This window comes from Nonomuraea sp. JJY05 (genome assembly GCF_043496855.1).
Taxonomy (GTDB): Bacteria; Actinomycetota; Actinomycetes; order Streptosporangiales; family Streptosporangiaceae; genus Nonomuraea.
In genome coordinates this window covers 100,481-148,681 of sequence record NZ_JBIEIS010000033.1, presented here as the reverse complement: position 1 = coordinate 148,681, position 48,201 = coordinate 100,481, and the positions used below count along the sequence as shown (strand labels likewise).

Sequence of the window (48,201 nt, the reverse complement as noted above, 5' to 3'; positions counted from 1 at the left end):
GCCGTGCACCCGGTGGTGCTCGGCGGCGGCCGGCAACTGTTCGCCGCGCCGGAGCAGCGCCACAAGCTGCGACTCGTCGACTCGCACGTCCTCGACGGCCAGGTCGTGGTGTCGCACTACCAGCCCACCTCCCGATAACCGGGCCGTTGACGTCTCGCCGGGAAGAGGCTCAGAGTGCCGTCAGGATGGCGTCGATCCTCGCCGGTGTCAGCGGCCGGTCGAGCATCGCGCGCAACCGGGCGCGGGCCCTGCCGCGATTCTCCTCGGACTCCTCAGCGGACAGGGCACGCCTGGCGTAGAACTCCAGCAAGTGCCCCTGCACGACGATCGCCATCGAGAAGTCGGCCGGCTCGGCCACCAGCGCAGGCCCGCCCGCGCCCCGATAGGCGCGGTAGGCCGCGACCGCGTCCTCCAGAGGCAGATCGACGAGGATCCCCGCCAGCTCCCACGCCGGGCGCGCCGGTCCGCAGTTCTCCCAGTCCAGCACGATCACGCCGCCGTCGGCCGCCCGGCACACGTTCTCCACGTTGACGTCGCGATGGCAGGTGGTGATGAGGGAGCCGGGCGGGGCCACCAGGGCGTCCAGCGCGAGGAGATCGGCGAGCGCCCGCTGCAGCGCCGGTGCCCACTCGCCCCCGGCCGCCGCCAGTTCCTCCCATGCGGCCCGGCCGACCGGCTCGCAGAACCACGGGGCGACCGGCCCCGACGCCGGATGCCCCACCTGATGCAGCCCGGCCGTCACCAGGCCGAGCTCAGCCGCCGTGACCACCTCGCCCGGCACCAGATCCACCCATTCGTAGACCCGCCACCTCCCGTCGAGCAGCACGTCGCCCTCCACCGTCGTGACGTGCCGCGGCAGGCGTACCCCTGCCTGGCCGGCGGCCAGCTGGAACGCGGCGTCCTGCCGTGCGTCGCTCTCTTCGGCGGGTACGAGCAACTCCTTCACGGCCCACGAACCGCGCACGGTGTCCAGCCGCCAGATCCGGCCCAGTTCGCCGCGCGCCGCGTACCCGGCCGGCCCGACCGGCTCCCCCAGCCCGTACGCCCGCGCCACTGCCCGCATCGCCTCGTCCACGATTCCTCCCCACGGCACTCGGGCCATGGTGTCCTCACTCTGGGCCACCGGCAACTCCGGGAGGTGCCGCACGGCGAGACGGCCCTGGACCGGTCGTGGGTGCGGGTCGCTGTCCAGCAGGACGCAGCAGCGTTGATGATCCCCGGTGGCGGACGGCGTTCATGCCCCCTCCCTACGCGCCGGCGTCCCAGCATTCGGTCAGGAAGCCGCGGCGGCGCTCACCGGGGAGGCCTCGCGGCCGGCGGCAGTGCCTGCACGCAGGTGCCGCGCGGCCCGGATATTCCATGGCGAACGTCGCGGGGAGCGATCAGACTGAGCGGATGGACAGGACGGTCAGCGCGTGGGTCACATTCGGTGACGAGCGGCTCGGTGTCGTCGGCCCGTTCGCGGTGGATGTGCCGTGGTGGGCCGAGGTGGAGCCGATCGTCGCGCACCTGCGCCAGGTGCTCGGCGTGGATGTGCTGGTGCTGCGCCTGCTGGACGTGGCCGGCGGCGAAGGCGGCCGCGATGGTCACGTGACCTATCACGTCGAAGCGCTGGAACGGCCCGCGCCCGGGCGGCTGACGGCCGCGCTGCCCACCGATCACGCAGTGCTGGACAGGCCCGAGCGGCTGCGGGCGCCGTGGGCGCGGATCGACGGGCTGCGGGAGCTGCTCGGCTGGGCGGCGGACGCGCTGAGGGCGGCCGGGCGGCCGCTGACCGGGCCGATCCGGCAACGCAAGACCTGGAATCTGGCCGGACTGTTCCTCCTGCCCACCGCCCGAGGGCCGGTATGGCTGAAGGCCACGCCGCATTTCGCCACCGACGAGGCCACCGTCATCGGCAGGTTCGCGGCGCTGGACCCGGGCCTGGCTCCCACGGTCGTGGCATCGGAACCGCGGCGGGTCCTGCTGGAGCATCTTCCCGGCGAGGACTGCTGGGACGCCCCCGTCGAGATCGTCGACAGCGCCGTGAGGCGGCTGGTCGCCGCGCAGGCCCGGCTGGCGGGCGCGATCCCGCCCGGGTTGCCGGACCGCCGCGGACCCGTCGTCGCCGACCGGGTCCGCGGCCTGCTCGCCGGTGACGTGGGCCGCGAGCTGACCGCCGAGGAGCTGGCGCGAGCGTACGAGCTGGTCGAACGATGGCCCATGCTGGCCGAGTGCGGCCTGCCCGACACGATCGTGCATGGCGACTTCCACCCGGGAAACTGGCGCAGCGACGGCGGCCCGCCGGCCGTGGTGGACTTCGCCGACGCGCACCTCGGCAACCCGGTGCTGGACGGGATACGGGCCCGTGACTGGCTTCCCCCCGCCAAACGACCCGCCGCCGCCGAGGCCTGGATCGAGGCCTGGACCGCCCACGTCCCCGGCTGCGACCCGGCCCGAGCACTAACGATCGCCGAACCGCTGTCTCACCTGGTCTACGCCGTCCGCTACCAGGAGTTCCTGGACGGCATCGAACCGTCGGAGCGGATCTACCACCTCGACGACCCTGTCACCAGCATCCGCGCCGCCCTGCGTTCCGCCATGATCATGGACTGACGACCCGGCCGATCGCGACACCGGGACGGGGAGCCGGAACGGAAGGAATGCGGAAGGCCGTGACGTGGCCGCGACTGTCACGCGGATCGGCCTTCCGGCTCCGCGGCGTCGGCGCTCGGCTCCTTGATCACGAGAGGCAGCAGCTCCCACGCATCGACGGCGTAGCCGAGACGCGCGCCCGGCGCGCTGCGGGCCTGCAGCCGCCACGGGCCGTCCCCGGTCGGGTAGCAGCGCAGCGTGAGCGCCTGGCCGGTGGTGGACAGGAAGATCTCGGCGATGGAGTGGTCGACGACCACGCGCAGGTCGACCGGCTCGCCGCCGGGGCAGGGCATCCGGTAGGCGCCGCCGCGGGCCCGGGCGTCCAGCGAGGCGCGGTCGCGATCGACGATCAGCTCACCGGCCACCGGGTCGAGGCGGATGTCGAGGTACTCGGAGCCGTCTGCGCTGGTCAGCAGCCGCAGACCGGCCTGTCCGGTCGGCTCCAGCCGGGCCGTCAGGTCGAAGGCGCGGCCGACGCCGCCGAGGTCCACCGGCTCCGGGCCGTGGGCGGTACCCGTGGCGTGGACGGCGTGCTCGCCGCGCAGGGTGCGCAGTTCGGCGGCGGGTTGCTGGTGCAGCGTGCCGTCGTCGGTGAGGGTGATCTCGCGTGGGAGGGTGAGCACGCCGGCCCATCCCGCTGCGGCGGCCCAAGCGTCGTCGCGCGCTTCCCAGGACCAGCCCCAGAGCAGCCATCGGCCGCCCGGTGCGCGCAGCAGGGCGGGCGCGTAGCAGTCCGGGCCGTGGTCGAGGAGCATGGGCGGGCCGGCTTCGAAGCTGTCGTCGCGTACCTCACCCACCAGGGCCGTGACGCACTGCGGGCCGTCGTGGTCGTTCCACGCGCTGATGATGAGGGCACCGCGCCCGCCGTCAGCAGGGAGGTATTGAGGGCACTCCCAGCCCTTGCCGGTACGGGCCCGCGTCCCGGTGACGTCCTGCGGCTCCCGAGCGCAGAACGGCCCCCGATAGGTCCAGTTCTCCAGGTCGGGCGACTCGTACAGCAGGGCCGCGCCGCGGCCGTCGGCGAGTGCGGCGCCGACCAGCATCCGCCAGCGTGCGCCGTCCTGCCAGACGTACGGGTCGCGGTACATGGTGCAGCCGTCGGGCGGCCGCGGGATCAGCAGGTCGCCGCGGGGGCGGAAGGTCCGGCCGCCGTCGTGGGACTCGGCGGTGGTGACCGGCTGGCTCCAGCGATCCTCGCGGTAGGCGGAGTAGAAGGCGACCATCCGGTCGCCGTCGGAGACGGCGTTGCCGGAGAAGCAGCCGTCGGCGTCCTCACCGCCGGCGGTGGGCGAAAGGGCGATCGGCAGCGGCTCCCAGCTCAGCAGGTCGAGGCTGCGGAAATGGCCCCAGTGCATGTTCGCGTGCTGGTTTCCGTAGGGGTTGTACTGGTAGCACACGTGATAGTGGCCGTCGTGGAAGACCAGCCCGTTGGGATCGTTGATCCAGTTGCGGGGCGGGCGCAGGTGCGCGACAGGCCGGTACGGGTCAAAGGGCGTGGTGGACACACACGTGCCTTTCGGAGGGTCAGACCATGCAGGGATGGGTCAGCGGAAGGAGCCGGCCACGATTCCCTCGACGAAGTAGCGCTGGGCGGCGATGAAGATCAGCACACTGGGGATCAGGGCGATGATCACTCCGGCGAGCACGATGGAGATGCTGCCGGTGCCGTAGGTGCCCTGCAGGGTCACCAGACCCAGCGGCAGGGTGAACTTGGCGGTGGACTGCAGGAAGATCAGCGGCCGGAAGAACTCGTTCCAGTAGGCGGAGAAGGTGAGCACCGCCAGGGTCGCCATCGGAGCGCGCGCCATGGGCGCGTAGATGCGGGCGAACACCTGGAAGTGCGAGGCTCCGTCCACCCGTGCCGCCTCGCCGAGCTCCCGCGGCATCTGCAGGAAGTACTGCCGCATCAGGAAGGTGCCGAAGGCGCCCCCGACCGCGGGCAGCACCAGCGCCATGAGGCTGTCGGTCAGGCCCAGGTACTTGATGATCAGGAAGACCGGGATGATGGTCGTCTGGAGCGGCACCATCATGGTGGCCAGGATGATCCCGAACAGGGCTTTGCCGCCCCGGAAGCGGACCATGGCGAAGGCGTAGCCGCTCATCGTCGAGGTGGCCAGCTGGCCGGCCACGATGAGCCCGGTGACCAGGAAACTGTTCAGGAAGAAGGTCCCCAGCGGGACCTGCTCGAAGACGGCCCCGTAGTTCGACCACACCGGATCGGTGGGGATCCACTGCGGGGCCCCGCCGAAGGAGGCGGCCGGCGTGCGCAGCGAGGTGGACAGCGCCCACACGAGGGGGGCCACCACCAGCGCGGCCGCCACCGTCAGCACGATGACCGACACCACCGGGGCGATGCGCGGACGTCGGTGCGGGGCCGGCGTGGGCTGATCCACGATGGCGGTCATGAGTAGAACACCCACTTTCGGCTCAGCGTGAACTGCACGGCCGTGATGACCAGCAGGACGGCGAAGAGCAGTACGGAGATGGCCGAGGCGTAGCCGAACTGGAGGTTCTGGAAAGCGGTCTGGTAGACGAGCAGGACGGTGGTGTAGGTGGCCTCGCCCGGGCCGCCCTTGGTCATCACGTACGGCTGGTCGAACAGCTGCATCGTGTTGATCAGGCCCACGGTGCAGGCGAACAGCACCGTCGGGCTGATCAACGGCAGCTTGATCCGCCAGAACAGGCGGGCGGACGACGCGCCGTCGATCTGCGCGGCCTCCAGGATGTCCTTCGGCACAGCGCCGAGGGCGGCGACGAAGAGGATGAACGTGAAGCCCAGTTGCTGCCACACCGCGACCAGCACGACCGTGGCCGTCGCTCCCCCGGTCGAGCTCAGCCACGGCACCGGGGGCAGGTGAAGCGCGTCGAGGTAATAGTTGATCACGCCGAAGTGATCGTTGAACACGTAGCTCATCACGATCGAGATCGACGCCGCGGAGGCCAGCATCGGCAGGAAGAACGCCGCGCGGAAGAGGTTGCGCACGATCGCCGAGGCCCGCTGGGCGACCAGCAGCGCCAGCCCCAGGCCGAGGACGACCTGCAGCAAGACGATCATCACGGTGAGGCCGGAGGTCACCAGCAGCGAGTGGGTGACCGCCTTGTCGTGCAGGAGCGCGTCGAAGTTCTGCAGCCCCACGAACTCGGGGCTGCTGATGGCGTCCCACTTGAACAGCGCGAGGACGAACGAGCCGACGATCGGCGCCACGGTGAAGACGAACACCACCACCAGGGACAGCGACACCATCGCGTAGCCGAAGAGGGCTTCGCGGCGAGCGCGGCGCCGGCCCGCGGCGCCGTCTGCTCGGACCTGGGCGGGGCGGCCGGGCCGCGCGCCCGACGGGGCGGACGCGCGGCTGCGGCTTCGGACAGGCTGCGACATCAGCGCGTCATCCCGTCTTCGCGGCGGTCTCGAGATCGCTCTGCAGTCCGTCGAGGGCCGCTCTGGCGTTGCCCGTGGACATGGCCTCGGTGGTGCGCTTGTTCAGCGCGATGGCCATCGCGTTGTAGTACGGCGGGGCCGGGATCGGAGCGGTGTCGTCGAACCGGGTGAGCGTGTCGTAGAAGACCTGCCAGTGCTCGGGGCCGGTGGGAGCGTACTTCTCGGCGGTCATCATCGACCTGCGCGGGGACGTGGTGCCGTTGCCGGGGAACAGCAGGTTCATGCTCTGCGGGGTCACCATGGTCTTCACGAGCTCCCAGGCGAGGTCCTTGTTCGGCGACGACTTGAAGATGCCGAAGCCGCCGGCGCCGAACAGGTGCCGCTGCGTCTTCCACTTGGGGAAGTACTGCACGTCGAAGGAGCCCGGCGCCATGCCGGCGTTGTGCAGGCCGCCCGCCCAGAAGCCGCCACCGATCGCCATGCCGATCTTGTTGCCGGCGAACAGGCCCTGCAGCGTGGTGCCGCCGCCGACGTCGGGGCTGGGCGACAGGCCCTCTTTCTGCAGCTGGATCATGTAGTCGAGCGCCTCGACGACCGGGGTGGAATTGGCGGTGGGGGCGCCCCAGCGCCAGCCGCCCTTGCGGCCGGCCGCGGCGGGGTCGTTCGGGTAGAAGGTGTTCCACAGCCAGTCGCCGCCGTCCCACTTGCCCTCGGTGAGCAGGTTGCCGCCGTTGGCGTACATCCAGGACGTCCAGCTGCCCCACAGCCGTACGACCCAGTTGTAGCCGACCACCTGGCCGCCCTTGGCGGAGATCTTCTTGGCGATGTCGTAGAAGTCGTCCTTGGTCCAGTCGTCGGCCGGGCGCTCCACGCCGACGCTGCTGAACAGGGAGGCGTTGTAAAACATGTTGCCGGCGTTGAAGTCGCTCGGCAGTTCGTACAGGTGCCCCTGGTACATCATGGCTTCCACCAGCGCCGGGTGGACGTCGGCGAAGTACGGCTTGAGCTCGGCCGCGTCCCGCCTGACGTAGTCGTCCAGCGGTTCGGCCAGGCCCTTGGCCGCGAACAGCTGCAGCCCCTCGGTGGCCACCGAGGCGATGTCCGGCGCGTTGCCGGCGGCGATCTGGGTGAGCAGCTTGCTGAAGAAGTCGTTCCAGTCCGTGCCCGTGGTGCCGGTGAACTTCACCTTCACGCCGGGGTGGGCCGCCTCGAACGCGCCGGCAGCCTTGGCCATCTTGTCGGCCGTCGCCTGGTCGGCGAAGACCGCGACGTTCAACACCTTCGAGCCGGAAGCGGAGGAACCGGAGGAGCCGGAACCGCATGCGGAGGCCAACCCGCCCATACCCGCCAGCGTGGCGGAGGCGGCGCCGGCCCGCAGCAGGCTGCGGCGGCTCAGCTGCTCGCTGAAGATCCCTGAGGACATGCGTGTTGTACCCTAACTGTGTTCCAAGTACTGACAGGGATGACGACCGGTTGCGACGGTCGCCTGTCGACGTGCGACTGCTTCGCCGTCCCGGGGTCAGAGCCGGGGCGGCGAAGTGACCGATGCCCGCGCCACCAGCGGGCAAGGCAGCATCTCCTGGATGACCGGGCCCGGTGGCGAACCCGGCGTTGCGGTGAGCGCGAGCAACTGGGTGACCGCCCGCGCCCCCATCTCGTAGTGCGGCAGCTGGACCGTGCTCAGTGCGGGACGCATGCCCTCGCAGACCAGGTCCTGGTTGTCGAACCCGATGACCGACAGGTCGTCGGGGATGGACAGTCCCAGATCGGCGGCGGCGTGGTACGCGCCCAGCGCCATCCGGTCGTTGAAGCAGAACAGCGCCGTCGGACGCTGGTCCGCCGTCAGCAGGCGCCGCGCGGCGCGGTAGCCGGCGGCCACGTCCCCGGCGACCGTGCCATGGGGGATGGCCGGCTCGGCGGCCACCAGGGAGGGGTCGTAGGGGACGCCGACCTCGTCGAGTGCCTTGCGGTAGCCCTCCAAGCGGCCGTGCAGCGCGGGGATGTCCGCGGTCTCCACGGCCATGCCGATCCTGCGGTGCCCGTGGCCGGTCAGCTCGCGCACCGCCGTGTAGCCGCCCTGGACCTCGTCGGGAACCACGAACGGGATCGTGGGGTCGTCGCTGCGCGCGTCCAGCAGCACGCTGGGCGTCGAGCGCAGGCTCTCCGGCAGCCGCACGATCCGGTGGTACATCGCCGCGTACAGCACGCCGTCGACCTGGCGCTGGAGCAGCATCTCGATGCTGCGGCGTTCAAGGTCGGCGTCGCCGCCGGTGTTGACCAGGAGCAGCAGCATGCCCTTGGCCGCGGCGGCCTCCTGCGCGCCGAGGATGATCCGGCCTGCGTGCGGCGTGGTGGCGATCTCGTCGCTGACGAAGCCGATGGTGTGCGACCGCTGCAGCCTCAACCCCCGAGCCAGCCCGTTCGGCGCGTACCCGAGTTCCTCGGCGACCTGCAGGACGCGCTGCCGGGTGTCCGGGTTGATCCGCTTGCCCTCGACCTGGTTGAGGATGTGCGACACGGTCGTGACGGAGACACCGGCCGCCGCGGCCACGTCCTTGATCCCGATCCGGCGCGCCATCATCCTGCCCAAACTGCTCGATACCGGTTGCCCAATCGTTTTGGCACCCGCGTGTAATGAGGGTGCCAACGACCAAAGCCCCTGTCAATGGCTCGTTACGAACTCGTGGCCGCAGCATGTCCCGGCCCAGGTCGCGGTGATCGAGTCAGGCGCCGCGCTCACCCTGCCCGATCGCCATCAGGCTCGCGCTCCGTCGTCTGTGGCGGGCACCGCATCCTCAGATCCCGGGAAAACCACGACGAGCTCCAACCCGCCTCCCGGGTTGGGGCTCGCTCGCACGTCGGCGCCGTGAGCCTTGGCGATCGACGCGACGATCGACAACCCGAGGCCGGCGCCCTGTCCACGGGTCGTCTGCAGCCGCCGGAAGGGCTCGAAGAGATCGCCGAAACGTTCCTGGGGCACGTGCGGGCCGGTGTTACGGACCGTCAGAACTCCATGGGAGAGCGTCACCTCAACGGTTCCGCCGGGAAGGTTGTAGCGGGTCGCGTTGTCGACGAGGTTCGTGACGAGCCGGCTCAGCAGGATCGGATCCCCATCGACGACGAACGGGTCGATCCGCGACGTCACGGTGACCTCGTCCGAGCCGCCTTCGGCCAGGACGAGCAGCACCACCTCGTCCAGGGCCACTGGCGTCCTCTTCTCGAGGCCGTGCTCCGCCTGGGCCAGGACCAGCAGGGCGTCGATGAGGCTCTCGGTGCGGTGGTTGTGGAACAGGAGCTTGTCGCGGATCTCACCGACGTCTGCAGGAAGGCCGATCTCGATCGCCGCTCGCTGGACGGCCAACGGGGTCCTCAGCTCGTGGGACGCGTTCGCGATGAACCGCCGCTGCCCCTCGACGGAGCGTTGGAGGCGGTCGAGCATCGCGTCGAACGTGTCGGCCAGTTCCTTCAGTTCGTCCTTCGGCCCGATGAGCGCGATGCGTTCGTGCAGGGTCGACACGGACAGCCGCTGCGCCGTGGCGGTGATCCGGTGGACGGGCCGCAGGATCCGCCCGGCGACCAGCCAGCCGACGATCACTGACACCAGTGTCAGGATCCCGACCGTCGCCACGGTCACCCCCCACTGGTAGTCGATCACCTCGTCCACCAGATCGGGCAGCGTCGGCGGCTGATGGTCCGGGAGGCCCGGCGCCGCCGGCGCCACGGGGAACGGCCCGATCCGCCCGATCCTCCTGTCCAGCGCGTGGCGCAGCAGCAGGTTGACCGTGACCAGCAGCACGGTCGAGGTCAGCAGGAACAGTCCGGAATAGATCAGGGTGAGCCGTACCCGGACCGTCGTCACAGCACGTAACCCGCGCCGGGAACCGTCTGGATGCAGGGCGGATCGCCCAGCTTCGCGCGTAAGCGGCTGACCACGACCCGCACCACCGTCGTGAACGGGTCGACGTTCTCGTCCCATGCCTCTTCGAGCAGCCGTTCAGAGCTCACGACCGCGCCGTCCGCCCTCATCAGCACCTCGAGGACGGCGAACTCCTTGAGCGACAGATGCAGATGCCGCCCGTCCCGCGACGCCTGCAGCCGGTGGGTGTCGACCACGATCCCGTGCCGCGTCAGCACCGGCGGCACCTGCGCCTGGCTGCGCCGCCCCAGCGCCTGCACCCGTGCGACCAGCTCGGCGTAGTCGAACGGCTTGGGCAGGTAGTCGTCGGCCCCCATCCCGAGGCCGGCCACCCGCTCCGGCACCGCCGCGGCCGCCGTCATCATCAGGATCCGCGTACGGCTCCCGCGCGCCACCAGCTCACGGCACACCAGGTCGCCGTGCATCTCGGGCAGGTCCCGGTCCAGGACGAGAACGTCGTAGTCGCTCACCGCCAGCCGCTCCGACGCGGCGACCCCGTCGTACACCACGTCGACGGCCATGGCGTGGCGACGCAACCCCACCGCCACAAGATCGGCCAGGTCTCGTTCGTCTTCGGCCACCAGAACCCGCATAGCGATGTTCGTACCCGAATCTGGGTTACAGCGGCGTTAACGGATCCGTTCACAGCCGCGCAACCCGCTTCCGGCCACGCTGGCGGCATGATCAAATCCCTCTGCGCCGCCATCCTGGTGGCGGCCTGCTCCATGTCCGCACCCGCGTCCGCGCCTGCTGAGCGCTGCACCGCCGTCACCGGGCCGCCGCCGGAGTCGGCGCCGCCGACCTCGCTGAACACGCTGCGGCAGGCGTACTTCTGCGTGCTGGACAACTACTACGGCGGTCCGTCCATGGATGCGAAGGCGCTGCTGAAGAGCGCCTTCGCCGCCTATACCCAGGACCTGATGCGGCGCGGCGCCGATCGGCCCGGCCTCCAGCTGCCCGAACTGACCGGGAACCGCGACACCGACTGGGCCGCCTTCGCGAAGGTCCTCGGCGCCGGTGACGTGCCCGCGTTGCGCGCCGCGATCATCGCGATGGTCGCCGGACTGCACGACAACCACGCCCGCGCGGTCAGGCCCACTCCCCCACCGGAAGGCGGACCGACCGGGACGGGCATCGTGGGCGTGTCGGCCCAGCAGGGCCCGCAACTCGACCCGGCGGCCAAGCCGCCGTTGTTCATCACCCGCGTCCTGCCCGGCAGCCCCGCCGCCAAGGCCGGCATCAGGCCCGGCGACATCATCGTCAAGGTCAACGGCATGCCGCCGTTCATCGGGGACACCGTGAACCAGAGCATCGTCCAAGCCTTCACCGCCGGCACGGTGACGCTCACGCTCCAGCGCCCCACAACGGGACGGACCCGCACCGTCGAGCTCAGAGAGGGCCCCATCACGCGGCAGCCTCCGGCGGTGACGTCCAAGAAGCTCGCCGACGGCGTCACGTACATCCAACTGCCCGGATTCTTCGAAGGTGCCGCCGACCAGGTCATCGCCAAGCTGCAGGGCAAGCCGAAGGCGGTGGTCCTCGATCTGCGCGGCAACGGCGGCGGGTCGCCTCGCGAGGTGACACGGCTGCTCGGCGCGTTCGCGCACGGCAAGGTCACCAGCTACTTCTGCCCGCTCAAGGGCGACTGCGTGCCCAACCGGACCGACGACAGCGTCCCGTTGCTCGGCTCGCGCCTGATCGTCCTCACCGACCGTGGATGCGCCTCGGCCTGCGAGGACTTCAGCGCGGCCGTCAAGGACAACGGCCTGGGCACCCTCATCGGGACCCGCACCGCCGGGGCCGTCTCCGGCCCCAGCGAGGCATACCTCCTCGACGACGGCAGCATCCTGCTCCTGCCCAAGGTCCGGCACCTCGGGCCCGCCCGCGAAATCATCGACACGATCGGCGTCCCGGTCGACCACTACGCCCCGATGACCGCCCTCGACCTGGCCACCGGGCGCGACCCGGGCGTGGCCAAGGCGCTGACGCTTCTTTGACGCGCTTGCCGCAACGGTAGGTGTTCGCTACCCGAGCCAAGGCTTCGAGGGCTTCTGCGCTTTCTGGGATACTCACGCCGCGTGGACACGAGGACCTTCTGGGGACTGATCGAGGAATCACGGCGCGTGACCGGGGACCCTGAAGAGCGGGCGAGCTGGCTGGACCTGCAGATCACCGACGCGCGCGACGCGCTGGACTTCCACGTCTGCCAGATCCGTCTCCTCGCCCGCGCCTGCACCTGCAGTAGCCGGATGGCGGCCCGTACGCGGTGTTCGCCCTGATCGCCCGCCGCATCGTGCCGACCGAACGCCAGGGCCCGGTCCCGCCGGGACGACGACCGTGACCGCCCGGTGCGCCTTGACGCCAACTCTTCCGATATGCCGATTATCGGTATATAAAGATCCTGTGTCTAAGTTACGCGCCTTGCAGGAGCCTTCGTTCCTCATCCTGACCTCGCTGGCACACGAGCCGCAGCATGGCTACGGCATCATCACCGACGTCGAGCGCATCTCCCAGGGTGAGATTCGGCTGAGGGCCGGCACCCTGTACGCCGCCCTGGACCGGCTGCAGGCCGAGGGGCTGATCGCCGAAGACCGGGAGGAGATCGTCGACGGGCGGCTTCGCCGCTACTACCGGCTCACCGAGGAAGGCAGCCGGCGCCTGGCCGCGGAGGCGGCGCGGCTGCAACGCAACGCCCGAACGGCGGTCACCCGGCTGCGTACCCACCATGCCGGAGGGACCGCGTGAGCGACCTGGAACGCCACTACCGCCGGCTGCTCCGCCTCTACCCTCGCGACCACCGAGCCAGGCACGAGGAGGAGATGCTCGGCGTGCTCATGGCGGCGGCCGAGCCCGGCCGCCGCCGTCCGCATCCGCAGGACGTGGCCGACCTGATCAGCGGAGCGGCCGCCATTCGCTTACGACGGCCCATCAGCCCGCAATCTCTGATGTGGTGGCGCGATGCGGCCCGCGTCGCCGCCGCCCTCGGCCCGCTGGTCCTGCTGATCCAGCGCTTTCCCGCGGCTTTCCGCGAGATTGAGATGTATGTCCAGCGAGGACCGGAGCCAGGGGTCCTGTCGACGGGCACGGTCGTCGAGCAGGCACTCGGGCTGCTGGTCTACGTCGCCGTCACGGTGCTCGCCTGGCATGACCACAGGTGGATCGCGGCCGGCCTGGCTTGGGCATCGACCATCTGGCTCGGCGCGGACCTGGTCATCCCGAGCTCGTACAGCTGGGGTCTCAGCAACCTTCTGCCCTTAGGGCTGGTCCTACTTCCGTACGTGGCCGTGGCCGTGCTGCTGACAGGAACAGCGCATCCACAGCGTGGAGTGCGACTGGTCGGCCGACGCAGGGTCCTGATCTGGTTTGCCGTCTTTCTGGGGACGACCACAGTCATACGGCTGTTGGAGGCCACGATGGGCATGTGGTGGGAGTTGGTTCCGCTCGGCCTGACGGCGATCGTTTGCGGGATGGCCGCGCGATCCCCGCTGGGACGCAGGAGCATCGTGCTGCTCGCCCCCGCCTTCCTCCCCGTTGTGCTGACGGGCGTTCTCTTCATAGCGATGTGGTCGTGGTGGGGGGAGTCATCCATCACCGGCGTCACGCAGGCGATCGGCATGGTGTGCGCAGCCCTGGCCGTCTTTGTGTCCACCGTCTACCTCACCGGCCGGCGCGAGGCCGCCGGCGCACCGCCACGCGAAGCGGCTCGACTGTGACGGAGTCGTGTTCGCGGGCGAACGGGATGGATGCGCGGGGACGGCACGCTGCGGGCAGCGAACTCCACCGTCGCCGAGCAGGTCGCCTCACACGGCGATGACCTTCTGATGGGTATCTGCGCGTTTGCGGCGGGTGTGCTGCTGTATCGGCTCTTCCGATCGTTTTGCCGGCGTGCGGTGAAGTCCCGCTGCACCAGGTCGGGGAGGCCGCGGACGGCGCCCTGCTCGGTCGTGGTCGGGGTGAAGGCTCGTGCCTGCACCGGGACCAGCCCGAGCTCGCGCATGAGCAGCCGGACCGGCTCGGCTGAGCACTGCTCGCCGATCCGCCTTCCGGTTCACGATCGACGCGGCGGCGGCCTCGACCATGCCGGTGGTCGTGGATCCGCCGTTCATCTTCCAGCCGGACACATTCCACTGCCACACGTTGATGGTCTCGACCACCGAATCGGCGGCGCGTGCCGTGCCCCCGGGCAGCAGCGTCGCGCCGAACGCCACCACGGCAACCAGTAAGCGGGCGAACATTCTCATCTCACATACTCCGATCTCGGATGTACTTGTTGTCCGGTGGACAGGCCCAGCATTCGTACGCACAGCGCGTCCATCGCGCGGTCCGGCAGCACGCGCCGCAGCCGGGTGAGAAGCTTGGCGTGACCGCCCACGGGGTAGCGCGTTCTCGGCCGCCGGGAGGTCATCGCCTTCACCACGGCTCCGGCGATCACCTCGGGCGGGCTGCCGGTGCGCTGATTGCTCGTGGCGATTTTCCCGATCACGTGCTCGACCATCGCGCCGTAGTCGGCACGGCCCTGGGGCGAGAACAGTTCGGCGACGGCGCGGCGGCCGTTCTCCACCAGCTTGGCGGGGGCGGTGCTCTGCGTGGCGCCCGGCTCCACGATGCTCACGTCCACGCCCCATGGGCGCAGCTCCATGCGCAGCGCGTCGGTCACCGAGACCAGCCCGTGCTTGGCGCTGGTGATGGGGCCGAGGAACGGCAGCGTGATGCGCCCGCCCTCGGACCCGACATTGATGATCCGCCCTCTGGCCCGCTTGACCAGCGGCAGGAACGCCTGGGTGACGGCGAGCTGGCCGGTCAGATTCACCTCGAGATGGCGCCGGAACTCATCCAGGGGCACCAGTTCCATCGGCCAGGGCGCGCCGATCCCGGCGTTGTTGACGAGCCCCGCCAGCCCGGCCGCGCCGGTGGTCCGCTCCACCCGCACGACGGCCGCGGCGATCGACTCCCCGTCGGTGACATCGACATGCAGCGGGATGATCTCGCCCCTGGACGCGCGGCGCAGCGCCTCGCCGTCGACCTCCTCGCGGACCCCGGCGAAGACGGTGAAGCCCCGGGCGGCCAGCGCCAGGGCCGAGGCCCGGCCGATGCCCGATGAAGTTCCGGTGATCATCACCGTTCGCGACATCGCGGCTCCCTTCACGAGATAACTCAACGATGGTGAGTTCACGATAGGTCAAGCATGCATGAAACTCAACATCGATGAGTTATTCTTTCCGGGTGAGCGAGACCAGTCGGAAGAGGGCCGGAGGGCGTCGTCCGGGCGTGTCCGGGACGCGCGAGGCAATCCTGGCCGCGGCCCAGCGGAGCTTCGCCGAGCAGGGCTACACGGCGACCACCATCCGGGGCGTCGCCTCGGCCGCCGGTGTGGATCCGGCCCTGGTCCTGCAGTTCTTCGGCAACAAGGACCAGCTCTTCGACACCGCTTTGCGGGCCGATCCGCCCACCCGGCCCCTGACGACGCTGGTACGCGAGGGCGACCTCGCCGACCTCGGAGAGCGGCTGTCGCGCCGCTACCTCGAACTCTGGGAGGCACCGGACACGGGAGCGCGGCTCCTCGCGGTGGTGCGCGGCGTGTCGGCATCGCCGAGCGCGTCGGCGATGGTGGCCTCGTTCATGTCCGACGAGGTGATGCTTCCCCTCGCCCGCGCCATCGGCGCGGATCGCGCCGAACTGCGGGCCAACCTCACCGGCGCGCACCTGCTGGGCGTCGCCACGGCCAGGTACGTGCTGCGGGTCGAGCCGCTGGCATCGCTGGAGCGCGAGCGACTGGTCGCGATCCTGGCTCCCCTCGTCCAGCGTTACCTCACCGGCGATCTCGACTGACGTGGACATCCGGGAACGGCGTTCAGGGGGAGGCCGCCGTGGGCGGCCGCGGGTGGGGTGACCGGCTCCGGCGGATGAAGTCCGCCTCTCGGGAGCGGCTCCTGATCCGGGTCAGGCGGATGAACGTGGGGCCCGAGTCGATGCCGGGCCAAGACCGTTCATGCACTGCGCGGGCCGTCACGTTCGAGAGGGTCGCCGGCGACGCCGGCGCGCCCCGCTCCCGGCCTTACGCCCAGCCCGGCACCCGGGCCGAGATCGGGTGGCAGCGCGATGCCACCGGCCCGTCAGGATCGTCATCCCGCGGCTCAAGGTCCCAGTCCTCTTCAAGAGCCACAACCTGATCAGGGCGGGCCCGTGGAGACGACGAAAGACCCCGTCGCTATGGTGGACCGATGGCATCGGTCAAGCAGGTCCAAGTCACCTTCGACTGCGCAGAACCTGAGCGCGTCGCTCGTTTCTGGTGTGAGGTGCTGGGGTACGTCGTACCGCCTCCACCGGAGGGGTTTGCTACTTGGGACGATTTCGATCGCGCGCTGCCGCCTGAGCAACAGGGTTCAGCGTTCGCGTGCGTCGATCCCTCAGGTGTGGGCCCGCGACTGTTCTTCCAGCGCGTTCCCGAAAGCAAGGTCGTCAAGAATCGGGTGCACCTTGACGTGCGGGTCGGCACCGGGCTCGTGGGTGAGGAGCGCGTGGCCGCACTTGAGGCCGAATGCGCACGACTGGTCGCGCTCGGCGCGGTACGCCTGCGACTCCTCCCCGCCGATGACGACAACGAGTCGTGCCTCCTGATGCAGGACATCGAGGGCAACGAGTTCTGTCTCGACTGAGTGGCCGCGAAGGCACCTTCGCGAACATCCGCTCATGCCGCAGACGCTCGGCTGGGGATGGAAGGCGCGAACCTCTCCAGCGGCGTCGCCGGACGTCGGTGCCGACCGGCGCAACCGGCGACACAAGTCGAGGATCTGGTCGGTGCGGCGGGGGCATCCGGGGCCATGATCTGTGCGGCCCGGCCGCGGTAGCAGGGGGCCGTTCGGCCGGTTTGAGCGAGGGCGACCGTCAAGCTCGGCGGTCGTCCGTTTGGCGAGCTTCGCCCAGCGCTCGCGTCGCGTGACGACGTCCGGGAGAACGGCTGCGCGCTCGACGACGTTCGGCCCTTGCCGACGAAGAGAAGACGTGTGCCGCCGCTTCGCGATAAGGGTGTCAGTCCGCAGCGGACGGCCACGAGGCAAGGCGAGAAAATCTCACCCCTTGCCACTTTCAACTTATAGCGGACCGGGGGGCTTGCCGCAAGACCCGGGTCGTGCTGCAGAATCGTCGGCCGTACCGAGAACGGACGAAAACGTGGGGGCACGACGTGCGTGTGTCGTTAACGACCTATGGGGGACGCGGTGACGTCGGAACCGCTGGTGGGACCGGCGGTGCGGGGCGGGCGCTCGGCGCGGAGCCGCGGGTGTGCGCGCCGGCCGACTCGTCAGACGGAAGGCAACCAGAGATGAGGACGTGCCCGACAAGAGGTTCGACAGAGCAGGAGGCGCCGGTGATCCGACCGGCCGGTGCAAGGCAACGGAGGACGGCTGCCACGGAGGTGTCGCGATGATCGAGCAGTACGTGCTGAGTCTCCAAGAGGTTGACGAGACGCAGCTCGCTGTCGTCGGCGGCAAGGGAGCGCATCTGGGCGCGCTGTCGCGGATCGACGGCATCCGCGTGCCGGCCGGCTTCTGCGTGACGACGGACGCCTTCCGGCGGATCATGGTGGAAGCGCCGTCGATCGACGATCGGCTCGATCAGCTGTCGCGCCTGAACCCGGACGACCGGGAGGCGATCCGCACGCTCAGCGCGGAGATCCGCCGGACCCTCGAAGGGATCGCCATCCCGGATGATCTCACGGCGGCGATCACCCGCGCTCTCGCCCAGCTCGGCGAGCAAGCCGCCTACGCCGTCCGATCCAGCGCGACGGCGGAGGACTTGCCGACGGCCTCCTTCGCCGGCCAGCAGGACACGTACCTGAACGTCGTGGGCCCGGCCGCGATCCTCCAGCACGTCAGCCGGTGCTGGGCCTCGCTGTTCACCGAGCGGGCCGTGACCTACCGCCAGCGGAACGGCATCGACCACCGTACGGTCCACATGGCCGTGGTCGTGCAGCAGATGGTCTTCCCGCAGGCGGCCGGCATCCTGTTCACAGCCGACCCCGTCACGTCCAACCGAAGGGTCGCCTCCGTAGAGGCCGGTTTCGGCCTCGGTGAGGCCCTGGTCTCCGGCCTGGTGAACCCGGACGTCTACAAGGTGCGCGACGGCGAGGTCGTCGCCAAGACGGTCGGCGCCAAGCGGCTCGCCATCCACGCCTCGCCGGCGGGCGGGACGCGGGAGCAGGAGATCGACCCGGAGCGGCAGGAGCAGCCGGCGCTGACGGATGCGCAGGTCGTGCGGCTCGCGCAGCTCGGCCGGCGAATCGAAGCGCACTTCGGCCGCCCCCAGGACATCGAATGGTGCCTGGTCGACGACGACTTCCAGATCGTCCAGAGCCGGCCGATCACCACGCTGTTCCCCATCCCCGAGTCCGGCGACGGGGAGAACCGCGTCTATCTCTCCGTCGGCCATCAGCAGATGATGACCGACCCCATGAAGCCCCTGGGCCTCTCCTTCTGGCAGATGACGACCCCCGCGCCCATGGCCGAGGCCGGCGGCCGGCTGTTCGTCGACGTCACCCAGAGGCTGGCGTCGCCGGCGAGCCGCGCCGCCCTCCTGGAGCTCGCGGGGAGATCCGACCCGCTGACCGGGGACGCGCTGCAGACCATCCTCGAGCGCGACGGCTTCATCCGGCCGCTGCCTGGCGAGGGTCCCCCCGGGCCACTGCCCGGTGGCGCGCCGACCCCGATCGAGACCGATCCGGCCATCGTCACCGACCTGATCGAGCGCAGCAAGGCCTCCATCGCCGCGTCGGAACGCGAAATCCGGACGAAGTCCGGAGAGTCCCTGCTCGACTTCATCCGGACGGACCTCCAGGAGCTGAAGCGGATCTTGTTCGATCCGCGGAGCCATCAGGTGTTCATGTCGGCGATGGAGGCCACGTGGTGGCTCAACGAGCAACTGGAGGCGTGGCTGGGCGAGAAGAACGCGGCGGACACGCTCACGCAGTCCGTGCCCCACAACGTCACGTCGGAGATGGGGCTGGCGCTCCTGGGCGTCGCTGACGTGATCCGCCCGCATCCGGACGTGGTGGCGTTTCTGCAGCACGTCGAGGACGAAAGTTTCCTGGACGAGCTGCCCAAGCTCGCGGGCGGGCGGGAAGCGCGAGACGCCATCGAGGCCTGGCTCGATGAGTACGGCATGCGCTGCCCCGGCGAGATCGACATCACGCGGCCGCGCTGGCGTGAACGCCCCTCCACGCTCTTGCCCATGATCCTCGGCAACATCAAGAACTTCGAGCCGGGAGCCGGCGAGCGGCGCTTCGAGCAAGGGCGGCAGGAAGCCTGGGACAAGGAGCAGGAGCTGCTGGAGCGCTTGCGAGCCCTGCCGGACGGGGAGCGCAAGGCCGAAGAGACGAAGCGGATGATCGACCGGGTCCGGACCTTCATCGGGTACCGGGAGTATCCGAAGTACGGCAAGGTCAGCCGCTACTTCGTGTACAAGCAGGCCCTGCTGGAAGAAGCCGAGCGCCTCGTGCGGGCCCAGGTACTTCGCGAGAAGGAAGACATCTTCTACCTCACGTTCCAGGAGCTCTACGACGTCGTGCGCACGAACCGCGTGGATGACCAGCTCATCGACCGGCGCAAGGACGCGTTCACGTCGTATCAAGCGCTCACGACGCCCCGGGTGCTCACGTCGGATGGCGAGGTCATCGCCGGGGCGTACCGACGCGACGACATGCCGGCCGGCGCGCTGCTCGGCCTACCGGTCTCCGCCGGGACCGTCGAGGGGCGGGCCCGCGTCATCCTGGACATGGCACGGGCCGATCTCGAACCGGGCGACATCCTCGTCACCGCACACACGGACCCCAGCTGGACGCCCCTCTTCGTCGCCATCGCAGGCCTGGTCACGGAGGTCGGAGGATTGATGACCCACGGCGCGGTGATCGCACGAGAGTACGGACTGCCGGCCGTCGTCGGTGTGGCGGATGCCACCCGGCTGATCACCGACGGGCAGCGGATCCGCGTGCACGGAACCGACGGGTACGTCGAGATTCTGCCTGACTGATCACACCGATAACGCCCATCACCACCGCGGCGAATTCCGGTCGTGGGCCAGCGCTGACCTCGCGCTGGCCCACTCGCCACCCGATCCCCGAATCGATCAACAGCTGCACGATCTGCTCGACGTGCCGGCTGAGCCTGGTGGTCATCACCGCCGGCATCGCCCTGGCTCACCGCCTCGGCGGCCACCTACCGGATCAGGCGCGGTCGATCTTGATCGACGCGTCCACCCCGGACCGCACGGCCTTGTTGAACGAGGAGGACGGCCCGGCGCTCTTTGCGCGGCGCGCTCGACGCGTCCTGGCCGCCCGCCCTGCCCGCTGCTCGCCCGGCCCCGTCCCTCTCCCCCCAGGCGGCGGTGGCTGCGGCAGCGCGCGCCGTGTCAGCACGACCCCGGGCGCTGGCTAAGCTGCGCGCATGGCGCGAATTCTCCTCTTGCACTCGATGTACGGCCTGCGGCCCGCCGTTCACCAGGCCGCCGACCGCTTCCGGACGGCCGGCCACGAGGTGCACGTCCCCGATCTGTACGACGGCCGGGTCGTCGACACGCACGAGGAGGGCGCCGCGATCAAGGAGGAGATCGGCCGCGATGAGCTGCTGAAGCGAGCCGTGACCGCGGCCGCCCCGCTGTCCGCCGACGGCCTGGTGTACGCGGGCTTCTCGCTCGGCGCGGCGATCGCACAGAACCTCGCCCTGGGCGACGAGCGGTCTCGAGGGCTGCTGCTGATGCACGGCACCTCCGACATGGCCGACGAACTCTCGGCCGACGACCTGCCGGTCCAGCTTCACGTGGCCGATCCCGACGCCTACGAAACCGCCGACTGGTTGAACGCCTGGTACATCCAGATGCGCCGGGCGCGGGCCGAGGTGGAGGTCTTCCGCTATCCGGGTGTCGGCCACCTCTTCACCGACCCTGACCTGCCCGACTACAACGCGCAAGCCGCCGAGCGTGCCTGGGCCATCGCACTGGACTTCGTCGCCGACCTGTGACCGGCTGCCCCACCGATCTTGGCGAACCGCCGATCAGCGGCGCCATCACCGCATGTCGGTCCGGTCAGGTCCTTGCCGTTGCCTCGAGTGGCGTCCACACCATGAGCGCGAACATACCGGCGTACGGTATGCCGCATCAGCTGGAGATCCGGCCGAGGTCGGCGAGCTGAGACACCGCGGAGCACCCGAGCCGGGTCCGGCTGGAGAAGGTCCTCTCCGAGACGGTGTACGCCCCGCAGTGCGGCCAACTCCCGGACCCGCTCGCGTGGCGGCTGGACGTCTGCCTTCCCGCAGCGAAACCGCGTCGTCGTACCGGGGTGAAGGCGATCGCCACCACCGACCAGGCGCCTTTACATTGTAGATCTCGTGACTGCGACCGGCACCACACGCTTGCCGAGGCGCCCCTGAGCATGTCTCCGCCGCCAGGGAGAGCGGGAAAAGTCCCGGGTTGCGCCCTGCCCGGCCGATTCCCGGCTCACTCCACATCATCCAAGTTATTCCTTGACACGAATATTCGTCGTTGAGAATACTTCTCTCCATGGAGACAGCGGACGCACTTCTCATCGCACTGGCCGACCCGGCCCGCTGGCGGCTCGTGACCCTGCTGGCCGAGCGGCCCCGCCCGGTCGGCGTCCTCGCCCAGCTCGCCGAGGCACGCCAGCCGCAGACGACCAAGCACCTGCAGACCCTCGAGCGCGCCGGCGTCGTCACCTCCCAGCGCACCGGCCAGCGCCGCGTCTACGCGCTCCGCTCCGCTCCGCTGCGGCACCTGGCGGCGGCGCTCAGCCGGCTCGCCGACACCGCGGACCAGGCCGACGGCCCGCGCGAGACCTACGACCGGTACGGGCTCAGCCTCCAGGCGGAGCGGCTCGCCGCGCAGGAGCCGGGGTGGGCCGACGGCCGCTCGTTCAGGTTCGTCCGGTCGCTGACGCAAAGCCCCGAGCTGATCTGGCGCCACCTCACCGAAACGCCCCTGCTCGCCCGCTGGTGGACGCCCGACGACCTGCGCGTCTCCGAGCTCGTCTTCGAGGCACGACCGGGTGGACGGGTGATCCTGGAGTACCGCGACGCCGAGGACGCCGACGGCTCCGACCTGGTCGCCGGGCGCGCGCAGGGCGTCGTCGACGACGTACGCCCCGGCGAGCGCCTCGCCTACCGCTCCTCCCCGATGCTTCCCAGCGGCGACATCGCCTTCACCGCCCACGTCGCCTTCGACCTGCGCCCCACCGACACCGGCACCGACCTCGACGTTCAGGTCCGGATCACCGACAGCACCGTCGACTCCGCGGACTTCATCGCGGGCATCGAGATCGGCTACGGCCAGACCCTCGACAAGCTCGCGGCGACCCTCGCCACGTACACCACCGACCCGCACCACACCGACACCAGGAGCACGAAATGACGAACACGACCGGCCGCAGGGTGACCGCGAACCTGAGCCTCACCCTCGACGGACGCTACAACGGTCCCGGCGGGCCCGGCGATTTCGCCGCGTTCGCCCCGTACGTAACCAGCGACGTCGCCCGCAACCACATGACCCGCATGTGGGAGCACGCGACGACGGCACTGCTCGGCCGGATCAACGCCGAGGGATTCCTGGGTTACTGGCCGCCGGTCGCCGAAGACGACAGCGCCGACCCGCGCGACCGCGGATACGCCAAGTGGCTGGTCGACACGGAAAAGGTGGTCTTGTCGACCACCCTGACCGAAGCGCCGTGGGAACGCGCCCGCGTGGTGAACGCCCCAGCCGCGGACGTCGTCACCGAGCTCAAGGCCAGCGGTGAAGGCGACATTCTCGTCAACAGCAGCGCCAGCATCATCAAGCCGCTCCTGTCGGCAGACCTGCTCGACCGGCTCTACCTCATGATCTTCCCCGAGATCGCCGGAGGCGGGCAACGACTGTTCGACGACGGCCTGCCGGCTACGAAATGGACGCTCACCCACCAGGAGGCCGGCGAGCTGGGCGAACTCGCCATGGTCTACGACCGAGTCCGCTGAGCCGGCCGGTCGGCGCAGCCCGCAAAGAACGAAGTGGGCCAGATCCCACTTCTCGCTGCTGAAGGGCTCCCCCACGAAACCGACCGCGACCTCGGACCGTGCAACGGAACGGCGACGTACGCGAGCGCCTTCGCTCAAAGCCACCGAGATCGAAGGCAAGGCCCGGCACATCGTCGCCGTCACCTACGGCGAGCCGCCGACCCGCCCGCAGCCGCCGCCCTGCTCAAGACCGCACTCCTCATCCCCGATCCGGCGTGCCCTGAGTCCGGTGGAGGAGTAGCCGTCCTACGCCGCCCCGGCGCCGAGGTTGACAGACTGGTCATGTGCTGCCGGTGGTGAGAAGGAAATCGCCGGCCTGCTCGTTGCAACCTGCGCCCGGGCCGGACCCATCTCTTGGGATGTGAAGTCATCTATCGGGGAGACCAATGAGCCTTGACGAGGAGTACACCGCCTACGTGAGTGGCCGGCTGTCCTGGTTGCGGAAGATCGCTTATCCGTTGTGCCAGGACTGGCATCGCGCCGACGACCTGGTGCAGGCGGCGATAACGCGGCTCTACGTCAAATGGCGCCAGGCTCGGGCCGCCGACGACCTCGACGCCTACGTGCGCACGATGCTGATCCGGGTCTTCCTCGCCGAGCAGCGAGGGGGCTGGTTCTCCCGCGTACGGCTGACGCCCGCGCTGTCCGACCAGCAGGTCGAAGGCGGCGACCGGGACATGGTCATGGACGTCAACCGGGCGCTGGCCGCCGTTCCCGCCCGCCAGCGCGCCACTCTCGTGCTGCGCTTCCACTGCGATCTGAGCGTGGAGCAGACCGCCCACGCGCTGGGCTGCTCCACCGGAACCGTCAAGAGCCAGACCGCGCGCGGTCTGGCCACCCTGCGCTCGATGCTCGGCGCGCCGGAGTCCCGTCTCGCACGTACGGAGGAGTCTTGATGGAGGTCAAGCAGGTGTTCGGCTCGCTGGCGCGCCAGGAGGAGCCGCCGAGCACGGTGAACGTGAACCGGGCCATGGCGGCGGGACGTGCCGTCCGCAGACGCCGTCGTGCCGCCGTCGCCGCGAGCTCGGCGGTGGGGGTGGCCGCGGCCGTTCTCGTGGCCTGGTCGGTCCAGCCGTGGCCGGGGCGGCAGAACGATGGCGCCGCCGCCGTGCCGTCCGTCACGGTCACGGTCACGACGTCGCCGCGGCCTGTTTACAAGGGGTTCGCGGACATGAAGAAGAAGCATCCCCCCAAGGGGAAGGTCGCCACTGTGCCGCCGCTGATGATGTGGCTGAGCGACGCGCCCCGCAAGGGCGGGCTCCTCCTCTGCGAGAGCGGGCCGGAGGGTAGCTCCTGCGCCTCGTTTCCGCCGCTGGCCGGCAAGGAGTTCGCCCGTACGCAGGCTCGCGGTAAGGACATCTGGTTCGGCATAGCCAAGGACGGCGTTCACGGAGTGACGGCGGTCACCAAGGATGGACGGAGGCTTCCGGCCAGCCTCGCGCGGGATGTCGGCGCGGGGCTCGGGCTCTGGGCCATCCAATATCCCCCCAGAACGGACGTGCTGCGGCTCGTCATCGCCGACGCCGACGGAAGGACTGTACAGAGGATCGCCGTGTGAGCGGCCCTCGCCTACTCCCGGCGTCGTAGTCCCGCAGGTCGTTGATCCCGGTGCGGTAGTGGCAGATGACTCCGCCTGTGGGACGCCCTCGGAACGGCGGCCGGGCGAGAATGTGCGGTCATGAGGGCGTGGCCGCTGACCGGCTTCGATCCTGCGGAGCCGAAGTTCGCAGGCCGAAAGGGCCGCAGCGAGCTCGGCCTCCACGCGTTCCCCTGATGACGACGAAGACGGGACAGCGATGACCACCACCGACCTTGCCGAGGCGAGGGAACAGGCCACGCCACCACCGGAGGACACCGATCCCGCGGCGGGACAGAGCATGGCAAGGCTGCTGCGCCCCTATGGCTGGAGTTTCGCCGCCGTGGTGATCCTGCAGGTCATCGGCGCCCTTGCGGGGCTGGCGCCGCTGCTGGCGGTCGTCGAATTGGGTCGTACGCTCTTGTCGCCCGGCCCGGTCGATCACGGTCACGTCTGGACCGTCGTCATCGCGGGCGCGGCCGGCCTGTTCGTACGACTGCTGTTCACGGCCGCATCGTCCGGGATCGGGCACATTCTCGACGGCCAGGTGCAGCTGTCGTTCCGCCGGCAGCTGGCCGCGCGGCTGGGGCGCGTACCGATCGGCTGGTTCTCCCGGCGCCGGACCGGCGAGCTGGCGAAGGTGGTCGGGGAGGACGTGAGCGCCGTGCACCCGTTCATCGCCCACACCCCCGGCGAGCTCATCTCGGCGTTCATGGTGCCGCTGGTGTCGCTGGTCTACCTGTTCACCGTCGACTGGCGGCTCACGCTGATCGCGCTGATACCGGTGGTGCTGGCAGTGGCGCTGGTCCCCCTCATGATGACCCCGACCCGGCTGCGCGAGCAGAAGGAGTTCGACGCGGCCATGGGACGGATCGCGGATTCGGTCGTCGAGTTCGTGCAGGGCATCTCGGTGGTCAAGGCGTTCGGCGGGTCGGAGCGCGTCCACCGGAGGTTCCGCACGGCCACGGACGATTTCGTCGGCGCCTTCTTCCGGATGGTGCGCGGCCTCTCCGCGGTCGCCGCGGGGATGCAGCTGGCGCTGTCACCGCCGTTCGTGCTGCTGGTCGTGCTGATCGGCGGCGCGGCTCTGATCGCGAACGGCGGCATGGCCCCGGCCGACCTGCTGCCCTTCCTGCTGCTCGGGCTGGGCCTGACCGCCCCCGTGGCGGCCCTCGGGCACGGCTTCGACGACATGCAGGCCGCCCGTCGGGCGGTCGGCCGGATCCGGGACGTGCTCGCGGTGCGGTCGCTGCCGGAGCCCGCACGCCCGGTCGCGCCGCGGGGTCACCGGGTGGAGCTGCGGGACGTGCGATTCGGTTACGAAGCCGATCACGAGGTGCTGCGCGGGATCGACCTGGTGCTGGAGCCGGGGACGGTCACCGCGGTCGTCGGGCCGTCGGGCAGCGGGAAGTCCACGCTGGTCCAGCTGTTGCCGAGGTTCTTCGACCCGACCCACGGCTCGGTCGTCCTGGGCGGCGTCGATCTGCGCGAGCTCGGCAGCCAGGAGCTCTACCGCACGGTCTCCTTCGTCTTCCAGGACGTCCGCCTGCTGCGCGCGTCGGTCGCGGACAACATCGCGCTGGCGGTGCCGCATGCCGGCCGCGATGACGTGGTTCGCGCCGCCCGGCTGGCGAACATCCACGAGCGGATTCTGGAGCTGCCGCGCGGGTACGAAACGGTGATCCACGAAGAGGCCGGGCTGTCGGGCGGCGAGGCACAGCGGATCTCGATCGCCCGCGCGCTGCTCGCCGCCACGCCCGTTCTGGTGCTCGACGAGGCGACCGCCTTCGCCGACCCGCCCACCGAACAGGCCGTACGCCGGGCCCTGGCCACGCCGGCGGGCGATCGGACGATCCTGGTCATCGCCCATCGCCTGGAGACGGTCGCCGACGCCGACACCGTCGTGATGCTGGAGAACGGGTCGATCGTCGAGCGCGGCAGGCCCGCCGAGCTGCTGGCACAGAACGGAAAGTTCGCCGCGTTCTGGCGATCCCACCGATCGGCGGTCGCCGACGAGATCGAAACCGCACTGCGAGGAGACGAGCCCCGATGATCCGAATGCTGCTGCGCGTGCTCGGAGACGAGTACGCCCGGCCGGTGCGCCGCACCGTGGCCCTGATGACGACGACCGCGGTGGCCGAAGGGTTGTCCTACGCGCTGTTGGTTCCGGTGCTGGCGGCGCTGTTCGGGAGCACGCCCGCGGATGCCGGGCCGTGGCTGGCCGCGTTCGGGGCCGCGGTCGCGGTCTACGCCGTGCTGCGCTATCGCAGCGACCTGTCCGGTTTCCGCGTCGGGACCGTGCTGTTGCGCGGCATGTACCAGCGGCTCGGCGATCACCTGGCCCGCTTGCCGCTGGGCTGGTACGGCGCCGGCCGGGTCGGCGAGGTGTCCGTTCTGGCCAGCCGCGGCGTCCTGGAGGCGATGAGCGTGATCGCGCATCTGCTGGCGCCGTTCATCTCCGCCTGTGTGACCCCCCTGACGATCATCGGCGTGATGCTCGCCTTCAACGCGCAGTTGGGGCTGGCCGCGCTGGTCGCCGCCCCGGTCGTGGCGGCGGTCCAGATCTGGACGGGACGCTCGATGGCCGCCACCGATGCGGAGCGCCACGAACGCGACCACGAGGCCACCGGGCGGGTCATCGAATATCTCCAGGCCCAGCCGGTGCTGCGCGCCGGCGGCCGGAGCGGCGAACGCTTCGAGCTGCTCGACGACTCGTTGCGGCAAGTCCAGCGCGCCTCCCGCCGTACCGTGATGTCGGCGCTGCCCGGCACCGTGGGACTGGCGCTCACGGTGCAGGCGAGCTTCACGGCGCTGCTGGTGCTGGGCGCCTACCTCGCGCTCGGCGGGGGCCTCGGCGCGGCGGAGCTGCTGACGATCCTGGTGCTCGCCGCCCGCTGCGCCGATCCGCTGCTGTCGCTGGCCGACATCGGCGGCAAGCTCCGCGGCGCGCGTTCCGTGCTGGCGAGGCTCGACACGGTGCTGCGGACCGAGCCGCTGCCGGAACCCCGCGAACCGGTCCAGCCGGCAGGCCATGCCCTGGAGTTCGAGTCCGTCGTGTTCAGGCATGGGGACCGTACGGTGATGGACGGCGTGTCGTTGTCCGTGCCGGAGGGGCAGCGGCTCGCCGTCGTCGGACCGTCGGGGGCGGGCAAGAGCACGTTGCTGCAGCTGCCGGCGCGGTTCTACGACGTGGACGCGGGCGCGGTGCGCGTGGGCGGCGCGGACGTGCGCGCCATCAGCACGGAGGCGTTGATGGCGCGGATCGCCATCGTGTTCCAGGACGTCTATCTCTTCGACGGCACGATCGAGGAGAACGTACGTCTCGGCCGCCCCGACGCCGACGAAGCCGACGTGCGGGCGGCGGCGACCGCGGCGCGGCTGGACGAGGTGATCGAGCGGCTGCCCGGCGGATGGGCGACGAACGTGGGCGAGGGCGGTGCCCTGCTGTCCGGCGGCGAACGCCAGCGCGTCTCGATCGCTCGGGCGCTGCTGAAGAACGCGCCCATCGTGCTGCTGGACGAGGTGACCTCCGCGCTGGACCCGGTGAACGAGGCGGCCGTCCACGAGGGCATCGAGCACCTCATGGCGGGCCGGACGGTGGTGATGGTGGCGCATCGGATGCGCACCGTCCAACGCGCCGACCGCATCGTCTTTCTGGACGGCGGCCGGATCGTGGAGGAGGGCAGCCACGACGAGCTACTGCGCCGCGGCGGCCGCTACGCCGATTTCTGGAACACCGAATATGCCTTCACATCATTCGACTGAGTCATTATTCTCGAAGGCCCTACAACGCCGCCATAAAGGCACCATAAATTGACATAGCAGCCCCCCACCTGCGTAAACATGAAAATAAATTGCCATCAAGGCATGGCCCCGTAGGCGATTCCAGCACCATTTCAAAAACTTGTCCAGCTCTTGTGGAGCGCTTTGTCAGCCCTTACCCTCCAGGTGATCAAATCACTTTCTCTCGTTACCTGGAGGCACCTCTTGCGCCGATTAGCGCTCCCCGTCACCCTCTCCGCGATGCTCCTCCCCTTCCTCGCCCCGGAGGTCTCCGCCGCCGCGCTCGACGAGCCGCCGCCGGCCAACGTCCAGGAGATCGGTCCCGGCCAGTACTCCTCCGACACCAAAACCTTCAAGCTCACCGAGCTGGACGTGTCCGCGGGCGCGATCAGCCGCAAGCACGGCGTGGCCCTGACACCCGGCGATCTGGCCCGGCCGCAGTCCGCTCCGGCGACCCGTCCCGAACTGGGCGTCTTCGGGCCGGGCTGGCAGGCCGAGTTCGCCGGCGGCGAGATCAACCGCAAGCTGGAGAACCGGAACGGCACCATCGTCGTCACGGAACTCGACGAGGGCACATCGACCAGCTACCCGCTGAAGAGCAGCGTCTCCTTCCCCGACGGCGGCGGCATCCAGACGTACGAGGCCGCCGACGGGTCCAAGGTCACCGAGACCACCAAGTGGGACCCGGTCATCGGAGCGATGCGTACCACGACGACCGAGACGTTCGTGACGGATCTGGGCCCCCTGGACCCGGGCGACGAACCCATGACCAACCCCGACGGCACCCCCATCAGCGCCAGCGACCTCCAGCTCACCTACACCTGGGCCCGGCCGGGCGGGGCGCCGAGCGCCGACCCCTGGCGGGTGACCAGCGTGGGCACCGTCGCCTTCGGCAAGTCCGCGATCGCCTACGACGCCCAGGGCCGGGTCAGCAGCGTCAAGGAACCGACCCGCGGCGAGAGCCCCGCGTCCGTCACCAGGTTCACCTACGCCACGGCCACCACGGCCACCAGTACCTCCAACGGCGACTACGCGGGCCGGCTCAAGGAGATCACGGTCGCGTACGGAACCGACGCGCCGCGGACCGAGGCCAGCTACTCCTACGACCCGAGCGGCCTGCTGCGCACCGTGAGCGATCCCAGCGTCGGCGCCGTCCAGGGCACCTACGCCTACGACCCGGTGGGGCGCCTGTCGTCGATCGAGTCCGTCAGCAACGGCGGCTGGCAGCTGTCGTTCCCCGAGGGCGCCGCGGCTCCCCAGGTGGTCGCCACCGGGACCGACGTGCCGGCCAACGGGGGGCCGACCGAGGGCGCGGCCGGGCTCGACGACCCCAACGCCACCGAGCCGCCGGCCGGCGACTTCCTGCCGGACGGCGTGGATCCCCCGCAGTCCTACCCGAAGAAGTGCGACACGGCCAAGACCTGGATGTGGTACACGAAGTCGGGCTGCTCGGCCTGGGCGTACCACGGTGGCAAATGGCGCAAGCCCGACTGGAAGCGGACCGCCAGCGGCTTCAAGGTCAGGGGCATCGTTCACGACCACTGCACGAAGCCGGGACCGGACCGCCCCGCCGGGTTCGACTTCCGGCCGGCCTGTGACTCCCACGACTACGGGTACGGTCTGATGACCAACCAGAAGAAGAAGTACAAGTACTACCTCGACCGCACCGTCGGGCGGAAGCTCGACGTGGACACCCGGTTCTACATCACCCTGAAGGACAAGGTGTGCGGCGGCTACTTCTTCCTGGTGCGCGGCACCTGCAGGAAGATCGCCGCCGTCTACTACGCGGCGGTCGTGGGCTTCGGCATGCCCGGATAACAGCCCGAACCGAACCAGGGCCGGACGGCGGCATCGGCCGCCGTCCGGCCCTGACCCGGTCAGGGCGGATCAGCGCCGCGGCCCTGACCCGGGTCAGAGGCGGATCAGCGCCGCGGCCAGCTCGGCATTGCGCCGGGCGAACTCCGCCCATTCGGGGGGCGTGCCGGCTTCCAGCAGGTTGCGTTCGAGCCATGCGGCCTCGTGCACCGAGTCGCACGCCACCTGCCGGCGGCAAGCGCTCCGTGCGGTTCGGCGTAGCGGGCGCCCACGCCCCGAACCGCGGGGGTCACATGGTCGTCCCGCCCGAGACGTCCAGGCGGTGGCCGGTCATGTAGCGGCTGTCGTCGCCGGCCAGGAAGGCCACCGCGTCGGCGACGTCCTGCGGCGTGCCCAGCCGGCCCAGCGGCGACTGCGACGACAGCCAGGCCAGGGCCTCCCCGACCAGGCGTCCCTGGTGCATGTCGGTGTCGATGACGCCGGGCGCCACGGTGTTGACCGTGATGCCGCGCGGTCCGAGCTGCTTGGCCAGCGCGGTGGTCAGCACGTCGAGCGCGGCCTTGGACATGGCGTAGCCGATCGCCCGGGGCATGGCCGCGCCTCGGGTCAGCATCGTGCCGATCGTGATGATCCGGCCGCCGTCCCGCAGCCGCGGCACGGCGAGCCGGGTGACGAAGAACGGGGCGGTCGTGTTGACCGCGAACAGCCGCTCGAAGCCCTCCCTGGTCACGCCGTCGATCTCGCTCTGGTCGCCGAGGATACCCGCGTTGTTGACCAGGATGTCCAGGCCGTCGGCGTGGGCGTCGAATCCGGCCCACAGCGCTTCGGCGTCTCCCGGAACGCCCAGCTCGGCCCGTACGGCGAACGCCTGCCCGCCGCCCGCTTCGATGGCCGAGACCGTCTCCTTGGCAGCCGCCTCGTCGCTGCCGTAGTGGACGGCGACCCTGGCGCCCTCCCGGGCGAGCCGGGTGGCGACGGCCCGGCCGATCCCCCTGCTGGCGCCGGTCACGAGCGCCGTCTTGCCGGTCAATGTCGTCATTGCCGATCATGCCTTCCGCTATTTCGCGTACCTCGTACTCGAAATGGGACCCTAGCCATTCGAGTACTGTGTACGCAAGCTAGGGAGGGGCCGGCGGGATGTCCGACGAGGAACTGATCAGCATCTGGATGCGGCCCGAACGCCTGGAGCGTTCGGGGCCCGGGCGGCGGCCCGGCTACAACCGCGAGCAGATCACCCGGGCGGCCGTCCGGATCGCCGACGCCGAAGGGGTGGAGGCCGCGACCATGCGCCGGATCGCGGGCGAGCTGGGCACCGGCGCCATGTCGCTCTATCGCTACGTGCCGAAACGCGATGATCTGTTCGACCTCATGATCGACCTGGCGATGGGCGAGCTCGATCTCCCCGCCGCGCCGTCCGGCGACTGGCGCCGCGACCTCTCCCTGGTCGCCCACGAGACCCGGGCCGCCGGCCTGCGCCATCCCTGGCTGACCCCGCTGCTCAGCGGCCGCCCGACCCTGGGCCCGCACCTGCTGCGCGTGCACGAGTTCGCCCTGGGGGCGCTCAACGGGCTGGGCCTCGACATCGACGAGATGACCGGCTTCGTCAGCATGGTGAACGACTACGTCCACAGCGCGATCCGCCGCGAGATCGGCTGGCTGGAGGAGGCCCGCCGTACCGGCCTGGACCCGGAGCGCTGGAAGCGCGACTACATCGGGCCGTACGTGCGGCAGATCGTCGAGTCGGGTGCCTATCCCCTGTTCAGCCGGTCCGTACGGGAATCCGGCACCGCGCACCTTGCCCCGTCCGAGCGCTTCCGGCACGGGCTGGATCGGGTGCTCAACGGGATCGGCGCGCAGCTGCCAGCAGGCCGCGCAGGACATAGGGCATGATTCCGCCGTGCCGGTAGTAGTCGGCCTCGCGAGGCGTGTCGAGGCGCAGGCGGGCCTGGAAGGTGACGCCGCCGGCGGTGACCGTCAGGGTGGGCGGGAGCCGCGGCCCGTCCAGCGCGGTGAGGCCGGTGACGCCGATGACCTCCCGGCCGGTGAGGCCGAGCTCGTCCGGGCCCTCGCCGGGGAGGAACTGCAGCGGCAGGACGCCCATGCCGACCAGGTTGGAGCGGTGGATGCGTTCGAACGACTTGGCGATGACAGCTCGCACGCCGAGCAGCGCGGGGCCCTTGGCGGCCCAGTCACGGGAGGAGCCCGCACCGTAGCCCTCCCCCGCCAGCACCACGACCGGTACGGCGGCCTCCTGGTAGGCGCGGGCGGCCTCGTACACGGTGGTGATCGCGCCGCCGTCCAGGAGGTCGGCGGTGAGGCCGCCCTCGGTGCCGGGCGCGAGTTGGTTGCGCAGGCGGACGTTGGCGAAGGCGCCGCGCATCATGACCTCGTGGTTGCCGCGGCGGGAGGCGTAGGTGTTGAGCTGGTGGCGCGGCACGCCGAGGTCGGCCAGGTAGCGGCCGGCGGGGCTGGACGGGAGGATGGCCCCGGCCGGTGAGATGTGGTCGGTCGTGATGAAGTCGCCCAGCTTGACCAGGACGCGGGCGCCGGTGAGGTCGGTGACGGGCGGCGGCTCGGGCGACATGCCGTCGAGGTAGGGGGCGCGGCGCACGTACGTGGAGGCGGGGTCCCAGGGGTAGGTGGCGGAGCTGGAGACGTCCAGGCGCTGCCAGCGTTCGTCTCCGTCGAGGACGTCGGCATAGGCGCGCGCGAACATCTCCGGCCTGATCACCCGCTCGATGACCGCGCGCACCTCCTCCGGGGCAGGCCACAGGTCACGCAGGTAGACGGGACGGCCGCCGGGGTCGGTGCCGAGAGGTTCGGTGGTGAGGTCGAGGTCCATGGTGCCGGCGATGGCGTAGGCGACGACGAGCGGCGGCGAGGCGAGGTAGTTGGAGCGCACCTCGGGCTGGATGCGGCCCTCGAAGTTGCGGTTGCCGGACAGGACCGCGGCCACGTCGAGGTCGTGCTCGGCCACGGCCTTCGACACCTCCTCGACGAGCGGGCCGGAGGCGCCGATGCACGTCATGCAGCCGAACCCGGCCAGGGTGAAGCCGAGCCGCTCCAGGTAGGGGGTCAGGCCCGCCTCGCCGTAGTAGTCCATGACGACGCGCGAGCCGGGCGACAGGGTGGTCTTCACCCATGGCTTGGCGCTCAGCCCGCGCTCGGCGGCCTTCTTGGCGAGCAGCCCGGCCGCGACCATGACGGAGGGATTGGAGGTGTTGGTGCAGGAGGTGATGGCGGCAATGGCGACGGTCCCGTGCGTGATCTCCCGGTCCCCCTCGACGGGAGGCCGCTCCTGCGCGCGGAAGGCGGTCTTCACCCCCTCCAGGGGAATGCGGTCCTGGGGGCGGCGCGGGCCGGCGACGGACGGGACGACGGTGGCCAGGTCGAGGTCGAGGTCGGCGGTGTACGCGGGCGGCGCGGCCGGCTCGTGCCACAGGCCCTGCGCCTTGGCGTAGGCCTCGACCAGGTCGGCGTGGTCGTCGTCGCGGCCGGTGAAGCGCAGGTAGCGGATCGTCTCGGCGTCGATGGGGAACAGCGCGGCGGTGGAGCCGAACTCCGGGCTCATGTTGGAGATCGTCACCCGGTCGGTCACCGGCAGCGCCGTGACCCCCGGCCCGTGAAACTCGACGATCTTGCCGACCACCCCGTGGTCGCGCAGCAGCTCGGTGAGGGTCAGCACGAGGTCGGTCGCGGTGGCGGCGACCGGCAGCTCGCCGTGCAGGCGCACGCCCACCACGTCGGGCACGAGGATGGGCACCGACTGGCCCAGCATGGCGGCCTCGGCCTCGATGCCGCCGATGCCCCAGCCGAGCGTGCCGAGCCCGTTGACCATGGTGGTGTGCGAGTCGGTGCCCAGGCACAGGTCCGGGTACGCCTCATCGCCGCGGGTCATGACCACCCGGGCCAGGTACTCCACGTTGATCTGGTGCATGATGCCCTTGCCCGGCGGCACCACCGTGAAGCCCCGCAGCGACGCCTGGCCCCAGCGCAGGAAGCGGTAGCGCTCGGCGTTGCGCTCGTACTCCCGGCCGGCGTTGCGGGCCAGGGCGTCGGGGCGGCCGAAGACGTCGGCGATGATGGAGTGGTCGATGACCAGCTCCGCGGGGATGGCCGGGTTGACCGAGGCGGGGTCGCCGCCGAGCGCCGCCATGGCGTCGCGCATGGAGGCCAGGTCGGCCAGCACGGGCACGCCGTTGGTGTCGTGCAGGAACACCCGGGCGGGACGCAGGTCCACGGCGGCGCTGCGCGCGGCCCGTGGCCGCCATCCGGTCAGGGCCCGCACCTGCTCGGCTGGTGCGGCGTGCCGGAGCAGGTTCTCCAGCATGATGCGCAGGCTGTACGGCAAGCGCGCGGGTGCATCGACGGTGTGGATGCGGTAACGGCGAGATCCCACCGTGAGGAGGTCGGTCACGTGGCCTGCCCTTGGAGCGAGACGGGATGGCAGTAGGAGCGGCGGCAGCTGGGCTCGCCGCGAGTGGCCCGGATGCCGTCGAGGAAGGTCTCCAGACGGTCGGGCCGCACCTCGATCTGGACGATCAGGACGGACATGCGTCCATCCAGGCGGGTTGCGGGACGGCGCACGCCTTGGCGAGCCGGCGCAGGCCCCGCAGGGTTTTGCCGGGCAGGCGCACTCCGGTCAGGGCGGCCTCGGCGGCGTTGCGGGCCTCGATCTCGCCGGGGTGGAAGATCTCGTCGAAGCCGGGCGCGAGCGGCACGGCCTTGGTGCGGTCGATGAGGTCTTCGAGGCGGCGGGCGTAGTCGGCGGGGTCGGCCACGGCGTCGAGGCGCAGCGCGAGCAGCAGGTGGCCGCAGCCGCTGCGGCGGTCGGGCACGTACGGGCCGGCCACGTCGGTGGCGTAGGAGCTGCCGGTCAGCACGCCCGACAGCACGTCCATCATGAACGAGATGCCGTACCCCTTATGCCCGGCCATGGGCAGGATGAGCCCGTCGACGGCCAGGGCGGGGTCGGTGGTGGGGACGCCGTCCGCCGTCTGGGCCCAGCCCTCGGGGATGGGCTGTCCGCGTTCCAGGGCGGCGTAGATCTTGCCCCGGGCGACGACGGTGTTGGCGATGTCGAGCACGACCGGGCCGCGCCGGCCGCCGGGCACCGCGATGGACCACGGGTTGGCGCCCACGCTCTTCTCCCGGCCGCCCCACGGGGCCATCGCGGGGCTGCCGTTGGTGGTCAGCAGGGCGACGCAGCCCTCGTCGGCGATCATGCGGGTGAAGTAGGCGGCGGTGCCGAAATGGTTGCTGTCGCGCACCGCGACCACGCCCACGCCGTGCTCGCCGGCGCGGCGTACGGCGTCGCGGGCCGCGTACGCGGTGACGACCTGGCCGACGCCGTCGCGGCCGTCGAGGACGGCGACGGCGCCGCCGTCGAGCACGGTGGCCACGTCGGTGACCGCGCGCATGGCCCCGGAGCGCAGGCGGTCGGCGTACCACTCCAGGCGCAGCATGCCGTGCGAGGGGTGGCCCCACGCGTCGGCCGTGACCAGGCTGTCGGCCACCAGCCGCGCGTCCGGTTCGGGGACGCCGAGCGAGGTCAGGACCTCGGTCCCGAAGGAGATCAGCTCGGAGGCGGGGATCACGACAGTCTCCTGATCTGGTCGGGGGTGAGCGGCCGGATGGGACGCTCACGCAGCAGCAGCCACAGCCGTGCCGTCTCCTCCAGCTCCTCGACGACGTCCGCGGCATGGGCGAGGTCGGCGCCGGCGGCGATGGGCCCGTGGTTGGCCAGCAGCAGCGCGTGCGCGGTGCGGGCGGCCCGTTCGGCGATCGGACCCAGCGCCGGGTCGCCGGGCGCGTGGTACGGCAGCAGCGGCAGCCGCCCGACGCGCATCACGTAGTAGGCGGTCAGCGGCGGCAGCACGTCGTCCGGGTCGAGGCCGTCGTGGCAGGACACGGCGACGGAGTAGGTGCTGTGCAGGTGGACGACCGCGCCGGCGTCCGGGCGGGCGCGGTAGAAGGCGGCGTGCAGGAAGGCTTCCTTCGACGGGCGCGGCCCGTCCAGGTGCTCGCCTGCCAGGCTGACGAGCGAGAGCTGATCGGGTGCGACGTCGCCGAGGGAGCCGCCGGTGGGGGTGATGAGGAAGGCGTCGCCGGCGCGGGCGCTGAGGTTGCCGGTGCGGCCGTGCGTCAGCCGCCGGCGGAACAGGGACGCGCCCAGCTCGGCGATCTGTGAGGAAATGTCGGTCATGGTGCTTCCAGGGCTGTGACGAGCAGGTCGGGGCGGCCGAAGTTGCCGGACTTGAGCAGCAGGGCCAGGCTCGGGTGGCCGGTCGTGAGCAGCCAGGGGACGCCCCGGTCGGCTTCGGCGCCCACGACCGCCCCGGTCACGCCGAGCGCGTTCACCACGGCGCCGGAGGTCTCGCCACCGGCGACGACGATGCGCCTGGCCCCGAGCCGGGCGGCGCGGGCGGCGACGGCCGCCAGCGCGCTCTCCAGCAGCCCGGCCGCGCCGGGCGAGCGCTCCTCGGGAGGAGCGGAGGAGTAGACCATGGCACGGCCCCGCGCCGCGAGGTTGGCCTCCAGCCAGCCGAGGGCCTCCTCGACCAGCCCGTCCTGCTCGGCGCGCAGCCGGTAGGAGGGCAGGTGCCGGCGGGCCAGGGCCACCTGCTCCAGCGTGGCGGCCGAACAGCTGCCCGCGAGCACGACCCCCGGTCCCGTCGGGAGGGCGGGCACGGCGGGACCGCCCGGCTCGTGCCGGGCGGTCGCCAAGGCTCCGGCCAGCCCCGCCGCGCCCGTGATGACGGGCAGGTGCGCGCCGGCGCGGACGATGAATTCGAGGTCGCGGTCGTCGAGGGCGTCGGTGACCGCGTACCGGACGCCTTGGGCTTGGAGCGTGTCGAGCGCGGCGCGCACCGCGTCGGCTCCGCGCCGGACGGTCTCGTGCGCGAGCAGTGCGACGCGGTGCGGGGTCTGCCGTCCCAGGACGCGGACCAGATCGGGGTCGGTCATCGGCGTGAGCGGGTGGTGGCGCATCGACGACTCCGACAGCAGCCGGTCGCCGACGAACAGGTGCCCCTGGTAGACGGTGCGGCCGTGCTCGGGAGCGGCCGGGCACACCACGGTCAGGCCGGCCCCGCTCGCCTCGGTCAGCGCGTCGGCGACCGGGCCGATGTTGCCCTGGTCGGTGGAGTCGAAGGTGGAGCAGTACTTGACGTACAGGCGCCGGGCCCCTCGCTCGCGAAGCCACCGCTGGACGGCGAGCGACGCGGCGACCGCCTCCCCTGCCGGGATCGAGCGGGTCTTGAGCGCGACGACGACGGCGTCGCTGTCCGGGAGCACCGTCGCGGGCCCGGGGACGCCGAAGATCAGCACCGTGCGCAGGCCCGACCGCCGCAGCGCGGCGGCGACGTCGGTGCCGCCGGTGTAGTCGTCGGCCACGCAGCCCAGAAGCAGGCTCATGCCAGCGCCTCGCGCAACGCCCGGGCCGCCGCCAGCGGCGGGCTCAGCACCGGCAGGCCGAGCCGGTCGGCCAGCTCGGCGCGCACCGGGCTGATCGAGTACTGCCCGAGCAGGACCAGCTCGACGCCGTCGAGGTGGGGCACGGCGGCCCCCGCGAGCGCGTCGGCCAGGTCCGGCCAGTCGCAGGCGGCCGCCGCGGTCGCGGCTCCCGGCGCCGCTATCGCGCGCACCTCGACGCCGTCCGCCACCTCCTGGAGCCGCCGGGCCGAGTCCGCCGCCGCGGAGTCGAGCGAGCCGAGCACGAGCACGGTGCCGGGCCGCCGCCGGGCGACGTCGGCGAACATGGCCTCGTCCGAGCCCGTCACCGGCACCTCGTGCAGCCGCCGGGCGAGCCAGGCGGCCGGGCCGTACATCGAGCAGGACAGCAGCACCGCGTCGGCGCCGCCGCGGACCGCGTAGTCGATGACGGCGAGCATGCGACGCGTCAGCGCGGGTGTCATGCCGCCGGCCGCGTCGGCCTCGGTGACGAGCCGGTCGTCCAGGAGGTGCCAGGCCCTCGCCTCGGGAAACCCTTCGCCCAGACCGTCGGCGGCGGGCTGGATGGAGGCGGGGGTGGCGTTGACGACCGCGATCGTCGGGTTCATCGCTTCACACCGGCCGCGACGGCCTCGGCGAAGGCCCGGGTGCCCGCCGTGCCGCCCATGTCGCGGGTACGGGTGCCGCTCCGGACGGTGTCGGCGACCGCCGCCCCGATCAGGGCGGCGGCCTGGGCCAGGGCGGGGTCCTGGTGGCGGGCGCCGAGCCAGTCGAGCAGCATGGCGCTGGACAGGATCATCGCGATGGGGTTGGCGACGTCCTGGCCGGCGATGTCGGGGGCGGAGCCGTGCGCGGCCTGGGCCATGGCGCGCTCGTGGGAGGCGTTGATGGACGGGGCGATGCCGAGCGATCCGGCGATCTCGCCGGCCAGGTCGGACAGGATGTCGCCGAACATGTTCTCGGTGACGATCACGTCGAAGTCGTTCGCCCGCCGCACCAGGTGCACGGTCATCGCGTCGATGTGGAAGTCGTCGACGGCCACGTCCGGATAGCGTGCGCCGACCTCGCGGCAGACGTCGCGGAACATGCCGGTGGTCAGCTTCAGCACGTTGGCCTTGTGGACGATGGTGAGCCTGCCGCGCCTGCGGGAGGCCAGCTCGTACGCCTCGACGGCGATCCGCTCGACGGCGGGCCGGGTGACGATGCCCATGGCGATGGCCACGTCGGGGGTGGGCATGAACTCGCCGCTGCCCTTGTAGGTGCTGCGGTCGGCGTAGAAGCCCTGGGTGTTCTCCCGGACGATGACCAGGTCGGTGCCGGGGACGACGGCGTCGGCGCCGTCGAAGGACCTGGCCGGGCGGATGTTGGCGAACAGGTCGAAGTGCTTGCGGATGGTGCCGCTGGGGTTGAGCTCGGAGCGGTGCGGCTCGGGGTAGGCGGCGCTGTCGTGCGGGCCGAGCAGCCAGGCGTCCAGCTCGGCCAGGGCGGCGAGGGTCTCCTCCGGTACGGCGTCGCCGTAGGTGTCGATGGCGCGGGCGCCGAGCGGCAGCTCGGCCCACTCGACGGGGGTGGCGCCGGCGGCGGCGAGCGCGGCGTCCACGACCAGGACGGACGCGGGGACGATCTCGGGGCCGATGCCGTCACCTTCGAGGACGCCAAGACGGTAGGAAGTCACGAAATTTACGTCCTTACGAGTGCTTCGACGTCCTCGGGCAGGGCGTCGGTGGTCGGGTAGAGCAGGCAGGCGGCGGGCTCGACGACGAGCGTGACCTCGCCGCTCAGCCCGGGGCGGGCGGTCTCGGCCTGGATGACGTGGTCGCCCAGGCGCAGGTCGTACTCGTAGCGGGAGCCGACGTAGGAGCTGGTGAGCACCTCGGCGGTGAGCACGTTCACGTCGTCGGGGGCACTGCGGCCGGGCGGGAGGATCTCCAGCCGTTCCGGACGGACGGCCACGGTGACCCGCCGGCCCGGCGGGGCCTCAGGGACGGCGATGGTCTGCCCGGTGCAGTCGAGCCGCACCTGCGCCGGGCCGGTCACCGTGCCGGTGAGGAAGTTGCAGCGGCCGACGAACGCGGCCACCTCAGCGGTCGCGGGGCTCTCGTAGATCTCTTTCGGGGTGCCGATCTGCACCATGTCGCCCTTGGACATCACCGCGATGCGGTCGCTCAGGGCCAGGGCCTCCTCCTGGTCGTGGGTGACGTACACGGTGGTGATGCCGAGCTCCTCCTGCAGCCGCTTGAGCCAGGCGCGGGCCTGCTCGCGCAGCTGCGCGTCCAGGTTGGACAGCGGCTCGTCCAGCAGCAGCACGCCGGGCGAGTAGACCAGGGCGCGGGCCAGGGCGACGCGCTGCTGCTGGCCGCCCGACAGCTGGTGCGGGTAGCGGTCCTTCAGCTCGGCCAGGCCCACCTTGCCGAGCGCCTCGGTGATGAGCTGGTCCTGCTCGCGCCGGTCGACCTTGCGGATCTTGAGCGGCATGGCCAGGTTCTGGGCGACCGTCATGTGCGGCCACAGCGCGTACGACTGGAACACCATCCCGAGGTTGCGCCCCTCGGGCGGCACGAACGTGCCGGCGTCGACGAACGTGGCCGGGCCGACCGTGATGCTGCCGGCGCTCGGCCGCTCCAGGCCGGCGATGCACGCCAGGGTGGTGGACTTGCCGCAGCCGCTGGGGCCGAGCAGCGTGAAGAACTCGCCGTCGGCGATGGTGAAGGAGATGTCACGCAGGACGGCGTTGTCGCCGAACCGCTTGGACAGGTTGGCGACCTTGACCTCAGGCATCTGTGCCTCCTTTCTGGGGGCGTCCTTTGAGAAGTAGCCCGGCGAGCCCGACGAAGGTGGCCGTGATGGCGATCTGCAGGCTTGCCAGCGCGGCCACGGAGCCGGTGTTGCCCTGCACCCACAGCTCGAGCATGGTCGTGCCGATGATGTTGGAGTCCGCCGAGCCCAGGAACACCGCGGGCGAGTACTCCTTGAGCAGCGTCACGAACGTCAGGATCAGCGCCCCGGCGAAGGCCGGCCGCAGCAGGGCCGCCAGGATGCGGGTGAACGTACGCACCCAGTCGGCGCCGGAGACCCGGGCGGCGTTGTCGAGCTCCCGGCCGATCTGCATGATCGACGGCGAGATGGAGCCGAACCCGCTGGGCAGCGCCCGCAGCCCGAAACCGATGATCAGCGCCCACAGCGTGCCCTGGATCAGGGTGCCCAGCCCGAACGGGGCGAAGGCCAGCGCCCAGAACAGGCCGATGCCGACGATGATGCCGGGCATCGCCTGCGGGGCGAGCGCCAGATACTCCACCGCGCGGGCGAAGCGGAAGGTCGAGCGCCTGGCCACCATGACCGCCAGCAGCGACAGCGCGCTGACCAGGACCGCGCCGATCGCCGCGACCAGCAGGCTGTTGACGATGGACTGCACGTACACCGGATAGGTGAAGATCCGTTCGTAGTTGTCCCCGGTGAGGGTCTTGAACGGCGACTGCAGCGGCGTGAACACCTGCGTGAAGGAGCGGAAGACCAGCCCGCCGATGGGCACCAGGGCGCCCATCACCACGTAGAGGGCGATGGCGGCCATGCTGATCCACTTCAGGCGGCCCAGATCCAGCGGTCGCGGGCGGGTCGCCTTGCCGCGGACGGAGACGAACCGCTGGGCGTTCTTCAGCAGCTTGGCCTGCAGCGCGACCAGGCTGACGGTGACCAGCAGGATGATCGCCGACGCCGCGCCCAGCACCCCGTAGTCCGGGTTGATGGACTGCAGGCCGTTGCGGTAGAGGAAGGTGGAGAAGACGTCGATGCGCACCGGCTGGCCGAAAAGCAGCGGCACGCTCAGCGTCTCCACCGACATGCTGACCACCAGGATCGAGCTGTAGACGACGGGCGGGCGCAGCAGCGGCAGGATCACCGAACGCAGGATGCGCAGCGGCCCGGCCCCGCACACCCGGGCGGCGGCCTCCAGCGAGGCGTCGCTCTGGCGCAGGGCGCCGGCGCAGAAGGTGTAGACGATCGGGGCCAGCGCCACGGCCTCGGTCAGCGCCATGCCGGGAATGGAGTACAGGTTCCACGGCAGGAAGCCGAGCAGGCGGCGTACCTCGACGCTGACGAAGCCGGCCGGGCCGTACATGGTGATCCAGCCGAAGCCGAGGATGAGCGAGGAGATGAAGAACGGCCACTGCATGGCGGCGGCGAACACGCGGCCGCCGGGCAGCTTGGTGCGTACCACGACCACGGCCATCGGCACCGCGATGAGCAGGCTGAGCACGGTCGTCATCCCCGCGAACAGCGCCGTGTTGAGCACGACGCGGCCGAATCCCGCCTCGGTGAACAGCCGCACGTAGTTGCCGGCGCCGAGCACGCCACCCGCCTCGTACAGGGGACGGTCGAGGAAGGACTGGTACAGCGTCGGGACGACCGGCGCCAGCACCAGGACCGCCAGCAGGAGCAGCACGGCGTACTGCAGCCAGCTCTCCCGGGCCAGCCCCAGCGGCCTGCGGTAGCGCGGCGGGGGATGCGCCGGCGGACGCGGCGGGGAAAGGGTGGTCACTTTCGATCCTTTCGCGGGTCAGCGACCGAGCAGGCCGTTCCACTTGGCGGTGAACGACTTGACCTCGGCGTCGGGGACCTTCGCGTACTTGGCGAGGATGATGTTGGCCTGGCCCACGGCCTTGACCAGCTCCTGGTAGGTGTGCAGGCCGTCGCCGGTGGCGACGCCGTCGCGGTAGGAGGTCAGCCCGCCCTCGGCCACCGCCCGCTGGCCCTCCTGCGACAGCACGAAGTCCACGAACAGCTTCGAGGTCGCCGGATGCGGCGCCTTGGCCGCGATGCCGACGCCGCGCGGCAGCACGACCGTGCCGTCGTCGAGGAACGAGATCGCCAGCAGGCCGCCGCTCTTGTCCACCACCGGGTACGCCGGGGCGGCGCTGACGAAGAAGCCGGCCACGTACTCGCCGGACGTGATCTTCTCCAGCTGGGTGCCGGACGACGTCTCCGGCCTGGCCAGCGGCAGTACCGACTGCAGCGAGGTCCAGGAGTCGGGGCGCGCCTCGGCGAAGGCGTGCGAGACGGTGAAGCCGAACGCGCCGCTCACGTCCCTCGTGGTGATCTTGCTCTTGTACTGGGCGGGGTCCTTGGCCAGGATCGCCGCCAGGCTCTTCAGCCCGGTCGGCTTCCCGGGCAGCAGCGAGGTGTTGTACGCGATCGACAGGGGGTCGGCGGACATGGCGTACACGTTGGGCAGCAGCTCGCCGAAGTCCGGCAGCTTGCCCTTCTCCGGTGAGGCGTACTCCATCAGGGTTCCCGGCCGGGCGGCGAAGTCGGCCCAGGCCTGCGCGGCGTTCGACACGACCAGGTCGGCGGGCGAGTTGCCGGTGGCCTGCTCGCTGAGCACCCGCTGGAACACCTCGTCGCTGTCCAGGTTGTTGGCCGCGATCTTCGTCACCCAGGGGTACTTCTTCTCGAAGTCGCGGAAGATCGGCGCCCAGTTCTCCTGGTCGGTGTTGGAGTAGATGGTGAGGGTGCCGCCCTCCTTCTTGGACGCCCCGATGAGCTGGGCGTACTCGCTCGGGTAGTAGGACGGGGCCTGTCCCGTCGCGATCGCGTTCGGCGGCGGCTGTTTCGCCGCCTCGCCTCCACCGCCGCAGGCCATGAGGAGGCCGAGTGCGAGTACGGCGACGCCCAGGGCGCGGAATGTGGGGTGGAAGGTGGTCATGTGCTTCCTCCTAGACCAGGCGCGACCGACCAGCCGTCGCCTGCGATGCCGCACACTCTGCTTCGTTATAACCTATGACGTCAAGCCCTCGTTTCCGGAATGTAACGCGAAGAGCCTCTTAGATGACTTATAGCGGCAACGATCTGGCCCGCCTGCTCTCTGACCGAGGGGCCGGGACTCTTGCCGACAGAGTCGGACGGCGGTGTAGGTTATAACGGTCACCGACGAGACAGGACAGCGATGAGCGAATCAGCGGCCGAGCTCTACACGACGAAGGCGGACTTCGCCTATCTGCGCGTCAAGGAGCTGATCCTGTCCGGACGGCTGCTCCCCGGCTCCGTCATCGCGCAGGCGCAGCTGGCCCGCGACATCGGCATCAGCACCACTCCCCTGCGCGAGGCGCTGCGCCGGCTCAAGAGCGAAGGGCTGGTCGAGCTGGACGCCCACCGCGACGCCCGCGTCGCGCCCCTGGCCGCCGAGGAGGCCCGCGACCTGCTGGAGCTGCGCCGCTCCCTCGACCCGCTGGCGATCGGGCTGGCCGCCGAACGCCGCACCAAGGCCGACATCGCCGCCATGCGCGCGGCCCACGAGGGACTCAAGCCGCTGCCCGGCAACCCTGACTACGAGCAGCTCGTGGCCCACCGCAAGTTCCACGCCGCCCTCTACTCCGCCTCCCACAACGATCTGCTCATCCAGACCCTCGACGGCCTGTGGGACAAGGCCGACCGCTACCGCCGCCTGGCCCTGGAGGTCGAGCGCGGCCAGGCGGCCCGCGACCGCAAGGCCGCCGAGCACGAGGCCCTGCTGGAGTACGTGATCGCGGGCGACGCGGAGTCGGCCGCGGCGGTCATGCGCGAGCACATCGACACCAGCCTCGGCGCCCAGGCCGCCTGGCGCCTGCGCAAGCACCACGCCGAGCCTGGTTCAGCGGCTTCGCCCTGATTGTGCCCCGGTCAGCCGCTCTCCGGCCAGTCCCAGCCCAGCCGCAGGAACAGCCCCAGCCGGCCGGTGAGTGGCGGGCGTGGGTGCGGCCGACCACCAGGATCGCTTCGGCTTCGCCCTGGACGCGCTGCTGAACGGGCTCGCCCCTCGCCACCCCTGACCGAGCCGCGGCCGCCCCTTCGGCTCAGACGTCGCCGAACATCCGGTGCTTGTCGCTTGCCGGAGCATCAAGCGCACGAAGAGCGCGACTCAGGGAGCCTTCCTCATAGCCGAAATGGGCCTTCATCACGGCCTTGATGTCATTGATCTGCCGGAAAAGCTGCTCCGGTGATGATTCCCGGGAGTCCAGGCTCAGCTGGAAGTCGGCGAGGAGCTGCGCGAGGACCTGGTGCTCGTGACGCAGGCGGGTGATCGCGGGCTCCAGCTCCGGCATCTGCTTCAGCAACGCCGGAAAGAAGTCGGAGTCCTCGCTGCGATGATGGCTCCCCAGCGCAGAACAGAAGGTGTAGCAGAAGTCGCGCAGTTCGGGCTTGAGAGTTTCGGCGCGCGTGCCGGAGCGGATCGCCCTTCGAGCATCCTCCAGGGCCTTCTCCAAGCGGTGATGAACGCTCTGCAACTCGCGGTGCCAGGCGAAAACACGGTTACGCAGCATGATGAGTTCTTCCTCCCGCGGGGTCAGCCGCGTTGATGAGCTTTGCCGGATTCCCGCTCGAACCGGACACCGCTCCGGGTCTTTCCCTCGGTGATCAGCTCGGGGAGCTGCGATGCCAGCTGTCGATGCCAGGCGATCTCCGCTCGCAACCGCACGACGCGGTGCCGCATCGCGAGTGATTCCGCCAGAGTCAGGTGGCGGGCGATCGACCGCGCATGCGCTTCGTACTCGGTGAGCGTCGCCTCCAGTGACGCGATCCGCGCCTCGATCACCGGGGGCAGGTCATCCAGACGGTCCGGATCGAGCCGGGTGAGGACGAGGTCGAACGGGTCGGGTTTCAGAACGATCTCACGCAACCCGCGGAGCCGGAGCGACGACAGCGTCTGCCCGCCGGCATCGGTGATCTGCCAGACCTTGCGTTGCGGATATGAACCGATCTGCTCCGTCCGTGCCTCCTGGATCAGCCCTTCGGCGGCGAGGCGCTTGATCGCACCGTAGAGCCCGCCGATGGTGATGTCGGTCCACAAGTCGAGGTGCTCCTCCTCGGCGAGAAGCCGTAGCTGGTGACCGTGCATCGGGCCGCGCTCGGACAGCGCACCGAGGATGAAGATGCGTATCGACGACACACGACTAGTCTCGCGAGAGTAGTCACTATGATCAAGAGCCTGAGGCTCCCGACATCGGGAGGTCCGCTTCGTGCGGCTGCGAGCGCGCCACGTCCCGTCAGCTCGCGGTGCACCTGACCGTCGCCGCGGTCAACGCCGTGATGTCGGCGGGTTCTGGGTGCCTTGGACGTCGAGCGCGGGTGGCAGGTGGCGTTCGGGCAGCCAGTCGCAGACGGGGTCGTATTCCAGCCACCGGTTCCGCTCGGCCTCTGCCACGAAGGCGCTCACCAAGCCGTCCAGCAGCGGCGGACCGCCGTCGCCCCGCCAGAGCAGCGACCAGGCGTACAGGGGCGTGGGGCTCACCAGCGGGACCGAGCGGATCGCCGGGCGAGGCGGAAGGGGCACGTCCGCGGGCAGCAGGCTGAAGCGGCGCGCGTCGGCCGCCAGGTCGGCGAGGAAGTGGTCCAGTCCCAGGTTCGTGCCCTCGGCCCGGTCGCGAATGCCGAAGGACTCCGCGAATCGGTGCAGGAAGTCCAGCCGGTGCAGCGCCCCGGGAGTCCACAGCACGCTGTCGCGCAACTGTGCCGGCCGGATCGCCGGCGCGTCCGCCAGCGGGTGGTCCGCGCTGAAGATCACGTCCACCGGCTCCAGCCGTACCAGGCGATGTGTCAGCCCGGCGGGCAGCGGGGCGTGGACGCGACCGAAGGCGGCATCGATGTCGCCGTGCAGCAGCGCGGCGACCACAGAGGGCAGGTCGCGGCCGTGCCCCAGTTCCAGCCGGGGCTCGCCGGTCGCCACCTGCGCCAGCGTGCGCAGGGGCGCGTACAGGTGACCCCACACGTCGATCCGCAGCGGGCGGTGCGCGTCGAGCACCGCCGTCACGGCCAGGTCCGCGGCGGCCAGCGCCTGACGGGCGGGCTCCAGGAAGCGCCGCCCCGCCTCGGTGAGCCGCACCCCCTGGCCGCCGCGGTCGAGCAGGCGCATGCCGAGCCTGGACTCCAGGCGGGCGATCCGCTTGGAAAGCGCCTGCTGGGAGATGGACAGCTCCTCGGCCGCGTGGCCGAAGTGCAGCTCTTCGGCCGCCCGCACGAACGCGCGCACCTGCGCCAGGTCGAGGTCCACGCCTGTCACCTTAGGCGACAACCGATGGTTGTCGGCCTGTCGCGCCCGTTGTTGGATCACGCGAGCCGGATGCCGGTTTCATTGCCGCATGCGTAGATTGATCCCTACTGGGGAGGCGACGCGGCCGGTGGAGTTCGCCCAGGACGCCCAGCCCATGCCCGCCCCGGACGAGGTCCTGGTCAAGGTCGAGGCGTTCGCCCCGAATCGTGGGGAGACGTTCCTGCTGGAAGCGCCGAAACCCGGCCTGATGCCGGGGAAGGACGTCGCCGGTCTGGTCGTGCAGGCCGCCGCCGACGGCTCGGGGCCGCCGGCCGGCACCCGCGTCGTGGGGCACCCGCCGATGGGCGGCTGGGCCGAGTACGCGACCGTGCCCACCCACTCGATCGCCGTGCTGCCCGACGAGATCACCGCGGTCCGGGCGGCCGCCCTGCCGCTGGCCGGGATCACCGCGCTCCGGCTGCTGCGCGCGGCCGGCGCCGTGACGGGCAGGCGGCTGCTGCTGACCGGCGCCTCCGGCGGGGTGGGGCACTACGTGACGGAGCTCGCCGCGGCGGCCGGGGCGGAGGTGACCGCGGTGACCGCGACGGCGGAGCGCGGCGCGCGCCTTCGTGAGCTGGGCGCCGCGGCGATCGTGCACGACGTGGGTGAGGCGGACGGGCCGTTCGACGTGGTGCTGGAGTCCACCGGCGGTGGCGCGCCGGCGGCCGCGCTGGCAAAACTGGTCCCGGGCGGCACGCTGGTCTGGTTCGGCCAGGCCGGGCGTACGCCGGCGACGCTGGACTTCTTCGACCTGCTCGCCGGGCCCGAGAACGCCGTGATCCGGCACTTCCACTACGCGGGCGCACCGTACGGTCCCGACCTGGCCACGTTGGTACGCCTGGTGGCCGGTGGCCGGCTGCACCCGGAGATCGGCCGTACCGCTGACTGGAGCCGGACCGCCGAGGTCCTCATCGACCTGCGGGAACGCCGCGTCCGAGGCAAGGCCGTCCTGACGATCGGAGCACCACGATGAGCGCCGCGGACTTCGCCGCCGCCAACCTGTCCCGTGCGACCGGAGCCGGGCTGGACCCGCACGAGTACCTGCGCGTCACGGGCGAGCTGCCCGGCCTGGACCGATGGGGCGAGGCCTTCATGCGCGCCGCGCGCGGGCATCTGGCCCGCGCCGGACGGGCGGCCACCGCGATCTCGGCAGGCGAGCACCACCGGGCGGCGGCGCGCTGGTTCCACTTCGCCACGCTGGGGCCGAACCCTGAGCGCGCGCTCGCGGCTGCCGAGGCGGACGCCGCCATGGGCCGCGCGCTGGACCTGCTGGAGCCGGTGGCGCGCCGGATCGAGGGACCGGACTTCGCCGGCTGGCTGCGCGGCCCGGCCGGCGCCGGGGCCACCGCGGTGGTGGTCCCGGGCCTGGACTCCAGCAAGGAGGAGTTCCACGATGTGATCGACGCCCTGCTGCGCCGGGGCATGGCCGTGTTCGCCATGGACGGGCCGGGACAGGGCGTGCTCGCGGCCACCACCACCGTCCGCGCCGACTACCACCGCGTCATCGGCCAGGTCATCGACGCGATGGGGGGGGAGGGAGGG

General features: G+C 70.8%; 43 protein-coding genes and 1 pseudogene. 20 read left to right on the top strand and 24 right to left on the bottom strand.

Features of this window, described 5'->3' with window-relative positions; all coding sequences use genetic code 11:
* Positions 1–169 precede the first annotated feature (169 nt).
* Positions 170–1,093 carry a phosphotransferase gene (locus ACFKCF_RS41115; protein WP_394500757.1) on the bottom strand — a complete coding sequence of 308 codons (924 nt, stop codon included), beginning with the start codon at positions 1,091–1,093 and terminating at the stop codon, positions 170–172.
* Positions 1,094–1,395: 302 nt separating this feature from the next.
* Here ACFKCF_RS41115 and ACFKCF_RS41110 point away from each other — a divergent pair, with 302 nt between their 5' ends.
* Positions 1,396–2,595: an aminoglycoside phosphotransferase family protein gene (locus ACFKCF_RS41110; protein WP_394500756.1), complete on the top strand. Its 1,200-nt coding sequence runs from the start codon at positions 1,396–1,398 to the stop codon at positions 2,593–2,595.
* A gap of 77 nt (positions 2,596–2,672) precedes the next feature.
* Here ACFKCF_RS41110 and ACFKCF_RS41105 read toward each other — a convergent pair whose 3' ends face one another.
* The 7 genes from ACFKCF_RS41105 to ACFKCF_RS41075 all read right to left on the bottom strand — a co-directional run bounded on the left by ACFKCF_RS41105 (position 2,673) and on the right by ACFKCF_RS41075 (position 10,522).
* A complete protein-coding gene (locus tag ACFKCF_RS41105; RefSeq protein ID WP_394500755.1) occupies positions 2,673–4,139 on the bottom strand; it encodes a glycoside hydrolase family 32 protein in 1,467 nt (488 codons plus the stop codon).
* A 39-nt stretch (positions 4,140–4,178) separates the two neighbouring features.
* Complete coding sequence (locus ACFKCF_RS41100) at positions 4,179–5,039, bottom strand: carbohydrate ABC transporter permease (RefSeq protein ID WP_394500754.1); 861 nt, start codon at positions 5,037–5,039, stop codon at positions 4,179–4,181.
* Positions 5,036–6,013, bottom strand: a complete 978-nt coding sequence (locus ACFKCF_RS41095; RefSeq protein WP_394500753.1) for a carbohydrate ABC transporter permease — start codon at positions 6,011–6,013, stop codon at positions 5,036–5,038. Before ACFKCF_RS41095 ends, ACFKCF_RS41100 begins: the two co-directional genes overlap by 4 nt.
* A gap of 7 nt (positions 6,014–6,020) precedes the next feature.
* Positions 6,021–7,436 (bottom strand): ABC transporter substrate-binding protein, encoded by a 1,416-nt coding sequence (locus ACFKCF_RS41090; protein ID WP_394500752.1) that lies wholly within the window; start codon positions 7,434–7,436, stop codon positions 6,021–6,023.
* Positions 7,437–7,532: 96 nt separating this feature from the next.
* Complete coding sequence (locus ACFKCF_RS41085; protein WP_394500751.1) at positions 7,533–8,594, bottom strand: LacI family DNA-binding transcriptional regulator; 1,062 nt, start codon at positions 8,592–8,594, stop codon at positions 7,533–7,535.
* Between the two features lie 174 nt (positions 8,595–8,768).
* Entirely contained in the window at positions 8,769–9,872 is a 1,104-nt protein-coding gene (locus ACFKCF_RS41080) for an ATP-binding protein (protein WP_394500750.1), read from the bottom strand.
* Positions 9,869–10,522: a response regulator transcription factor gene (locus ACFKCF_RS41075; RefSeq protein WP_350740870.1), complete on the bottom strand. Its 654-nt coding sequence runs from the start codon at positions 10,520–10,522 to the stop codon at positions 9,869–9,871. Before ACFKCF_RS41075 ends, ACFKCF_RS41080 begins: the two co-directional genes overlap by 4 nt.
* Before the next feature lie 87 nt (positions 10,523–10,609).
* Between ACFKCF_RS41075 and ACFKCF_RS41070 the strand changes: the two genes are divergently transcribed.
* The 4 genes from ACFKCF_RS41070 (at position 10,610) to ACFKCF_RS41055 (ending at position 13,642) form a co-directional block, all read left to right on the top strand.
* Positions 10,610–11,926, top strand: a complete 1,317-nt coding sequence (locus ACFKCF_RS41070; protein ID WP_394500749.1) for a S41 family peptidase — start codon at positions 10,610–10,612, stop codon at positions 11,924–11,926.
* Between the two features lie 81 nt (positions 11,927–12,007).
* Positions 12,008–12,208, top strand: coding sequence for a hypothetical protein (locus ACFKCF_RS41065; protein WP_394500748.1), 201 nt, complete (start codon positions 12,008–12,010; stop codon positions 12,206–12,208).
* Positions 12,209–12,332: 124 nt separating this feature from the next.
* Positions 12,333–12,674, top strand: coding sequence for a PadR family transcriptional regulator (locus ACFKCF_RS41060; RefSeq protein ID WP_394500747.1), 342 nt, complete (start codon positions 12,333–12,335; stop codon positions 12,672–12,674).
* Positions 12,671–13,642, top strand: a complete 972-nt coding sequence (locus ACFKCF_RS41055; RefSeq protein WP_394500746.1) for a hypothetical protein — start codon at positions 12,671–12,673, stop codon at positions 13,640–13,642. Before ACFKCF_RS41060 ends, ACFKCF_RS41055 begins: the two co-directional genes overlap by 4 nt.
* Before the next feature lie 87 nt (positions 13,643–13,729).
* On the opposite strand, the gene ACFKCF_RS41050 is transcribed toward ACFKCF_RS41055, so the two are convergent.
* Together ACFKCF_RS41050 and ACFKCF_RS41045 are read right to left on the bottom strand one after the other, a co-directional pair.
* Complete coding sequence (locus ACFKCF_RS41050; protein WP_394500745.1) at positions 13,730–14,170, bottom strand: hypothetical protein; 441 nt, start codon at positions 14,168–14,170, stop codon at positions 13,730–13,732.
* A complete protein-coding gene (locus ACFKCF_RS41045) occupies positions 14,167–15,060 on the bottom strand; it encodes an SDR family NAD(P)-dependent oxidoreductase (RefSeq protein WP_394500744.1) in 894 nt (297 codons plus the stop codon). The genes ACFKCF_RS41050 and ACFKCF_RS41045 overlap by 4 nt, the downstream gene beginning before the upstream one ends.
* Before the next feature lie 92 nt (positions 15,061–15,152).
* Here ACFKCF_RS41045 and ACFKCF_RS41040 point away from each other — a divergent pair, with 92 nt between their 5' ends.
* The 11 genes from ACFKCF_RS41040 (at position 15,153) to ACFKCF_RS40990 (ending at position 30,152) form a co-directional block, all read left to right on the top strand.
* Positions 15,153–15,758, top strand: coding sequence for a TetR family transcriptional regulator (locus tag ACFKCF_RS41040; protein ID WP_394500743.1), 606 nt, complete (start codon positions 15,153–15,155; stop codon positions 15,756–15,758).
* A 392-nt stretch (positions 15,759–16,150) separates the two neighbouring features.
* A complete protein-coding gene (locus ACFKCF_RS41035) occupies positions 16,151–16,585 on the top strand; it encodes a VOC family protein (protein WP_394500742.1) in 435 nt (144 codons plus the stop codon).
* Between the two features lie 766 nt (positions 16,586–17,351).
* Positions 17,352–19,952: a rifamycin-inactivating phosphotransferase gene (gene rph / locus ACFKCF_RS41030; protein ID WP_394500741.1), complete on the top strand. Its 2,601-nt coding sequence runs from the start codon at positions 17,352–17,354 to the stop codon at positions 19,950–19,952.
* A gap of 413 nt (positions 19,953–20,365) precedes the next feature.
* A complete protein-coding gene (locus ACFKCF_RS41025) occupies positions 20,366–20,938 on the top strand; it encodes a dienelactone hydrolase family protein (protein WP_394500740.1) in 573 nt (190 codons plus the stop codon).
* Between the two features lie 538 nt (positions 20,939–21,476).
* On the top strand, positions 21,477–22,340 hold the full coding sequence (locus tag ACFKCF_RS41020) for a metalloregulator ArsR/SmtB family transcription factor (protein ID WP_394500739.1): 864 nt from the start codon (positions 21,477–21,479) through the stop codon (positions 22,338–22,340).
* Positions 22,337–22,936 carry a dihydrofolate reductase family protein gene (locus ACFKCF_RS41015; protein ID WP_394500738.1) on the top strand — a complete coding sequence of 200 codons (600 nt, stop codon included), beginning with the start codon at positions 22,337–22,339 and terminating at the stop codon, positions 22,934–22,936. The genes ACFKCF_RS41020 and ACFKCF_RS41015 overlap by 4 nt, the downstream gene beginning before the upstream one ends.
* A 425-nt stretch (positions 22,937–23,361) precedes the next feature.
* Positions 23,362–23,871: a SigE family RNA polymerase sigma factor gene (locus tag ACFKCF_RS41010; protein ID WP_394500737.1), complete on the top strand. Its 510-nt coding sequence runs from the start codon at positions 23,362–23,364 to the stop codon at positions 23,869–23,871.
* On the top strand, positions 23,871–24,533 hold the full coding sequence (locus ACFKCF_RS41005) for a hypothetical protein (RefSeq protein ID WP_394500736.1): 663 nt from the start codon (positions 23,871–23,873) through the stop codon (positions 24,531–24,533). Before ACFKCF_RS41010 ends, ACFKCF_RS41005 begins: the two co-directional genes overlap by 1 nt.
* Before the next feature lie 238 nt (positions 24,534–24,771).
* Entirely contained in the window at positions 24,772–26,604 is a 1,833-nt protein-coding gene (locus tag ACFKCF_RS41000; protein WP_394500735.1) for an ABC transporter ATP-binding protein, read from the top strand.
* Positions 26,601–28,316 carry an ABC transporter ATP-binding protein gene (locus ACFKCF_RS40995; RefSeq protein ID WP_394500734.1) on the top strand — a complete coding sequence of 572 codons (1,716 nt, stop codon included), beginning with the start codon at positions 26,601–26,603 and terminating at the stop codon, positions 28,314–28,316. Before ACFKCF_RS41000 ends, ACFKCF_RS40995 begins: the two co-directional genes overlap by 4 nt.
* A gap of 258 nt (positions 28,317–28,574) precedes the next feature.
* Positions 28,575–30,152 carry a phospholipase A2 gene (locus tag ACFKCF_RS40990; RefSeq protein WP_394500733.1) on the top strand — a complete coding sequence of 526 codons (1,578 nt, stop codon included), beginning with the start codon at positions 28,575–28,577 and terminating at the stop codon, positions 30,150–30,152.
* 286 nt (positions 30,153–30,438) lie between these two features.
* On the opposite strand, the gene ACFKCF_RS40985 is transcribed toward ACFKCF_RS40990, so the two are convergent.
* Complete coding sequence (locus ACFKCF_RS40985) at positions 30,439–31,188, bottom strand: SDR family NAD(P)-dependent oxidoreductase (RefSeq protein WP_394500732.1); 750 nt, start codon at positions 31,186–31,188, stop codon at positions 30,439–30,441.
* Positions 31,189–31,286: 98 nt separating this feature from the next.
* On the opposite strand from ACFKCF_RS40985, the gene ACFKCF_RS40980 reads away from it, so the two are divergent.
* A complete protein-coding gene (locus ACFKCF_RS40980) occupies positions 31,287–32,039 on the top strand; it encodes a TetR/AcrR family transcriptional regulator (RefSeq protein ID WP_394500731.1) in 753 nt (250 codons plus the stop codon).
* On the opposite strand, the gene acnA is transcribed toward ACFKCF_RS40980, so the two are convergent.
* The 10 genes from acnA to ACFKCF_RS40930 are packed head-to-tail and all read right to left on the bottom strand — an operon-like array spanning position 31,987 to position 43,299.
* Positions 31,987–34,566 carry an aconitate hydratase AcnA gene (gene acnA, locus ACFKCF_RS40975; protein ID WP_394500730.1) on the bottom strand — a complete coding sequence of 860 codons (2,580 nt, stop codon included), beginning with the start codon at positions 34,564–34,566 and terminating at the stop codon, positions 31,987–31,989. The two genes, ACFKCF_RS40980 and acnA, sit on opposite strands and share 53 nt — an antisense overlap.
* Positions 34,563–34,703 carry a hypothetical protein gene (locus ACFKCF_RS40970; RefSeq protein ID WP_394500729.1) on the bottom strand — a complete coding sequence of 47 codons (141 nt, stop codon included), beginning with the start codon at positions 34,701–34,703 and terminating at the stop codon, positions 34,563–34,565. Before ACFKCF_RS40970 ends, acnA begins: the two co-directional genes overlap by 4 nt.
* Positions 34,691–35,746: an Ldh family oxidoreductase gene (locus ACFKCF_RS40965; RefSeq protein WP_394500728.1), complete on the bottom strand. Its 1,056-nt coding sequence runs from the start codon at positions 35,744–35,746 to the stop codon at positions 34,691–34,693. Before ACFKCF_RS40965 ends, ACFKCF_RS40970 begins: the two co-directional genes overlap by 13 nt.
* Entirely contained in the window at positions 35,743–36,354 is a 612-nt protein-coding gene (otnC, locus tag ACFKCF_RS40960; protein ID WP_394500727.1) for a 3-oxo-tetronate 4-phosphate decarboxylase, read from the bottom strand. Before otnC ends, ACFKCF_RS40965 begins: the two co-directional genes overlap by 4 nt.
* The gene (gene otnK / locus ACFKCF_RS40955; RefSeq protein WP_394500726.1) at positions 36,351–37,565 is read right to left on the bottom strand and encodes a 3-oxo-tetronate kinase; all 1,215 of its coding nucleotides are present in this window, start codon (positions 37,563–37,565) and stop codon (positions 36,351–36,353) included. Before otnK ends, otnC begins: the two co-directional genes overlap by 4 nt.
* Positions 37,562–38,209, bottom strand: a complete 648-nt coding sequence (locus ACFKCF_RS40950) for an aspartate/glutamate racemase family protein (protein ID WP_394500725.1) — start codon at positions 38,207–38,209, stop codon at positions 37,562–37,564. The genes otnK and ACFKCF_RS40950 overlap by 4 nt, the downstream gene beginning before the upstream one ends.
* Positions 38,206–39,276, bottom strand: coding sequence for an isocitrate/isopropylmalate dehydrogenase family protein (locus tag ACFKCF_RS40945; protein WP_394500724.1), 1,071 nt, complete (start codon positions 39,274–39,276; stop codon positions 38,206–38,208). The genes ACFKCF_RS40950 and ACFKCF_RS40945 overlap by 4 nt, the downstream gene beginning before the upstream one ends.
* A 5-nt stretch (positions 39,277–39,281) precedes the next feature.
* Positions 39,282–40,379 (bottom strand): ABC transporter ATP-binding protein, encoded by a 1,098-nt coding sequence (locus ACFKCF_RS40940; protein ID WP_394500723.1) that lies wholly within the window; start codon positions 40,377–40,379, stop codon positions 39,282–39,284.
* Positions 40,372–42,135: an ABC transporter permease gene (locus ACFKCF_RS40935; RefSeq protein ID WP_394500722.1), complete on the bottom strand. Its 1,764-nt coding sequence runs from the start codon at positions 42,133–42,135 to the stop codon at positions 40,372–40,374. The genes ACFKCF_RS40940 and ACFKCF_RS40935 overlap by 8 nt, the downstream gene beginning before the upstream one ends.
* Positions 42,136–42,153: 18 nt before the next feature.
* Complete coding sequence (locus ACFKCF_RS40930; protein WP_394500721.1) at positions 42,154–43,299, bottom strand: ABC transporter substrate-binding protein; 1,146 nt, start codon at positions 43,297–43,299, stop codon at positions 42,154–42,156.
* Positions 43,300–43,539: 240 nt separating this feature from the next.
* Between ACFKCF_RS40930 and ACFKCF_RS40925 the strand changes: the two genes are divergently transcribed.
* Entirely contained in the window at positions 43,540–44,241 is a 702-nt protein-coding gene (locus ACFKCF_RS40925) for a GntR family transcriptional regulator (protein WP_394500720.1), read from the top strand.
* A gap of 184 nt (positions 44,242–44,425) precedes the next feature.
* Here the strand turns inward: ACFKCF_RS40925 and ACFKCF_RS40920 are convergent, their stop codons facing one another.
* The 3 genes from ACFKCF_RS40920 to ACFKCF_RS40910 all read right to left on the bottom strand — a co-directional run bounded on the left by ACFKCF_RS40920 (position 44,426) and on the right by ACFKCF_RS40910 (position 46,620).
* On the bottom strand, positions 44,426–44,893 hold the full coding sequence (locus tag ACFKCF_RS40920; RefSeq protein ID WP_394500719.1) for a hemerythrin domain-containing protein: 468 nt from the start codon (positions 44,891–44,893) through the stop codon (positions 44,426–44,428).
* A gap of 23 nt (positions 44,894–44,916) precedes the next feature.
* A complete protein-coding gene (locus tag ACFKCF_RS40915) occupies positions 44,917–45,519 on the bottom strand; it encodes a PadR family transcriptional regulator (protein ID WP_394500718.1) in 603 nt (200 codons plus the stop codon).
* Positions 45,520–45,648: 129 nt separating this feature from the next.
* Positions 45,649–46,620: a LysR family transcriptional regulator gene (locus ACFKCF_RS40910; protein ID WP_394500717.1), complete on the bottom strand. Its 972-nt coding sequence runs from the start codon at positions 46,618–46,620 to the stop codon at positions 45,649–45,651.
* An 88-nt stretch (positions 46,621–46,708) separates the two neighbouring features.
* Here ACFKCF_RS40910 and ACFKCF_RS40905 point away from each other — a divergent pair, with 88 nt between their 5' ends.
* Together ACFKCF_RS40905 and ACFKCF_RS40900 are read left to right on the top strand one after the other, a co-directional pair.
* Complete coding sequence (locus ACFKCF_RS40905; protein ID WP_394500716.1) at positions 46,709–47,632, top strand: zinc-binding dehydrogenase; 924 nt, start codon at positions 46,709–46,711, stop codon at positions 47,630–47,632.
* A pseudogene (locus ACFKCF_RS40900) lies at positions 47,629–48,201 on the top strand (alpha/beta hydrolase); the annotation flags it as partial. The gene ACFKCF_RS40905 and the pseudogene ACFKCF_RS40900, both read left to right, overlap by 4 nt.

What these genes read in the sequence shown, in the direction of transcription:
- ACFKCF_RS41110 (WP_394500756.1), top strand. Translation starts at nt 1,396, where the DNA reads ATGGACAGGACGGTCAGCGCGTGGGTCACATTCGGTGACGAGCGGCTC.
- ACFKCF_RS41100 (WP_394500754.1), bottom strand. Translation starts at nt 5,039, where the DNA reads ATGACCGCCATCGTGGATCAGCCCACGCCGGCCCCGCACCGACGTCCG.
- ACFKCF_RS41095 (WP_394500753.1), bottom strand. Translation starts at nt 6,013, where the DNA reads ATGTCGCAGCCTGTCCGAAGCCGCAGCCGCGCGTCCGCCCCGTCGGGC.
- ACFKCF_RS41090 (WP_394500752.1), bottom strand. Translation starts at nt 7,436, where the DNA reads ATGTCCTCAGGGATCTTCAGCGAGCAGCTGAGCCGCCGCAGCCTGCTG.
- ACFKCF_RS41085 (WP_394500751.1), bottom strand. Translation starts at nt 8,594, where the DNA reads ATGATGGCGCGCCGGATCGGGATCAAGGACGTGGCCGCGGCGGCCGGT.
- ACFKCF_RS41075 (WP_350740870.1), bottom strand. Translation starts at nt 10,522, where the DNA reads ATGCGGGTTCTGGTGGCCGAAGACGAACGAGACCTGGCCGATCTTGTG.
- ACFKCF_RS41070 (WP_394500749.1), top strand. Translation starts at nt 10,610, where the DNA reads ATGATCAAATCCCTCTGCGCCGCCATCCTGGTGGCGGCCTGCTCCATG.
- ACFKCF_RS41050 (WP_394500745.1), bottom strand. Translation starts at nt 14,170, where the DNA reads ATGAGAATGTTCGCCCGCTTACTGGTTGCCGTGGTGGCGTTCGGCGCG.
- ACFKCF_RS41045 (WP_394500744.1), bottom strand. Translation starts at nt 15,060, where the DNA reads ATGTCGCGAACGGTGATGATCACCGGAACTTCATCGGGCATCGGCCGG.
- ACFKCF_RS41035 (WP_394500742.1), top strand. Translation starts at nt 16,151, where the DNA reads ATGGCATCGGTCAAGCAGGTCCAAGTCACCTTCGACTGCGCAGAACCT.
- rph (WP_394500741.1), top strand. Translation starts at nt 17,352, where the DNA reads ATGATCGAGCAGTACGTGCTGAGTCTCCAAGAGGTTGACGAGACGCAG.
- ACFKCF_RS41025 (WP_394500740.1), top strand. Translation starts at nt 20,366, where the DNA reads ATGGCGCGAATTCTCCTCTTGCACTCGATGTACGGCCTGCGGCCCGCC.
- ACFKCF_RS41020 (WP_394500739.1), top strand. Translation starts at nt 21,477, where the DNA reads ATGGAGACAGCGGACGCACTTCTCATCGCACTGGCCGACCCGGCCCGC.
- ACFKCF_RS41015 (WP_394500738.1), top strand. Translation starts at nt 22,337, where the DNA reads ATGACGAACACGACCGGCCGCAGGGTGACCGCGAACCTGAGCCTCACC.
- ACFKCF_RS41010 (WP_394500737.1), top strand. Translation starts at nt 23,362, where the DNA reads ATGAGCCTTGACGAGGAGTACACCGCCTACGTGAGTGGCCGGCTGTCC.
- ACFKCF_RS41005 (WP_394500736.1), top strand. Translation starts at nt 23,871, where the DNA reads ATGGAGGTCAAGCAGGTGTTCGGCTCGCTGGCGCGCCAGGAGGAGCCG.
- ACFKCF_RS41000 (WP_394500735.1), top strand. Translation starts at nt 24,772, where the DNA reads ATGACCACCACCGACCTTGCCGAGGCGAGGGAACAGGCCACGCCACCA.
- ACFKCF_RS40995 (WP_394500734.1), top strand. Translation starts at nt 26,601, where the DNA reads ATGATCCGAATGCTGCTGCGCGTGCTCGGAGACGAGTACGCCCGGCCG.
- ACFKCF_RS40990 (WP_394500733.1), top strand. Translation starts at nt 28,575, where the DNA reads ATGCTCCTCCCCTTCCTCGCCCCGGAGGTCTCCGCCGCCGCGCTCGAC.
- ACFKCF_RS40985 (WP_394500732.1), bottom strand. Translation starts at nt 31,188, where the DNA reads ATGACGACATTGACCGGCAAGACGGCGCTCGTGACCGGCGCCAGCAGG.
- ACFKCF_RS40980 (WP_394500731.1), top strand. Translation starts at nt 31,287, where the DNA reads ATGTCCGACGAGGAACTGATCAGCATCTGGATGCGGCCCGAACGCCTG.
- ACFKCF_RS40970 (WP_394500729.1), bottom strand. Translation starts at nt 34,703, where the DNA reads ATGTCCGTCCTGATCGTCCAGATCGAGGTGCGGCCCGACCGTCTGGAG.
- otnC (WP_394500727.1), bottom strand. Translation starts at nt 36,354, where the DNA reads ATGACCGACATTTCCTCACAGATCGCCGAGCTGGGCGCGTCCCTGTTC.
- otnK (WP_394500726.1), bottom strand. Translation starts at nt 37,565, where the DNA reads ATGAGCCTGCTTCTGGGCTGCGTGGCCGACGACTACACCGGCGGCACC.
- ACFKCF_RS40950 (WP_394500725.1), bottom strand. Translation starts at nt 38,209, where the DNA reads ATGAACCCGACGATCGCGGTCGTCAACGCCACCCCCGCCTCCATCCAG.
- ACFKCF_RS40940 (WP_394500723.1), bottom strand. Translation starts at nt 40,379, where the DNA reads ATGCCTGAGGTCAAGGTCGCCAACCTGTCCAAGCGGTTCGGCGACAAC.
- ACFKCF_RS40930 (WP_394500721.1), bottom strand. Translation starts at nt 43,299, where the DNA reads ATGACCACCTTCCACCCCACATTCCGCGCCCTGGGCGTCGCCGTACTC.
- ACFKCF_RS40925 (WP_394500720.1), top strand. Translation starts at nt 43,540, where the DNA reads ATGAGCGAATCAGCGGCCGAGCTCTACACGACGAAGGCGGACTTCGCC.
- ACFKCF_RS40920 (WP_394500719.1), bottom strand. Translation starts at nt 44,893, where the DNA reads ATGCTGCGTAACCGTGTTTTCGCCTGGCACCGCGAGTTGCAGAGCGTT.
- ACFKCF_RS40905 (WP_394500716.1), top strand. Translation starts at nt 46,709, where the DNA reads ATGCGTAGATTGATCCCTACTGGGGAGGCGACGCGGCCGGTGGAGTTC.